This is a genomic window from Phocaeicola sp. GP0067 (assembly GCF_031119655.1).
Lineage (GTDB): Bacteria > Bacteroidota > Bacteroidia > Bacteroidales > Bacteroidaceae > Phocaeicola > Phocaeicola vulgatus.
Genome location: NZ_JAVHZY010000011.1, coordinates 1 through 57,671, shown reverse-complemented (window position 1 = coordinate 57,671; position 57,671 = coordinate 1). Strand labels below are relative to the sequence as shown.

Annotated in this window: 36 protein-coding genes and 1 tRNA gene (1 of these 37 running past the window's edge); 11 read left to right on the top strand and 26 right to left on the bottom strand. The window is 42.7% G+C overall.

Annotated elements, in window-relative coordinates; all coding sequences use genetic code 11:
* The 3 genes in view from sufD to RE317_RS10480 are tightly spaced (at most 47 nt apart) and all read left to right on the top strand, a layout consistent with a single transcriptional unit that may run on beyond the window.
* Window positions 1-368 carry the 3' end of a Fe-S cluster assembly protein SufD gene (gene sufD, locus RE317_RS10490; protein ID WP_005838862.1) on the top strand. Its footprint begins 976 nt before the window's first position, so the window shows 368 of its 1,344 coding nt (coding positions 977-1,344); its start codon lies off the left edge, out of view; it ends in the stop codon at window positions 366-368.
* 6 nt (window positions 369-374) lie between these two features.
* Window positions 375-1,589: an aminotransferase class V-fold PLP-dependent enzyme gene (locus tag RE317_RS10485; RefSeq protein ID WP_005838864.1), complete on the top strand. Its 1,215-nt coding sequence runs from the start codon at window positions 375-377 to the stop codon at window positions 1,587-1,589.
* Window positions 1,590-1,636: 47 nt separating this feature from the next.
* A complete protein-coding gene (locus RE317_RS10480; protein WP_229532033.1) occupies window positions 1,637-2,098 on the top strand; it encodes a hypothetical protein in 462 nt (153 codons plus the stop codon).
* 367 nt (window positions 2,099-2,465) lie between these two features.
* On the opposite strand, the gene RE317_RS10475 is transcribed toward RE317_RS10480, so the two are convergent.
* From RE317_RS10475 to RE317_RS10440, 8 genes are all read right to left on the bottom strand, one after another.
* Window positions 2,466-2,888, bottom strand: a complete 423-nt coding sequence (locus tag RE317_RS10475) for a GNAT family N-acetyltransferase (RefSeq protein WP_008668524.1) — start codon at window positions 2,886-2,888, stop codon at window positions 2,466-2,468.
* A 158-nt stretch (window positions 2,889-3,046) separates the two neighbouring features.
* Window positions 3,047-4,981, bottom strand: a complete 1,935-nt coding sequence (locus tag RE317_RS10470) for a trehalase family glycosidase (protein WP_008668523.1) — start codon at window positions 4,979-4,981, stop codon at window positions 3,047-3,049.
* Window positions 4,982-4,998: 17 nt separating this feature from the next.
* The gene (locus tag RE317_RS10465; RefSeq protein ID WP_008668522.1) at window positions 4,999-8,175 is read right to left on the bottom strand and encodes a glycoside hydrolase family 2 TIM barrel-domain containing protein; all 3,177 of its coding nucleotides are present in this window, start codon (window positions 8,173-8,175) and stop codon (window positions 4,999-5,001) included.
* Between the two features lie 13 nt (window positions 8,176-8,188).
* Window positions 8,189-8,791 (bottom strand): lysine exporter LysO family protein, encoded by a 603-nt coding sequence (locus RE317_RS10460; protein WP_005838876.1) that lies wholly within the window; start codon window positions 8,789-8,791, stop codon window positions 8,189-8,191.
* A complete protein-coding gene (locus RE317_RS10455; protein ID WP_005838878.1) occupies window positions 8,788-9,069 on the bottom strand; it encodes a LysO family transporter in 282 nt (93 codons plus the stop codon). Before RE317_RS10455 ends, RE317_RS10460 begins: the two co-directional genes overlap by 4 nt.
* A gap of 114 nt (window positions 9,070-9,183) precedes the next feature.
* The gene (locus RE317_RS10450; RefSeq protein WP_008668521.1) at window positions 9,184-10,701 is read right to left on the bottom strand and encodes a RagB/SusD family nutrient uptake outer membrane protein; all 1,518 of its coding nucleotides are present in this window, start codon (window positions 10,699-10,701) and stop codon (window positions 9,184-9,186) included.
* A gap of 20 nt (window positions 10,702-10,721) precedes the next feature.
* Complete coding sequence (locus tag RE317_RS10445; protein WP_005849656.1) at window positions 10,722-13,850, bottom strand: TonB-dependent receptor; 3,129 nt, start codon at window positions 13,848-13,850, stop codon at window positions 10,722-10,724.
* Between the two features lie 223 nt (window positions 13,851-14,073).
* Window positions 14,074-15,699 (bottom strand): tetratricopeptide repeat protein, encoded by a 1,626-nt coding sequence (locus RE317_RS10440; RefSeq protein ID WP_008668520.1) that lies wholly within the window; start codon window positions 15,697-15,699, stop codon window positions 14,074-14,076.
* Between the two features lie 101 nt (window positions 15,700-15,800).
* Here RE317_RS10440 and RE317_RS10435 point away from each other — a divergent pair, with 101 nt between their 5' ends.
* Window positions 15,801-16,406: a ribonuclease HII gene (locus RE317_RS10435; RefSeq protein WP_005838886.1), complete on the top strand. Its 606-nt coding sequence runs from the start codon at window positions 15,801-15,803 to the stop codon at window positions 16,404-16,406.
* A gap of 142 nt (window positions 16,407-16,548) precedes the next feature.
* Here RE317_RS10435 and fucP read toward each other — a convergent pair whose 3' ends face one another.
* From fucP to RE317_RS10420, 3 genes are all read right to left on the bottom strand, one after another.
* The gene (gene fucP / locus RE317_RS10430) at window positions 16,549-17,862 is read right to left on the bottom strand and encodes an L-fucose:H+ symporter permease (protein WP_008668518.1); all 1,314 of its coding nucleotides are present in this window, start codon (window positions 17,860-17,862) and stop codon (window positions 16,549-16,551) included.
* Window positions 17,863-17,972: 110 nt separating this feature from the next.
* Window positions 17,973-19,748: an L-fucose isomerase gene (gene fucI, locus RE317_RS10425; protein WP_005849650.1), complete on the bottom strand. Its 1,776-nt coding sequence runs from the start codon at window positions 19,746-19,748 to the stop codon at window positions 17,973-17,975.
* Between the two features lie 21 nt (window positions 19,749-19,769).
* Window positions 19,770-20,750: a GntR family transcriptional regulator gene (locus tag RE317_RS10420; protein ID WP_005838891.1), complete on the bottom strand. Its 981-nt coding sequence runs from the start codon at window positions 20,748-20,750 to the stop codon at window positions 19,770-19,772.
* Between the two features lie 448 nt (window positions 20,751-21,198).
* On the opposite strand from RE317_RS10420, the gene gpmI reads away from it, so the two are divergent.
* The 5 genes from gpmI to RE317_RS10395 all read left to right on the top strand — a co-directional run bounded on the left by gpmI (window position 21,199) and on the right by RE317_RS10395 (window position 27,778).
* Window positions 21,199-22,713 (top strand): 2,3-bisphosphoglycerate-independent phosphoglycerate mutase, encoded by a 1,515-nt coding sequence (gene gpmI, locus RE317_RS10415; protein WP_005849646.1) that lies wholly within the window; start codon window positions 21,199-21,201, stop codon window positions 22,711-22,713.
* A 102-nt stretch (window positions 22,714-22,815) separates the two neighbouring features.
* Window positions 22,816-23,397 carry a DUF3109 family protein gene (locus RE317_RS10410; protein WP_008668517.1) on the top strand — a complete coding sequence of 194 codons (582 nt, stop codon included), beginning with the start codon at window positions 22,816-22,818 and terminating at the stop codon, window positions 23,395-23,397.
* Between the two features lie 66 nt (window positions 23,398-23,463).
* Window positions 23,464-24,651, top strand: a complete 1,188-nt coding sequence (locus RE317_RS10405) for a porin (protein WP_005849642.1) — start codon at window positions 23,464-23,466, stop codon at window positions 24,649-24,651.
* Between the two features lie 267 nt (window positions 24,652-24,918).
* A complete protein-coding gene (locus RE317_RS10400) occupies window positions 24,919-26,775 on the top strand; it encodes a S8 family serine peptidase (protein WP_008668516.1) in 1,857 nt (618 codons plus the stop codon).
* 22 nt (window positions 26,776-26,797) lie between these two features.
* Window positions 26,798-27,778 carry a PorV/PorQ family protein gene (locus tag RE317_RS10395; RefSeq protein ID WP_008668515.1) on the top strand — a complete coding sequence of 327 codons (981 nt, stop codon included), beginning with the start codon at window positions 26,798-26,800 and terminating at the stop codon, window positions 27,776-27,778.
* Window positions 27,779-27,864: 86 nt separating this feature from the next.
* Here the strand turns inward: RE317_RS10395 and RE317_RS10390 are convergent, their stop codons facing one another.
* The 8 genes from RE317_RS10390 to RE317_RS10355 all read right to left on the bottom strand — a co-directional run bounded on the left by RE317_RS10390 (window position 27,865) and on the right by RE317_RS10355 (window position 43,088).
* The gene (locus RE317_RS10390; RefSeq protein WP_008668514.1) at window positions 27,865-29,007 is read right to left on the bottom strand and encodes a glycosyl hydrolase 53 family protein; all 1,143 of its coding nucleotides are present in this window, start codon (window positions 29,005-29,007) and stop codon (window positions 27,865-27,867) included.
* A gap of 13 nt (window positions 29,008-29,020) precedes the next feature.
* Window positions 29,021-31,102 carry an alpha-amylase family glycosyl hydrolase gene (locus tag RE317_RS10385; protein ID WP_005838908.1) on the bottom strand — a complete coding sequence of 694 codons (2,082 nt, stop codon included), beginning with the start codon at window positions 31,100-31,102 and terminating at the stop codon, window positions 29,021-29,023.
* A gap of 131 nt (window positions 31,103-31,233) precedes the next feature.
* Window positions 31,234-32,649 carry a DUF5115 domain-containing protein gene (locus RE317_RS10380; protein ID WP_005838910.1) on the bottom strand — a complete coding sequence of 472 codons (1,416 nt, stop codon included), beginning with the start codon at window positions 32,647-32,649 and terminating at the stop codon, window positions 31,234-31,236.
* A gap of 22 nt (window positions 32,650-32,671) precedes the next feature.
* On the bottom strand, window positions 32,672-33,829 hold the full coding sequence (locus RE317_RS10375; protein WP_005838912.1) for a SusF/SusE family outer membrane protein: 1,158 nt from the start codon (window positions 33,827-33,829) through the stop codon (window positions 32,672-32,674).
* A gap of 36 nt (window positions 33,830-33,865) precedes the next feature.
* Window positions 33,866-35,488 carry a RagB/SusD family nutrient uptake outer membrane protein gene (locus RE317_RS10370; protein ID WP_005838915.1) on the bottom strand — a complete coding sequence of 541 codons (1,623 nt, stop codon included), beginning with the start codon at window positions 35,486-35,488 and terminating at the stop codon, window positions 33,866-33,868.
* An 11-nt stretch (window positions 35,489-35,499) separates the two neighbouring features.
* A complete protein-coding gene (locus tag RE317_RS10365) occupies window positions 35,500-38,580 on the bottom strand; it encodes a TonB-dependent receptor (RefSeq protein ID WP_308821654.1) in 3,081 nt (1,026 codons plus the stop codon).
* Window positions 38,581-38,979: 399 nt separating this feature from the next.
* The gene (locus tag RE317_RS10360) at window positions 38,980-41,196 is read right to left on the bottom strand and encodes a glycoside hydrolase family 97 protein (RefSeq protein WP_005849631.1); all 2,217 of its coding nucleotides are present in this window, start codon (window positions 41,194-41,196) and stop codon (window positions 38,980-38,982) included.
* 41 nt (window positions 41,197-41,237) lie between these two features.
* Entirely contained in the window at window positions 41,238-43,088 is a 1,851-nt protein-coding gene (locus RE317_RS10355) for a glycoside hydrolase family 13 protein (RefSeq protein ID WP_008668505.1), read from the bottom strand.
* 248 nt (window positions 43,089-43,336) lie between these two features.
* Here RE317_RS10355 and RE317_RS10350 point away from each other — a divergent pair, with 248 nt between their 5' ends.
* Window positions 43,337-44,932 (top strand): DUF6377 domain-containing protein, encoded by a 1,596-nt coding sequence (locus RE317_RS10350; RefSeq protein WP_008668503.1) that lies wholly within the window; start codon window positions 43,337-43,339, stop codon window positions 44,930-44,932.
* Window positions 44,933-45,421: 489 nt separating this feature from the next.
* Here RE317_RS10350 and RE317_RS10345 read toward each other — a convergent pair whose 3' ends face one another.
* The 7 genes from RE317_RS10345 to RE317_RS10315 form a co-directional block, all read right to left on the bottom strand.
* A complete protein-coding gene (locus tag RE317_RS10345; protein ID WP_303266239.1) occupies window positions 45,422-47,992 on the bottom strand; it encodes a PL29 family lyase N-terminal domain-containing protein in 2,571 nt (856 codons plus the stop codon).
* 73 nt (window positions 47,993-48,065) lie between these two features.
* On the bottom strand, window positions 48,066-48,551 hold the full coding sequence (locus tag RE317_RS10340) for an AraC family transcriptional regulator (protein ID WP_005838929.1): 486 nt from the start codon (window positions 48,549-48,551) through the stop codon (window positions 48,066-48,068).
* A gap of 704 nt (window positions 48,552-49,255) precedes the next feature.
* A complete protein-coding gene (locus RE317_RS10335; RefSeq protein ID WP_008668498.1) occupies window positions 49,256-50,611 on the bottom strand; it encodes an MFS transporter in 1,356 nt (451 codons plus the stop codon).
* Between the two features lie 73 nt (window positions 50,612-50,684).
* Complete coding sequence (locus RE317_RS10330) at window positions 50,685-53,363, bottom strand: 4-alpha-glucanotransferase (protein WP_008668496.1); 2,679 nt, start codon at window positions 53,361-53,363, stop codon at window positions 50,685-50,687.
* 327 nt (window positions 53,364-53,690) lie between these two features.
* Window positions 53,691-55,655 (bottom strand): DNA topoisomerase (ATP-hydrolyzing) subunit B, encoded by a 1,965-nt coding sequence (gene gyrB / locus RE317_RS10325; RefSeq protein ID WP_005838938.1) that lies wholly within the window; start codon window positions 55,653-55,655, stop codon window positions 53,691-53,693.
* 446 nt (window positions 55,656-56,101) lie between these two features.
* Window positions 56,102-56,356 (bottom strand): 30S ribosomal protein S20, encoded by a 255-nt coding sequence (gene rpsT / locus RE317_RS10320; protein ID WP_005838940.1) that lies wholly within the window; start codon window positions 56,354-56,356, stop codon window positions 56,102-56,104.
* Window positions 56,357-56,398: 42 nt separating this feature from the next.
* Window positions 56,399-56,470, bottom strand: a tRNA-Glu gene (locus RE317_RS10315).
* A 243-nt stretch (window positions 56,471-56,713) separates the two neighbouring features.
* Here RE317_RS10315 and recO point away from each other — a divergent pair.
* Window positions 56,714-57,439: a DNA repair protein RecO gene (recO, locus tag RE317_RS10310; RefSeq protein WP_005838942.1), complete on the top strand. Its 726-nt coding sequence runs from the start codon at window positions 56,714-56,716 to the stop codon at window positions 57,437-57,439.
* Window positions 57,440-57,671: the final 232 nt, after the last annotated feature.

Below are 57,671 nucleotides of genomic sequence, written 5' to 3'. Positions count from 1 at the left end.
GTGCGTTTGCCGGAAAAGTATTGGTACGTGAAGGAGCACAACATACTAATTCCCAACAAACCAACCGCAACCTCTGTGCTACTCGTGATGCCCATATGTACACTCAGCCGCAACTGGAAATTTATGCGGATGACGTAAAGTGCTCTCACGGAGCTACTGTCGGTCAGCTGGATGAAAATGCGTTGTTCTATATGCAGCAACGTGGTATCAGTCTGAAGGAAGCACGTTTATTGCTTATGTTTGCTTTTGTCAATGAAGTAATAGATACGATCCGCCTGGATGCATTGAAAGACCGTTTGCATCTGTTGGTGGAAAAACGTTTCCGTGGTGAATTGAATAAATGTCAGGGATGTGCGATATGTAAATAAGACGCCATGTACGATATACAAAAAATAAGAGAAGATTTTCCGATATTAGATCGGGAGGTGTATGGAAAGCCGCTTATTTATTTGGATAATGGGGCTACCACTCAGAAACCGCGCCAAGTGGTTGAAGCCATAACCGATGAATATTATTCGGTCAATGCCAATGTGCATCGTGGTGTGCATTTCCTGTCTCAGCAGGCTACCGAGTTGCATGAAGCTTCTCGTGAGACTGTACGTCGTTTTATCAATGCACGCAGTAGCAATGAAATCGTGTTTACACGGGGCACGACGGAGAGTATCAACCTGTTGGCTTCTTCTTTTGCCGACAGTCAGATGAAGGAAGGCGATGAAGTGATTGTTTCTGTCATGGAGCATCACAGCAATATTGTACCTTGGCAGTTACAGGCTGCGCGTAAAGGAATCGTGCTGAAAGTGATTCCCATGAATGACAGGGGAGAACTGTTGTTGGATGAATATGAGAAACTCTTTTCGGAACGGACCAAGCTGGTGAGTTTCGCTCATGTAAGTAATGTGTTGGGCACTGTCAATCCGGCGAAAGAGATGATTGCGACTGCCCATGCACACGGTGTTCCCGTTTTGATTGACGGGGCGCAGAGTGTTCCTCACATGAAAGTGGATGTTCAGGATTTGGATGCCGACTTTTTTGCTTTCAGCGGACATAAGATATATGGTCCTACCGGTGTGGGGGTGCTTTATGGAAAGGAAGAGTGGCTGGATAAGCTTCCACCTTACCAGGGGGGAGGCGAGATGATACAAAGTGTCAGCTTCGAGAAAACGACTTTTAATGAATTGCCGTTTAAGTTTGAAGCGGGAACTCCCGATTATATCGGCACTACCGCCTTGGCAAAAGCGTTGGATTATGTATCTGCCATTGGTATGGAGAACATTGCCGCCCATGAGCATGAACTGACCCTATATGCCATGCAGCGTCTGAAAGAAATAAACGGAATGCGTATCTTCGGAGAGGCTGAGCATAAGAGCAGTGTCATTTCTTTCTTGGTAGGAAATATTCATCATTTGGATATGGGTACGTTGCTTGACCGTCTGGGCATTGCCGTACGTACCGGGCATCATTGTGCTCAGCCTTTGATGATTCGTATGGGGATTGAGGGAACCGTGCGTGCTTCTTTCGGTTTGTATAATACCAAGGAGGAGATAGATATGCTGGCTGCCGGCATTGAGCGCGTCAGCAGGATGTTTTGATTTCTCCAAACGAAATAAGTCGCCTGCCATTGATAAACATTATATTAATGGCAGGCTTTTTTTTGTATAACAAGAATCAGCGGAACTTCCCACAAGATTGGGAGAAACTTCTCACAAGATTTGCCGCATCTTGTAACAAGATATCAGGCATCCCGGTTTCTTGCGTCTTTTTATGTTCTTTTCTGTGGGCATATTTCTCTTCCGGTAGAAAATATGCCCCTCCCGAAGAATTGCCCCAAAAATCCTTCAGAAGTTTCAGCCTCTCCGCAAACTCCCTGTTCATGGGATTTCCGGCTGAAGGATTGGCTTTTAAAATTCTTCAGCCGGGTATTTATTCTTTCAGCCGGCATATACGTTTTTTCAGCTATGGCTGTGTACTTTCCGGCATCTTCGGAGTTTTCCCTATGTACCTGCGTGCTTTTCACCTTCCGGCCATTGGGCACGCTGAAGGATTTTTTTTCAGTCTGAAAGATTTCGAGGTATCAATTCTTCAGCCGGAATGCCGATGAACAAAGCGTTTGCGGAGAGGCTGAAACTTCTGAAGGAAAAATAAGTGTTTTGCTATGTGTATATAAAGAAACAGGAGAAACAACGGGACGTATTAATAAAAGCTCTTGATGTTTTTTTAATATGTCCTGTTGTTTTTAAAAAAGGGGCAGATGTTTTGAAGTTTCCTGTTGTGAAGTGTGAACACATACGGATGTATAGGCTGAAGGATATATCATGTTGCAGCCGGAAGATATATAATCTTACACCTGTAACATGATATATGATAGATGAGGGTTTAAGTAAATTCCCGGTTGAAACCGTTGGCTGTTGTTACCTTAAACTTTGCCATTTTGAGGTTCTTTCATTACGGTGAATTTTATTCGGGTGTTACAATTGCATGTGTAAAATAGGATATGCTTTACCTTCTCCATCCAAATCTGACCTTTTATATATGTTAAATCCTATATGTTTATAAAAGCCGACAGCTTGAATATTCTGCTCATTCACATCGACTTTTGTTACTTGTAAATTATCGATGGCATAAGTAATTAATTTTTTCCCTACTCCTGTGCCTCGATAATTGTTGTCAATAAATAGCATTTCAAGATTTCCTTCTGCAATTCCCATAAACCCGATTAAGATTCCTTCTTGTTCAAATCCGAATAGATTGACATACTGGAAATATACCGGAAGTTGTCCCTTGTAATATATAAAATCTTCCTCTTTAAGAAAATCATGCGTACTCAATACAGCACTTTCCCAAATTTCCATCAAGCGTGGATAATCTGTAACTTTAATTTTTCTAATCATTATGGTTATTGTTATTTAATGTCGCAAAGTTAGGAATAAATATTCACTGAATCTATTTTTCATAAGTTTTGATGGCTGTAAAAGCAGGGGGCCGCATTCATCACGAGTGCAGCCCTCCTTGGTATTGTATTATTTATATTAAGGTAAAAAGAGAGAGTTTATTTGCCATAATCATCATATAACATCAGCAAATGTGACGAACTCCAACTGAAATGGGGAGCTTTTAACAATTCACCGGTGTGTGTGCCATAGTTTTCATGTATCGGTGCGCCTTCTTTCAAGCCTTGCAGACGGTCGAATACCTGGAGGGTGTATTCATCCGCCATCTTGTTATATCCATAATTGCGCAGGCCGCGGATAGCGAAGTAAGTCTGGTCCAACCAGATAGGACCGCGCCAGTAGCCACGAGGATTGTACTTCGGATTGTCTGCTGCCACTGTGGGGAAGGGAATGTATGTAGAGAACTTGGCTGTATCGGTCAGCAGGGGCAGCATGGCTTTTACCTGATCGGCCGTGGCAACTTTTGTCCATAAGGGGGTGTATGCTTCGCATCCCGGTTCCTGTATGAAGCTTCCGTCTTTTAAGCGGCGATCGAAGAAGAAACCTTTTTCTTTGTCGAAGAAATAATCGGCTACCTGGCTGCTGTAATCCGGACCATCGAAAGTTACTCCCAAAATACCGGCGAACTTTTTCAATAACTTGCATTCCAAAGCCAGATAGGCATTCAGGTCAACACTTTCCTGATCCATGCTCCATGCATCCTCCGCACCGTCATTTTTCAGCATCTTGGCATCATCGAAACGGATGGCGTTATCCATGCCGCTTTCCCATGCTGCCGCTTCCAGTGTACCATCGGTGGAACCGTATTCACACATACCGTTGCGGTTATGGTCACGCTTGTTGTACCACCATTTGTAGTATGCCATCAATTGCGGATACATTTCGCTGATGAATGCCGTATCATTGGTATGGGTGAATATTTCGTCTACAGCCCAGGATACGAGAGGAGGTTTGCTGTCGCGTGCATTGTTCTCGGCAGGATCGGTGTAGATGCAGTCTATAATCATGCCGTCCGGTTGCTGGTAGTCAAACATGGCGCGGATGTTGTCTTTGGCAAGTTCAGGATCGAATTTTGCCAGGGCGGCAGAGAAACGCCAGGTGTCCCAAGCCCAGAATCCTACGAAGTAGTATGCGGCATGACTCGGAACAATTCCTTCGTGGAGCAATCCGCCACGGTGGGTACGCCAGTTGCTGATAAGTGTAACAACTGCTTTCACGGCGATACGGTCATACTCAGGTTTCATATCTTTGCGCAGAATCTTGGTGAGATAACCTTCCCAGCGTTCTTTGTTGGCTTTGAGCCCTTCCTGCGGATTGCTTAGAGCCAATTGTGCTTTCTGTAATCCGGCAGAAAGTTCTTTTTCTCCGGTATAGAAAGAAATGGCTACGTAGGTGTCGTGTTCGCTGCCATTGATTTTTGCCTGGTAATTATTGTCAGTGCCCTTTACGCTAACATCCGGGGTAAAAGTTAATGCTACAATCTCACCGGAGGGATGACGGGCGATGACGGTATTCTGGTCTGTTTGGACTTGTATCTCTTTTCCCCATTGGCTGGCAGTTAAGGAGAGTTCCTTTCCTGCATCGGAGTGAATGCGGAGCAATGCGGTAGAAGCATCTAAAAAATTCAAGCGTTGAATGATTTTACCTTCCTCTGAACTTGCCGAAAGATATAACTCTCCCGGGAAATAACAAGTGGAGTCCGGAGTGAATACTGCATTTGCATCATCGTTATAACCTACGGTGACAGCGGATTGCGCCATCCATTGGCGCCGGTTCATGTCCAGACTGAACGGACCGCAGAAACCGTTCACCCAGTGATCTTTTTGCGGAAGGGTAAATCCCATCCAGGAACCGGCGTCTGTAAACCATCCCCCGCAACGTGTCAGTGTATCGGGGGTATAGGCTATATCCAGTATGTTATTGAATTCATATCTTTTGCCTGTGGGGGTGTTCTCACCGGCAGGTGTGCAGGCCGTTGTGAGACCTGCGACTACTGCTGTGAGAAGAATGATTTTGGTAAATTTATATTTCATGTCATTTCGTTATTATTTTAAAACCATTTCTTATGCGCTTTTTCAGCGGCATCGTCTTGATTGCTCAAAGGTTGCATGGTAAAGCTGTATTGCCATTCGTGCGGAGTGATGGTATATTCCGGATGTACTTGCGCTCCCCAGGTATTATCTCCACCTACCCCCATATGACGGTGGTCGATGTTTAACCATATCATGTCTTTCTTCATAATACTTCCACCATGACGGCGTTCGGTATTGAATGCCACATAATCAATATCTTCCAACGGAAAATTCCATGCACTGACATTCAGCGGTTCTTCACCTGTGATTAACAGGCCTTCTCCTGCTTTATTGCGCAAGGCTACCCATCGTACATCGGTTTTGTTGCCGGTTTCCTGTGCACGGACATACGGATGGAATTGTTCCCATACTGTAGCGGTATAGAGCCCGATAGGATAACCCGTCTTGCGGTCTGCATAGTTTTCTTGTGGTCCGCGGCCCAGCCAGGTCATCACATCGTATTCTGCCGGAAGAATCATACGCATACCCAGACGTGGCATTTCAGGAAGGGATTTGTTGCCGGGTACAAAGTGCATACTTACTTTGACTGCTCCATTGGGTCGTACTTGATAGACGGTCTGCAAAGTTGATTCTTGTGCTTCCAGCTTATAATTTACAGTAACGGTTGCCAGTTGTTTGTTTGAATCTTCTTTCAGGTCGATGCTTTGCAATTGGGCGTTTTTACCTGCAAATTTCCAGATGCCGCAACGCTCCAGGTGGTTGTTGGCAACATCATTGTCGGTCAATGCACGCCAGAAATTGGGTTGCAATCCTTCTTTTATCAGATTCTTCCCGTTATATAAGAGTTCTGTCATTTCACCATCAGCAGTAGAGAATGCGATACGGAAGTTCTCTCCTGTCAAAGTAATGGCATCCGGAGTACGTTCGGTATTTACAGTTTTGTCTACTAGTTCCCGGGCAGTCCATGTAGCATTCAGCAGCCGTTCTCCTTCCGGATTCAGTTGCCATTGCTCCATGGCTACCTGATGTCCCTTCGGAACTAATGGGGCTTCCTTTTTGGTAAATGCTTCCAATTTCAGGAAGTATTCTTTTCCATCGTTAGGAATCAAGTTCATCGGGATAGTGATGAAGGCAGAAGAACGGGCGGCCATAACCGGGAAATCCATTTCACCGCTTTGTACAGCTTTTCCGTCTGTTTCTACAGTCCAGTGTAGTTTGTAATCTTCCAAACCGATAAAATCATGCCAGTTAGTCACTTTAATTTGCTTGGTGGTAAAGGCAACCGGCTCAAAATGAATATATTGATATACTTTTTTCACTTCCCAGATGTGCGGATGAAGTGAACGGTCGGCAGCTACCAATCCGTTGGCACAGAAGTTGGAGTCATTAGGAACACCCACGAAGCCCATATCGCCTCCGTAAGCCCAAATCTTGTTTCCGTTCTTGTCTTTGATATCAAAAGTAGCATCTACCCAGTCCCATATGAAACCACCTTGCAACTGGTCATATTTATAAATCAAATCCCAATAGTCTTGCAGGTTACCTACACTGTTACCCATGGCGTGGGCATATTCACATAGAATCATCGGGCGTGCGTCGCGTTGGTTTACATGGCGGCGGAGCGCCCAGACACGTGCATACATCGGACAATAAATGTCAGATTTGGCATCATAACCACCTCCTTCATATTGTACAGGGCGGGTAGGATCGAACTTCTTGGTCCAGTCATATAACGTTTCAAAGTGTTTTCCGTAGCCGGACTCATTTCCCATTGACCAAGTGACAATGGCAGTGATATTGCGGTCCCTCAGCACCATGCGGCTCATGCGTTGCATAAACGGTACTTCCCAATCGGGATTATTAGCCAGTGTGCCATCTTTATGCGCCTGCATACCATGGCTTTCAATGTTTGCTTCATCTACCAGATACAAACCGTATTCGTTACACAATGCATACCATTCATAGCGGTTGGGGTAATGGCAAGTGCGTACAGCATTCAGGTTGAATTGTTTCATCAACTGAATGTCTTTTATCATGCTCTCTACGGTGATGGTACGACCATGATGCGGATCGTGTTCATGGCGGTTTACTCCTTTAAACAATACGGCTACCCCATTTATCAGTTGCATGCCGTTACGCATTTCCACAGAACGGAAACCGAAAGGCTGTGTGAATGATTCCAAGGCTTTTCCTTGAGCATCGTAGGTGCTGACTACCAATGTATAAAGATTGGGTGTTTCGGCATTCCAAGGCAATATGGCCGGGAACAAGTGTTTCTGAGCGAATAAAGTATCTGTAGCAGAAGTTATTTCCTTTTTATGCTGGTAAATTACATTGCCTTTGTCCATAACCTTCACTTCCACGGTTCCTCCCGGATGAGGCTTGTGGAGTGTGATATCCAGATTAAAATCTCCGTCTTTATAACCATTTGTCAGACCGGCTACCAGTTTGAAGTCTTGTACACGGCTTTGAGGACGGGCATAGAGATATACATCGCGTTCAATACCGCTATATTTCCAGTAATCCTGATCCTCCAGGTAGGAACCGTCACTATAACGGAAAACTTTAACGGCCAGTTTGTTCTTCCCGGCTTTTAAGAACGGAGTAATATTGAAATGAGCCGGAAGACGGCTGTCTTCACTGTATCCTGCCAATTCACCGTTTACCCAGCAATAAAAAGCGGACTCAACTCCTTCAAAATCAAGGAATATATCCATTCCTTTCCAATGGGCCGGTACGGTAAATTCACGTACGTATGCTCCTACCGGATTGTAATCGGTTGGAACATGAGGCGGATTGGCAGGGAAGGGGTAAGCTACGTCAGTATAGATGGGGGAGTCAAATCCTTGCAGTTCCCAGCTTCCCGGAACCTGTATGTCTTTCCAGCGTTTGGTGTTATACCCCATTTTATAAAAATCTGTCGGGCATTCCTCATTGTTTTTAGAGAATAAGAACTTCCAGGTTCCGTCTAGTGAAATGCGGCGTTCTGTAGCAGGGTTTACTGCAAAACGCTGGGCGGCAGGTAAAGCCTGTTGTTTCAGTGCATTGGCCTCATTCGTATAAGGAATGAAATGGGCATGGGCAGGTTCACGGTTTATTTCATTTATTTGTGGATTCTGCCAGGGCACATTTTCACCCCAGGCGGAAGCACAAACAAACAACAGTGTAAGAACAGTATGAAGAGAGTGTTTCATGGTTATTGTTATTTTAAATAGAACAGAAAAGAGTCACAAGAAAAGGTACGCTGAAGTCTACTACAAAGCCGTGAAATATAGAAACTACTACGAAGCTTTGACCGGAATAGCGGGTGATGATGGGTAATGTTGTATCCATCGTAGTGGCTCCTCCGGCAGAAATAGGGGCCAGATTGCCAAACCAGCGTACTAGCAACGGGGCAAAAAGCAAAGTGATAATCTCACGTGTGATATTGGATAATAATGCAATGGTTCCCAACTCCGGACCTTTATATTCTGTAATAAAGATACTGGATAGAGAGTAATAGCCGAAACCGGCACCTACTGCCATACAGTCTGTTACTGAGCGGTGCGAGAGAAACAGACTGACCACTGCGCATCCTGCCAGTGTTCCCAATATGGTCATGACCGGTAGAAAGATCAGGCGGGGGTTTAATGAACGGAAATTACGTAAAGTCTGCGGATCATTACCTACACTGACTCCTACACTGAACATTAACGCACACAAGGCGTAGAAACTTAGCTTACTTTGTGTAAAGTCGTATGGAATAAGGTGATATACCCCACAAAGAGCTCCCAGTACAAAGAATCCGACGATAATCAAACTTCCTTTCATACTTGTCCCTCCTTATTTCTTTTGTAAAGTACATACCATAAAGCCCATGCTGCTGTAACACTGCCCAGCACTGCTGCCAAGGTGATGACAATGGCTTCCAACCCTATAGTGTGCAGACCATTGATAATTTTCTGATTGCCGCCTACATCTATACCCAATAAAAAGAGTAGCAACCAAATAAGAACGGTGATGACTTTGTGTATTCCTGAAAGCTTCTGCTTGCGAAGCAGGAAGCCGAGGAGCATTCCCGTGAGCATTAATCCAATAATTGTAAACATATCTATGTCGTTTTATTTATAGGCAAAGATACTTCATTTTTAGATTACAAGGCGGTATCACTGTAGCGAAAACCGCCTTGTTGCCTAATTATATCTAACCAAAAAAGAAAATACTTATTTTAAGGCATCATTAGCATTCAGCTCTGTAAGAGGAGTGGGGTAGAATGAGTTTTTGTCTTCATTGAAGCCTGTTCTTCCGGCAGCTTGCAGGGCTGAGGACAGTTTGCCCCAACGGCGGAGATCATACCAACGATAGTTCTCAAGAGGGAATTCAATCATGCGCTCGTGTTCAATTTGCGCGCGGACTGCTTCTTGAGAAGTACCTGTCATGGGTGGCATATCCCCGTGAACGCTTCTTACTTCATTGATTAAAGGAATAGCTTGTTCGGGATGTCCCTGTTCATTCAATGCTTCGGCTTTCATTAACAGTACGTTGGCATAACGCATCAAAGGAACATTGATCGCAGAATAGTTTTGGTTTAAACCTTCATAGGTCGAAGGCATGAATTTACGGAAGGCTACGCGTTCTTTGTTGTCGAACCAGTCATTATAGTCGTAGCCATAGACACGTCCGTTACCATCGTTATAATAGTCACAATTAAAAAATAATGTTGCATACATACGCGAGTCATAACGTCCTGTAGTAGCCGTTTCCCCTTCTTTTTTGAATTCACTAATCAATGTTTGACTGGGAAGAATCTCATCCCATCCCCCAAGTTCGGAAACACCGATCCATCGATGGAACTGAGTACGATAAGTAGCTCCGTTTGCAGAACTCATAGAGAATTGAATTTCAAAAATCGATTCTTTACTGTTCTTATTATCCCCGCTGAACATAGTGCTGAAATTATTAACCAGTTCATATCCTTTTACTTGGTTGAATGCTTCTATAGCACTGGCCAGATAAGAGTCTTTGTTGGTTGCCTCTTCATAGGCGCGTGTCAGATAGGCGAAACCAAGATATGCATAAGCAGAACCGCTTGTGGCACGGCCTACATTATCAGCGTCACGTGTTGCAGGCAGACTGGTTGCACGTTTCAAGTCTTCAATGATGAAATTCCATGCATCCTCACGGGAAGAAAGGGGCTTGCTTAATTCAGTCGGGTCAGTGATATATTTATCACGAACTATGATTTCTTTCCAGTTCAATAAAAGTTGCATGTGGTAATAAGCGCGGATAAAGTAGCCTTCATTGACCAATTGTTCGCGTGTTGCTGCGTCTATATTCTCATCGGGTATTTCTGCGGTTTTTTCAATTACCTGATTAGCAAAACTGATGCCTTTATAGTAGCATTGCCAGTAATAACTGAACTGAGAGTTACCATTGGTGTAGGTATAGTTGCCTAATTCCACCCAGTTCGGGTAATTCAGAGCATCGCTTCCTAATTGGATAATATCTTCACGATAGGCTTCTACCGGCCATTTGATTTCCGGGAAAGACCACATGTCACCCGAATAAGTCATCAGGTAAAGTTGGGAGTATGCGGCGGCAAGTCCGGCTTCAGCATCAGACTGGTTACGCCAAAAACTGCTTGATGTCAACTGGTCAGGAGATTCTACCGTGAGATAATCGTCACAAGCGCTAAATAAACTTGCAATGCAGATACTTGCTATGTATAATAGTTTCTTCATTTTCTTATTACTTTAAAGGATTAGAATGTAAGTTGAGCTCCAACGGTGAATGAACGGGTAAACGGATAAATCAATTTATCAACACCGGTATTCAACACACTGGCACGAGAGAATTCAGGATCTATACCATCATAGCCTGTGATAGTGAACAAGTTTTCACCACTTACATAGAAACGCAGTTTCTCAATATAGAATTTCTGCATGAGTGATTTGGGCAAAGTATAACCTAACTGTGCCTGACGCAGACGGACAAAATCACCGTTTTCAAGGAATCTGTCTGATTCTTTCATGTTGCCGTTCGGATCTTGATATACTGCGCGGGGAACATCCGTATTTCTATTGTCAGGAGTCCATGCATTCAATGTAGACTTCAGCATATTTGATTTAGAGTTCATACCTTCATAGAAATATTTGTTTCCGTTATACAATTTGAAGTTCCATGCGCTGCCAAGTACGATTGAAAGGTCAAATCCTTTATAGCCGAATGACAGATTTAAGTTCGCTTCCAATGTCGGGATACCTGAGCCACAGTATTCTTTGTCACCGGCGTCTATGCTTCCATTACCATCTAAATCTTTAAAACGGATATCACCCGGTTGGGCATTAGGCTGTAATAATTGTCCATCCTTGTTTACATGGGCATTTACTTCATCCATACTTTGGAAGATACCGTCTGTTCTATAAAGATAGAATGCACCGATAGGTTTGCCCACTCTGGTTTCTGTCGGGAAATGCTCCGTTCCATATTTCAATCCTTCACCCTGAAGAACTTGGTCTGCATCTGACAATTCAACCACTTTATTTTTGGTGGTACTCATATTGAAACCGATATTGTAATCAAAGTCTTTTATAGCATCTCCCCAGTTTAATTCAAGTTCGAAACCGGTATTGCGTATCTTTCCGACATTCAGGGTGGGGTTAGTCATACCTGCTGAAGGAGGTAGAACTTTTGTTATCAACAGATCTTCTGTTTGGTTATAGTAGTAGTTTAATGTACCGGTTAATTTGCTGTTAAAGAAGCCGAAATCGAAACCAATATTTTTGGTATCCGTTGTTTCCCATTTCAAAGAACGGTTTTCCAATCCGCGAGCGATGCTTCCTGCCCATGCGTTATCACCGTTGCCTTTCACGTATCCTTGATACATTTCATTGTATGTACTAATCAGCGCAAGGAAGTCATAATATCCCAAAGCATTTTCATTACCCAAACGTCCCCAACTGACACGGAACTTCAAATTATTCAATGCAATGTCTTTCGGGAAGAATTCTTCCTGACTGATTCTCCAGCCTAATGCCACTGATGGGAAGCAACCCCAACGGTTGTCTTTACCAAACTTGGATGAACCGTCATAACGTACAGTTGCCTGTACCAGGTAGCGGTCATTATAATTATAGTTCAGTCGGCCGAAGAAAGAGGCGCGGTTATATTTCCATTTTGTTCCGCTACCATCAAATGTGCCACCTGCTCCTGCACCTACAGTTGAGAAAGATGGATCAAGAAATCCGCCTGGAATTTCACTGGTTACCAATTTTCCGTCTTCTACTTTATAAACAGTGGTTTTACCTTCTACCCCAACAGAATTCCATGTATATTTGCGGGCAGTCATGGAAGTACCTGCCATTGCATTGACGTTGTGTTTTCCAAATGTCTTATTAAAACTTAATACATTTTCCCATACATGTTCCTCCCAGTATCCTGTGGTTTCGCTATGATAAGGATAGTCACGTTTGGCTTTTGGGTCGGCAACATAGGCCGGAGTATGATAAGTCTGACGTTGGTGCTCACCTCTGTATGCATAGCTTGTCTTGAAATTCAGCCATGGGGTGAAGTTCATGGTCAAGGCAACATTGGCTGTGGTATGATATTTTTTGTCGGTAGATTTTTCATAATGCTGGTCAGCCATAACATTACGGTTACTGGGCAGATCGTCAAAGTCACTTAAGCCGAAGCCATACTCTCTTGTATCATCATAGATAGGAACAAGCGGAGAAATCATGTACATTTCTTTAATGGAATATTCGGGTTGTTTGCTATCCGTAAATTTGAAAGCGATGTTAGCATCAATATCAAATATATATTTGCTCATGTGGAGTTTCAAACGTGCATTATCTTGACGGTAATTGTTACCTAAGAAAATACCTTTTTCGTCAGCATGGTTATATGAAAGTGAATATTGAGCATTTTCAGAACCGCCACGGATACTGAACATATAGTTTTGTGAAACACCACCTCTTAGCATGGCATCCTGCCAGTCTGTATCTATTCCTGTGTTTTTATTTACAAATGCGGGCATAGTAACCTCTGTATCATCTGGATACTGGTTCATGTAGTTCTGATACATTTGTTTATGAACACTTTTGTATTCTTCGGCATTTAGCAGTTCCAGCTTTTTGGCTACGTTTGTAAAGCTTACATAAGTGCTGAAATCAATTTTCATGTCACCCTTTTTACCGTTTTTGGTAGTTACGATAATGACACCATTTGCAGCAACCGAACCATAGATGGCAGCGGCTGCACCATCTTTCAGTACTTCCATTGACTGAATATCTTGCGGATTCACATTTTCAATATCACCGGGAAAACCATCAATGATATAAAGAGGTTGATTGTCACCAAACGTTTTGACACCACGGATTTTAACCTGCACACCTGCACCGGCATTACCACCAGCCTTCATAATGTTTACACCTGCAATCTTACCTTGCAATGCTTCTGCAGGGTTGGTTGTGGTGCGCTTTACCAAATCGTCTACATCTACTGAGGAAATAGCACCGGTCATATCACTTTTCTTCATGGTCCCATAGCCCACCACTACAACTTCATCCAGCATCTCAGTATCTTCTTTCAAAGTCACCCGGATGTTGGTCTTTCCGTTTACAGGGACTTCTTGTGTTGCATAGCCCACATAAGAAATAATAATAGTGGCTTTGGGGGATACGCTTAATGCAAAGTTACCGTCAAAGTCTGTGATGACCCCGTTGGTTGTACCTTTCTCTACTACACTGGCACCAATAATAGGTTCGTTGGCAGCATCGGTAACCAGACCAGTCAGTTGAATCGTCTGTGCTAATGTACCGAAAGGAGTCATAAAAGCAAAGAGTAGAATCAATAGCATGATTCTTTCCTTGAAATAATTCTTTTTACTCATGTGAATAAATTTTAAGGTTAATAATTGTTTTTCACATCGCTAAGTAATAGGTTGTATGTGCAAATTCCTAATTATTATACCCTACAAATGAACTACAATGAATAAAAAAACTCTTTTTTTTAATCTACAAATATAAATGTAATATATTGATATATAGTGATCTATATAAAGAAATAATATCTACAAAATGCTGTTTGATAAAAACTATAAAAATATAGGTTCTTTAAATATTTTGTAGATAGTCTGTCAAGTCATCCTCCGAAGATAAGTTTAGAGATTTACGTAAACGATATCGATTCATGTTGATTGTTTTGGGAACATTTCCTGTGAGCATCGAGATTTCTTTGGTAGATAGATTTACCCGTAATAAAGTAGCTAGATATCTTTCTCCTTGTGTTAAATTGGGATGCCGTTCGGATAGCCGTTGAAGAAACTCCTGGTTCTTTTCTTCAACATTCATCAGCAAGGTGCTGTTCGTCTTATCTCCATTCTGATATTGGCTGATGAAAGCATTGACTTTCTTCAGATGAGGTATCAATGCCTGTTGGTCCATCTTATATCCTTGCTTTATCATTTCTCTGATTTTCTCCAGCATTTCATTGCGGCTATGCAGGAATACAGCAAAACTGGTAGCTTCCTGACGACTGTTGTATAATGCGCTTTGTACAGATTTTAATTCGAGTTCTTGCTGTCGTACTTTAAGTTCTGCCAATTCGTGTTCCGATTGCTCCAGATTATAGCGGGTAACCATTAACTGCATATTCTTTTTGCGTTTATACCATTGGTATAGAAATATACTGAGTACTATCAATGAGATGAATATGATTACTAGTACAAACAGGTTCCGTTTCAGCAGTTCTATTTCATAAGCTTGCTCTCTTAGTTCTGCTTTCCTTTGTTGGTTTTGATATTGTTTATGGGAAATTTCCTGTTCTACGATGCGTAATTTACTTCCACTTTGCAATTCTTTGCTAAGGGTATATAGTTGTATCAGGCATTTATAAGCGTTTTTATGGTCTCCAAGGGCATCGTATACCCAAGATAAATATTCGTAATTATCACAAATCAGTTCTTTGGCACTGATGGAAGAAGCGACCTCGTATGCTCTTTGTAAAGCCATCAAGGCATTGTTATATTGTTTTGCATAGAAGTATTGTTTTCCCATATTGTTATAGTTTTCCCCTAATGACCATTGAGAATTCAAGTTCTTGTTGATGACAATGGCCTCATTAATTAAACTTAGCTTTTCATTAAAATCACCCTCATATAAACATAGATTATTCAAATTGGCGGATATCCCTCTTAAATTTTTCTGACTGCGGTTTATTATAAGGGCTTGTTTGAGGAATTGTTCAGCTGTGTTGAACTCATTCATGGAATAATGGATGATGCCACGATCATTGTAGCATAGTGCGATAGAAATGGAATCTCCGATGGATTTAAAGATTGAGATGGCTTTCTCATTCATTTCGATCGCTTTGTTATAGTCGGTCAGTTTACAATAGAGTGCTCCTATCAGTGCGTAAATTTGTCCATTCAGCTCTTTATTGGCAGGAGTTGCATACTCCAATGCGTCATATAGATTTTTGATGCTCACATCAAAATTGCCTAATAGCTTTTCTGCCTGACTGTAATAGAACATTGCTTCGGCTTTTTGATCATTTTGCCTTTCTTCAGGAAACAATTCAATAACCTTGGCAGCATAGTAACTGGCCTGCTTCGGATTATTGTATAAGGCTTCAACCGACTTTTTAATCAGTGCCTCGGCTTCTTGTTGTTTATTACGGGCATTAGCCCATGAGAGATTCAGCAGGCAAAGGAGAATATATACAAGTAGGTTGTTTTTCATAATCAAGCGTATTTTTGCAAAAATAGTGATTTTCTTTGTAAAAAGACACTCTTGTTTCTCTTTTAAAAGAATATCTTTGCAAGCAACAATAAAGATGAGCTATGTTATTACCTTATTTGAATAAAGATCTGATAGAGGCCGGTTGTGATGAGGCGGGCAGGGGATGTCTGGCAGGATCTGTATATGCAGCAGCTGTTATTTTACCTGTAGATTTTAAGAATGAATTGCTGAATGATTCCAAGCAACTGACGGAGCATCAGCGTTATGCGCTGCGAGAGATTGTGGAAAGAGAAGCATTGGCATGGGCTGTAGGTGTAGTGACTCCTGAAGAGATAGACGAGATAAATATCCTTAATGCGTCTTTTCTGGCAATGCATCGTGCTGTGGATCAATTGAAAATTCGTCCCCAACATTTGTTGATTGATGGGAATCGTTTTAAAAAGTATCAGGATTTGCCGCATACTACTGTGGTAAAAGGAGATGGAAAATATCTTTCTATTGCCGCTGCATCTATTCTGGCGAAAACCTATCGTGATGATTATATGAATGAACTGCATAAAGAATATCCTTTTTATGATTGGAATAGTAATAAAGGTTATCCTACTAAAAAGCATCGTGCGGCTATCCGTGAACATGGAACAACGCCATATCATCGGATGACTTTTAATTTGTTGGGAACAGATCCCCAATTAGAGATTCCTTTCTAATTTGAAGAATATATAGGAGGATGGGATAACTTCTTTACATTTCATTCTACTTGGTTGAAAATAAAGCGAAGAATCTGTTTGATTCATATGAGTAGTAACAGATTCTTCGTTTCACTTTTTTACAATGGTCTTATTCAGCATATCAATATTTTCCCCGTTGATAAGAGCGATGTCCATAAATAGTGATTATCACAAAACAGATAAATGGCAGGATAAATGAAACATTTACGGCTGGCATATTCCAAATGGTATTCATATCAATAATACTTGCTTGTAAAGGAGGAAGTACGGAACCTCCTAAAATAGCCATAATCAGGCCGGCTGCTCCAAACTTTGCATCATCTCCCAATCCGGTAAGCGCTATGCCATAGATCGTGGGGAACATTAATGACATACAGGCTGAAACAGCTACCAGGCAGTACATACCCCAGATATCCTGGAAGAAGATGACTCCGGCGGTGAAGCAGCAACCCGCAATGGCAAGTATGGCCAATAATTTACCTGGATTGAGGTAGCGCAAGATGAAGGTACAGATAAAACGGCTGATACAGAAAATAACCATCGCAATGATATTATATTCTTGTGATAGTACTTCGGCAGCTTTTTCCTCCATACCTTGTGACATGAACAGGCGTGTGCCGTATTGGATGATGAAGGTCCAACACATAATCTGCGCACCTACATAGAAGAATTGTGCCACCACTCCTTCGCGGTAATGATGGATGGAGAAGATACGCTTCAGTGTGGGACCGAAATTGATACTGTGAGACTGGTCACCATTTTTGGGCATTTGGGTAAAACGTATCACTAGAAGCATAACTAATATGACTATTCCGATAGTGAGATAAGGAGCGATCAGTACGGACAGGTCCGCATCTCTTACCATTGCAAATTCTGCCGGGTTTAGTTGGGCTCGTTCTGCCGTATCCATCGGATTTAGTTTCGCCTGGATAAAGTTCATGGCTACATACATTCCCAGTAAAGAGCCCATAGGGTTAAACGATTGTGCCAGATTGAGACGTCGGGTAGCGGTAGCTTCTGTTCCCATGGACAAGATGTAAGGGTTGGAACTGGTTTCGAGGAAGGAGAGTCCGCAGGTCAGAATAAAATAAGCTAATAAGAACGGATAGTAGCTGCCTGTCATTTTAGCGGGAAAGAATAATAAGGCTCCTACGGCATAAAGTCCCAATCCCAGCAGGATACCGGCTTTATAAGAGTATTTACGGATAAACATAGCTGCCGGAAAAGCCATGGCGAAATATCCGCCATAGAAGGCAACTTGCACCAATGCGCCATCGGTGACACTCATCCGGAAGATTTTAGAGAATGCTTTTACCATCGGATTGGTGATATCATTGGCGAATCCCCACAGGGCGAAGCAGCAGGTGACTAATATAAACGGTAGTACGTAGCTGACTCCATCTTTGTACAGGATGGGTTGATCTGTATCTTTCATTTCTTAAATTAAAGATTGAGAATTAAAAATTAAGAAATGAGAATTGAAAACAAAAAGGAGAGGCATATAACCTTTTCTCTGTTTTTAATTTTCAATTCTCAATTTATTAACTATTTATAAATGGGTCCGTAAGTTGAGCAAGCTCTGTAGTCGGAACCTTCCTTATCCATACCGAAGGCATTCCATGATGCCGGGCGGAAAATCTTGTCGTCTTCTACATTATGCATACAAACAGGAATACGTAGCATAGATGCCAGAGTTATTAAATCCTGTCCGATGTGTCCATAGCTGATGGCGCCGTGGTTGGCTCCCCAGTTGTTCATTACCGAATAGACATCACGGAATGCAGGTTTGTCGCATAGGCGGGGTACAAACCAAGTAGTAGGCCATGTGGGGTCTGTCCGCATGTTCAGTACCTGATGGATTTCCGGATCAATATCTACTGTCCAGCCTTCTGCCAGTTGCAATACTGGGCCTAAGCCTTTTACCAGATTAAGACGCATCATGGTGACAGGCATACCGCCTTTAGACAAGAAATTGGAAGAGAAACCGCCTCCACGGAAATAGTCGCGATCTGCCGGATACCAGGTTGTAGCTTTCAGACAAGCTTCGACATCGGCTTCAGTCATTTCCCAGTTGGGCTTCATGCAGGGCTCTCCCGCTTCATTATGGCTCTCACCGGTAGCGTCCAGAGTGGTTGCACCAGAGTTGATAAGATGGATGATACCGTTTTTAGCCATTCCGGTAAGTTCTTTGCCGGTGACACGTTTTACTGCTTCGGGGCTCCAGTAAGTACGGATGTCGGAGAACATCTGTCCACAGCCACTCAGCAGGTGACCGAATAACATGGCAACACCATTGCAAGCATCATTTTCGGTAGCCAGAACGTATGCTTCGCGAATGCCGTTCCAGTCGAAAGTGGTGTTGAGCAGTGCTTCACTGAAGTCACCGTTTGGTTTCCAGTCAGTCCATTGGCGTTGCCCCTGGAAGCCGGCTGCGATGGCATTATGGCCGATAGCTTCTTCTTTGAATCCCATTTCAAGCAATTTCGGGTTGCCGACCATCAAGTCACGCATGATGATAGTCATTTTTACAATAAATTCCCAGTCGGCATCCTTCTCTTCACGGGTTTTGCGCTTTTCGGGACGGTTCTTAAAGTCTTCCCCTTCGTTGGGCTTGCAATATTTTTCAGTCCAGGCCATTGCCTTGGCATATTCTTCATGGTCATAGATTCCTTCTTCCATACGGCGCAGGATCTCAGTTTCGTCCACGCTTTCATTACGTATTCCCAGATATTCCTGGAAAAAGTCAGGATCGACAATAGAGCCGGCGATACCCATGCAGACACTACCGAAAGAAAGATAGCTTTTTCCGCGCATATTGGCTACAGCCATGGCGGCACGGGCGAAACGCAATAGTTTTTCTGCTACATCGGCCGGAATCGTGTTGTCATCCAAATCTTGTACATCGTGTCCGTAAATACCGAATGCAGGCAGCCCTTTCTGTGCGTGCCCGGCTAATACGGCAGCCAGATAAACGGCTCCCGGACGCTCTGTGCCGTTGAATCCCCAGACTGCTTTCGGCCAGTGCGGGTGCATATCCATTGTTTCGGAGCCATAGCACCAGCAACTGGTTACGGTAATGGTGGCACCTACTCCTTCGCGTTCGAATTTCTCGGCACAAGCGGCGCTTTCGGCTACACGACCGATGGTGCTGTCTGCTATTACACATTCCACGGGGCTTCCGTCACCGTTTTTCAAGTTGGATGAAATCAGTTCGGCAACAGCTTTTGCCAGGTTCATAGTCTTGTCTTCAAGGCTTTCGCGGACACCACCCTGGCGGCCGTCGATAGTGGGACGAATCCCGATTTTAGGATACTTTTTCATGATATACATAGGTTTTAGTTGTTAAATTGAATTTCTTAAATGGACTTCGGTAGGGAGATAAGTTCTTATTTCCTGTCCGGTTAGTACAAATTCTGCGGCTTTCCGCCCCAGCTCTTCCCAGTTGATACTGAGTACCGTAATCCCTTGGTCTATTACCTCGTAGGCAGGAGTGTCATTGTAGGCTATCAGTCCGAAATCTTCTCCGCATTTCAGCCCGGTTGTCCGGCTTTGCTTGATTATATTGACTACCTCTATCTGACGGATTGCAATGTATACTTCTCCTTTACGGACTTGTATCCGGTCTGTATTTTCCACAATGGCTGAATCAATGTGATAATCCTGACAGAAACAATTGAAATACTGACAACTGCTACGGGGGTGTTTGATGTCTTCGGGAAATAAAAGTACTAGTCTCTGATATTTTCTCAGATGTTCTTTCAATGCGGCCAATGCATGATAAAAGGAATCGTCAAAATCCTGACATACGTATGAATAATCCTTTTTATCGAACTTCCCGAAATCCAACAGCAGCAACTTAGACGAATCTATTTTGTAAAGATGGGGGGATAGTTTCTCATTGTCGAAGTTCATCACAATGTATTTATTGTATCTGCCTATTGATTCACGTAAGATGGTATTGAAAAGTCGTTCATTATATTGATGAAACAATAAATCTACTTTGTAGTTGATGGATAGTTTTTTGATAAAACTATTATATAACGAGTATTTAAAGGGAGAATATTCGTCCAGCAGAAGCAGAATGTTTGTAAGCTTGTTGGTAACGTAGTAACCTTTTCCCGGAGTAGAGTCTATTATTCCCCGGTCTTTTAAATCAATGAATGCTTTGAACACCGTATCCCGCGACACTTGATACTCACGGCTCAGTTTGTTGATGGACGGTAATGTGCAGTCCGATTTATATTTGCCCATGGAAATCTCCTGACTGAGTAAATCAGCCAGTTGTTTCACTTTAGTGGTCTGCTGTCCAAAGGTAACTTTCATGAACTGTTTAAGGTTTTACGCGGACAATGCAAACTGTGCTGAACTGTCCCGATGCAAAGGAATGCAATTTATTCATAAACAGCAAGATGAAAAGGTATGTTTTATAACACAAGAATCGAAGCTTCTATATCGATTTCCGGAAGAATGTGTAGTACGTACTAATCAAATAATATAATTAGAGTATTTGCCGAAGTATATTAACCGCATTACAGAACAAAGGGAGGGAGTCGTGTCTTGCCGGTGCGCCGGATATTGTTTTGCTGGTTTGTGAAATGATTGCCGGGCGTATGAATGCAAAATTGACTCGGGATATGGAATTTAAAGACGGACTGCATTTTATCATCGAACTTCCTCTATAAAAAATAGGTGAAACATTATTCATTGACAGGGCTTTTTTGTACCTTTGCACCCGGAAAAAGCAAGGATAAACTTTAAACAAAATAAGATTATGAGTAAAAAAGCCCTTTTAATGATTCTTGATGGTTGGGGTATCGGCGATCAAGGTAAAGACGATGTAATCTTTAACACTCCCACTCCTTACTGGGATTCTCTGTTGGCAAACTATCCGCACTCTGAATTGCAGGCTAGCGGTGAGAACGTTGGTTTGCCCGACGGACAGATGGGTAACTCCGAAGTAGGACACTTGAATATCGGTGCAGGACGTATCGTTTATCAGGATTTGGTAAAGATTAACCGTGCATGTGCCGACAACAGCATAATGAAGAATCCCGAGATTGTTTCCGCTTTCTCTTACGCAAAGGAAAATGGCAAGAACATCCACTTTATGGGATTGACTTCAAACGGTGGTGTACACAGTTCATTCGATCATTTGTTCAAACTTTGCGATATCTCTAAAGAATATGGCATTGAAAATACATTTATCCACTGCTTTATGGATGGTCGTGACACAGACCCGAAGAGTGGTAAAGGCTTTATCGAACAACTGACTGCGCACTGTGAAAAATCAGCCGGTAAAATCGCTTCTATCGTTGGTCGCTTCTATGCTATGGATCGTGACAAGCGTTGGGAACGTGTGAAAGAAGCATACGACCTGTTGGTTGAAGGTAAAGGAAAGCAAGCCACCGATATGGTTCAGGCTATGCAGGAATCATACGATGAAGGTGTTACAGATGAATTCATCAAACCGATCAATAATTCTACCGTAGACGGTACCATCAAAGAAGGTGATGTGGTTATCTTCTTCAACTACCGTAACGACCGTGCCAAGGAATTGACTGTTGTGCTGACTCAACAGGATATGCCGGAACAAGGTATGCATACTATTCCGGGCTTGCAGTTTTATTGCATGACTCCGTATGATGCGTCTTTCAAGGGTGTTCATATTCTGTTCGACAAGGAAAATGTTCAAAATACGTTGGGTGAATATCTGGCTGCTAACGGTAAGACTCAGTTACACATTGCAGAAACGGAAAAGTATGCTCACGTGACTTTCTTCTTCAATGGTGGTCGTGAAACTCCGTATGATGCCGAAGAGCGTATCTTGGTTCCATCTCCGAAAGTGGCTACTTACGACTTGAAGCCTGAGATGAGTGCTTATGAAGTGAAGGATAAATTGGTAGAAGCCATCAAGACCCAGAAATTCGATTTCATTGTCGTGAATTACGCTAATGGTGATATGGTAGGTCATACAGGTATCTATGACGCTATTGAAAAAGCAGTGAAGGCTATTGACGAGTGCGTGAAAGATACAGTGGAAGCTGCCAAGGCTAATGATTATGAAGTAATCATTATTGCCGACCACGGTAATGCCGACCATGCACTGAATGAAGATGGTACACCTAATACGGCTCACTCTTTGAACCCTGTTCCATTTGTATATGTAACAGAGAACAAGAATGCTAAAGTGGAAAATGGTGTATTGGCAGATGTTGCTCCTTCTATCTTGCACATTTTGGGCATGCCCCAGCCTGCCGACATGACCGGACGGGATTTGATAAAATAATGTAGAAAGTATATTTATTTGTCATTCTGAACAAGGTGAGGAATCTGTAATGAAGCATGGATTCGTCACTTTGTCCGGAATGACATTTTAATTTAATAAGAGATGATACAGATAGATGATGTTGTAATCTCCCTTGATGTGTTTCGTGAGAAATTTCTTTGTAATCTCGATGCCTGCAAAGGTGAGTGCTGCATAGAGGGAGATGCCGGTGCACCGGTGGAATTGGATGAAGTGGAAAAACTGGAAGAGGTGCTTCCTGTTATTTGGGACGAGCTTTCACCCGAGGCACGGACGGTGATTGATAAGCAGGGAGTGGTTTATACAGATGAAGAGGGCGATTTGGTAACTTCCATCGTCAATCAGAAAGATTGTGTATTTACCTGTTATGACGAGAAAGGGTATTGTTATTGTGCCATCGAGAAAGCCTTCCGGGCAGGTAAGACCGATTTCTATAAACCAATCTCTTGTCATCTTTATCCCATCCGTATAGGTGATTATGGCCCTTATAAAGCGGTGAATTATCATCGTTGGGATGTATGTAAAGCCGCCGTGTTATTGGGAAAAAAAGAGAACCTTCCTGTATACAAGTTCTTAAAGGAACCGTTGGTGCGGAAATTTGGTGAAGAATGGTATAAAGAGCTGGAGGTTGCGGCAGAAGAATTGAAGAAAAGAGGAATGATTTAAGCATCTTCGGTTTTATTATCCCTGATTTATTACATTAACCGAAATTTAATACTACGAAAATACCCCATGAAAAGACTACTCTTGTCATGCTGTATCTTATTATGCGTCGTATTGACTTTGAAGGCGCAAGAACAGCCGTTAATCAGTCCGGATGATTCTATCCGTAGTTTGGTGGGACGTTTGTTTCCTAATAGCAATCCGAATCTTTCGGCACACATGAACCTGCAATTCTCCACTTCGGGAGTTGCCAACTTTATTGAAGGAGATTTAGAGGATGCCTCTTTTAAACTGAATCGTGTAAAACTGGAGATATTAGGTTCTTTCAGTAAACAATTTTCTTATCATTTCCGTCAGTCGTTTAATAAATACAGCAATCCCCACTCGTTGGATAATTTGTCCTCTTCCATTGAGTATGCTTTGGTGAATTGGAAAATGTCTGATAAATTCACGTTGACTGCCGGAAAACAAGATATCGCTTTGGGTGGCTATGAATATTATGTCAATGCCATCAAAGTCCGCGAGTATAGTGAGTTTAATGATAACATCAGTTGTTATCAGGCAGGAGTGGCGGGAAGATTCAATCTGTCATCCACCAATGAGTTGGTGCTTCAGGTAGTAAATAACCGTAGTGGAGAAAATGATGAAACCTATCTTTACGGTTTGCCGCAAGGAGTGGAAAAAGCTAAAGTTCCTGTTCTGTCAACAGTCAATTGGAACGGGTTCTTCTTTGATAACGCGGTACAATTACGATATGCGGCCTCATATGGGCAGCTGGCGGAAGGTAAGAATCTTTGTTGTTTTACGGCGGGTAATATTTATGAGAAAGGCCCTGTTATTGCTTATATTGATTTAATGTATTCTCGTGAAGGGCTGGATAGCAAAGGCATTATCAGTGATTTGCAAGGTCCTGTTTTAACAGCTCCGTCCACGGCGCAGAATGCGGAATACTTTAGTACCGTGGTAAACTTTGACTATCGCGTTCATCCCAATTGGAATCTTTATTTGAAAGGCGCTTATGAGAGGGCAGGCATTTATAAAGCAAACGGGCATTTTGAGAAAGGGCTTTATCGTACTACATGGAATGCGCAGGCGTGTGTGGAATATTTCCCGATGCGTAATAGTGAACTGCTTATCTTTGCCCATCTTTTATATAAAGGGCATCATTTGACCCGGCGTGCGCAGGCTTTGGGAAGCACGAGTCCGGACACGCAACGTATTTCTGTCGGGTTGGTTTACTCTATTCCCGTTTTTTGATGTTCCTTATCATATCTTCACTCCGTTCCGTTTGATATTTCACATGGGTGAAGCAACTGCTTCACCCATGTGACAACGGCTGTTTACCTAAGTGAAATCGCTTCTTCACCAAGGTGAAGCAATGAACGCAGCCGGACAAAAATACAAGAAAAAAGGCTTACCTTTTTATTTCAATGAGGTTGTTTCCCCTTTTCATTGCAAGACCGGGGAAATACGCTATATTTGTGAAATAATTAATTACTTCAACTAACAACACAGAATATTATAATGAAAAAGACTGTCCTTTTTTTTCTGATGATTATATTGATAGCCTCGTGCCATCAAGAAGAAATTCCTTCTGTTTCCGATAAACCGGAAGGGAATCAGCTGATTTTTGATTTATCAGATGAAGATGCACTTCAGGGTTGTATTTATGTGAAACTGAAAGAAGAACCTACAGAAGAGGTGCAGATAAGGAGTATTGGCAACACGGTAAGGACAGGAATTAAGGTGTTGGACCGGGCTGCCTCTTCTTTGAAAATAGAGAGAATGGAACGTACGTTTCCCTACGCCGGCAAATTTGAAGAACGTACTCGTAAGGAGGGGCTTCATTTATGGTACAATGTTTGGTTCTCCAAAGACACATCAGCGACTCGTGCAGCTGCTGAAGTAGCTTTTCTAGATGGTATTGAAATGGCTGTTCCTGTTCCTAAGATAGTTTCCAGGGCAAGGCCGGAAACAGTATGGGATATGTATGGTATCAGAGTGGGGGAGTGGTTGTTCAATGATCCGGATTTATCCAAACAATGGTATTTTGATAATCCCGGTACAGAATCCTGGCAGAGGGAAGGTGCGGATATCCGTTTAGTTGATGTGTGGAAACAATACAATGGGAATCCGGCTATTATTGTAGCGGTTGTAGATGGCGGCATTAATCAGGAGCATCCTGATTTGCAGGATAATTTATGGACGAATCCGGGTGAGATACCAAAGAATGGTATAGATGATGATGGCAATGGGTATATAGATGATGTACATGGTTATAATTTTGTAGATGATAATGCAATTTTGGTCCCTCATCGTCACGGAACTCATGTGGCGGGTACTATTGGTGCGACAAATAATAATGAAACAGGTATCAGCAGCATTGCAGGAGGGAACGGAACTCCCGGCAGTGGGGTGAAACTCATGAGTTGCCAAATTTTAAAAAGTCTGACTTCCACTGGAGGAGAAGTCGCTTCTGATCCGTTTATTGCTGCCGCTATTAAATATGGTGCTGATAATGGAGCTGTTATCAGTCAGAATAGTTGGGGATACGCTGTCGGAACGGGGAGGAATACCTCTTCATATATTAATCCTGTACATAAGGAAGCCATTGATTACTTTATAAAATATGCCGGATGTGATAACAACGGAGAGCAACTTGACGGAAGTCCAATGAAAGGAGGGATTGTATTGTTTGCATCAGGCAATGCGAATACTTCTGACCCCAGGATAGCGGCGCCGGCTGATTATGACAAGGTAGTTGCGGTTGCAGCCATTGAGGCCGATTATAGAAAGGCTTCTTATTCCAATTATGGTACATATATGGATATTTCTGCTCCCGGAGGAGCATTGAACGGAGATGGGCGGATATGGAGTACGACTACAAAACTGGCCGGTAATTATGAATATCTGGCCGGTACATCTATGGCGTGTCCGCTGGTCAGCGGTGTGGCAGCACTGGTGATAGAGAAGTATGGGGTAGGCAAGAAAGGTTTTACACCGGAAACTCTGAAGGAAATCCTCTATCAAAGCGCATACGATTTGGATGAATATAATCCGAGGTATACCGGCCAGTTGGGGCACGGATGCGTGGATGCCACAGCTGCTTTAAAGATAGATGTTTCTAATCTTCATCCTTTTACATTGAAGTCCAATCAGGTAACTGATAATACTCTGATATTTAGTGTAAGCAGCAGTATGGCTGGTAATGGAGAACTGACTTTGTATAATGGCATTGGCAATAAGGTGCTGAGTCTTCATTTGGAACTTGAAGCCGCCTCCTTGCATTCTGTGGACATAACCAAGCTTTCTGCCGGATATTATACATTGGTGTACCGAGCGAACGGGATGGAGATCAGAGAGAAATTTATCAAGTACTAATCCTGATAAAATGAAATAGGACATGAAACGAATAGGACTATATCTGTTTATAATAGGCATAACTTTTATTAAAGCTTATGGACAAGAGGATTCCGGACCTGTCAATACCGGAGCGGCAAACTATCTGACTATACCGGTTGATGCACGCAGCGCAGCCATGGGAGGTGCCGGTGTGGCGATTTCGAGGGGAAATAATGCCGTTTTCCATAATGGTGCGGCAACTTTATCGGAGGCCATGCACAAAGGTGGGGTTACGTATACTTATTCCCCGTGGATGCGTGACTATGAGTATGGATACTCTCTTCATAGTTTAGGCGGTTTTTATAAAATTAATAAGCGCAATGCCATTCTGTTAGGTTTCCGTTATTTCGGCTATCCGGAGATGGATGGAATAGGGGAGGATGCTTCGGGAATACATCCCAAAGAAATAGCTGTGGCGGCAGGTTATGCATACGAGGTCATAAAGAATCTTTCGGTTTCCGCTACTTTTAAATATCTGTATTCGGATATGGGTAAGATAGGAAATAGCAACGGTGCGAGTTCTGTGGCTTTTGATTTGGGGATATTATATAAGCGTGAGATAAAGGATTGGGAAGGTGCCGGTTGGTCGGTCGGGATTCATGCGAGTAATCTTGGACCGAAAATAAAATACCTAACCTCTAAAGAGGCTCTTCCTGCAATGGTCAAAGTAGGAGGTGCTGCTGACTTGCCTTTTGCATCAATGCATAGGTTGACTTTGACCGCTGATCTGGGTTACAGGCTTTCCCCCGATGATGTACAGGCGTTAAATGTAAGTGCCGGGGCGGAATATGCATGGATGGAGCATCTCATGTTGCGTGGCGGTTATCATTATGGTGATAAGAATAAAGGAGATGCCAGTTATGCTACGGCCGGGGCAGGAGTGGAATATGCAGGTGTGCATTTGGATTTTGCGTGGATGTTTGCGGGACATGAATGTCTTGCCAGAAATACGTTTTGGATTTCTTTAGGATACTCTTTTTAACTCTTGCACGGTTAGTCCTAGAAGCCTATATACATATATTAGGCTTCTAGGTTATCGATTATTAACAGGAAGATTATGAGTTATCTTTACTTTCTTTTTGTAGATGATTGGAATGCATTCATAATGGCTGTGGGTTTTCCGTTTTTGTCAAAGGCTCCCATATCATATCCGTTCCATTCGTAACATTCCGGTTCCCAGTACCATACACCAGCGCAAGATTCCATGTCTCGGGCTTTGTTTATAAAATCGGCAAGGACTTGGGCGGAAGCGGAATCATTTTGTTTTACCCCTATTTCGGTTATCATGACTTTTACTTGGAAAGTCTTTGCTAGTTGGCTGATGTGTTTTAATGCTAACAAGTTCATTTCTTGCCATAATTTTGTGGAATGAGTTTGTGGATAGTGTGACAGGCCAATCATATCCAATTTTCCTCCAGCTTCTTTGAACTGCTTGAACCACCAAGTTAAGTCGTCCCAGGCATTGTCTATGTGAACAATAACGATACTTTGGGGGAAGATTTTTTTTACGGCATCGTAGCCGGTATTGACAAACTCGGCCAGATTTTGTGTGTTTTGTGGATATTTCACTCGCTCATTGGTACTGTTTAAGCCTTTGACATCACATTCTCGGATATCATAGAATGCACCGCTGAGTGCGACATTCTCATCCCACAACATTCCTGGACGGATTTCGTTACCCACTTGTACCCATCGTGGGGATATGTCTTCCGCCTTTAATGCTTGCAAGATGTCGATGGTATGGGCGGCAATGGCCGTCTTTAGTTCCGCTACTGATTTGCCGATCCATGCCTTGGGCTTGAACTGTTGTCCGGGATCAGCCCATGAGTCGCTGTAATGGAAGTCTACCATGACATCCAGACCTTGTTCTTTGGCTCGTCGGGCTTTGTTCACAACGTCTTGTTTACTGTTCCATCTGTCTTTGGGATTTACCCATACGCGCAGGCGGATGGCATTTATGCCCAGCTCTTTCATCAGTTGGAAGCAGTCGGTTTCTATGCCTTCATGATTGTAAAACTTCAACCCTTTTTTTTCCATTTCACTCACCCAACTGATGTCGGCTCCTTGAGTAAAACTGGTTTTGGAAGGTGCTGGTGTATCGGAATTATCTGTTCCGGACTGTTCGTTGCCGTGGCTTCCGCAAGCTGACGAGGATAATACCAGCAAAGCGGTTAGCATATAATTCTTGAGGTTATGATATATTTCTTTCATGTGTTTTCGTATATTAGTTTTTTAGAAGATAGACAACGGAGGCATATCCGTCTAGTTTTAAATAAAAGTTTCCATGGTCTTCCTTCTCCTGTACATTTCCGGATACGGCGATAGCTTTCTCCGTCCTGTCCGTCAAGGGAATCTCTATTTCAGAATTGCCAAAATTATGAATAACCAATAGTTTCTCGCTATCTTTAGTCATGTACCAGGCGGCAATACTTTTGTATTTTTTTTCTCCCTCTCCCGATTCGTTGAACAGAGCATGACGGGTCATGGTTCCTTGGGCCAGCGCTGGATAGGTGTTACGCAATGCGGTAAAGATCAAGTAGGTATTCAATACTGACTGATGGTCTGCCGTCTGTTTGGTTACATCGGGGATGTTTGTGCTTACTGTGGCATCTATTTTGTCGGTATAGTGGGTGGTATAACTGTCTCCCCACAACATAGGTCCGCGTACATATTCATCTCCTTTGTCTTTGGTGCCGTATAATCCTAGTTCTTCACCATAATAAATATAAGGTGAGCCGGGAGTAGTGAGCAGGACAGCGGCTGCTAATTTCTCCTTGGCGGTAGATTTACCTAGCTTGGAGGCTGCACGATCTTCATCATGGTTGCTTAGTTTGGTTGCTGCGATGTACCCGGGACGATAGGCGGCATATTCTTGCCTATAGTTCAGGATGTCTTTGGTGAAATAACATCCGGTGGCATTATTGAGAGCCCATTCCAGACGATACCAGAAAGAGAACTCGAACAAAGCGGGCAGACCGGCATAATAGGGGGCTACTTCGTTGTATTCGGACAGTACTTCACCCACCATGTAGAAATTGTCCGTGTGTCCTTTTTGCTTGTAATAAGTGTTCATGTCTTCGTAGAACATATTCAGGAAACGGGGATTTTCGTTGCTGGTAGCACTGTGGTAGATGTGCTTGACAGCATCCAGCCGCAGTCCGTCCACACCTCGGTCTATCCATCCTTTGGCACTGTTTGCCATGGCTATGTACGCAGGGGAAGAAGTGGCTTGTTCCACCGCACCATAGTTGAGGTCGGCAAAGTAGTCGGTGGCAAACTGGGAATGATAATACCATAAGTTCATGGAATCGAACAGAATATCGGCCGCTGTTTTGTTATCAAGAGTGAATGCAGTTCCCAAAGTGACTTTGTGGGAAGCAGAAGTAGCACCGTATTTAGTTCCTGCAGGCCAAGAAGGATCGTTACTAGTGCGGATTAGAAATCCCCAAGAGGACACGAAGTCTGTGGTCAGTTCATAATGGTTGTTCCCTTTGTCATAGAATTTTTTACATATGCCTTCTCCGAAATAAAGGTATTTGGCTCCGTTTGTGCCGGGGTCAGGGTTGTCCGCATCGGCTTTTTCGGCCCGGGTTACTGTGACGGTGGGTTGCGAGGCTTTGCTCCAGTCGAGGCTGAATGTATAGATGCCTTTTACTTCTGTATCTTCGGAGGAGGTTGCGAACCATTCATTGGCGGCATATTCTTCTTTGGGTATCATGGCTATTTTTCCTTCTGCTATCTCTGTTTGAGGAGATTGGGAGAAGAGATAGTAGCTACGATAAAGATTATCAGTAGATGAGGTGGCTTCCTTGAACCAAGGGTGGGCTTTGCCCGTATGGTTCATTACATAATCCAGGTATATTTTTATGTTGCGCTTGTGGGCTTCGGTGATGAGGCGGTCGAAGTCGGCCTCTGTACCTAGTTTGGGATTGACTTTGGTATGGTCTGTCACATCATAGCCGTGATAGGACATGGCAGGATGGATGGGGGAGAGCCAGAGGGCTGTCACTCCGAGGCTGTTGATGTAATCCAGCTTGTCAATGAGTCCGTTGAGGTCGCCGTATTTGTCACCGTCTTTGTCTGCAAAGGAGTAAACTAATAATTGATAGGAGATGTCGGCACGCTTGGTACCATCCCAATTGTCGGGGGCGGCAGTGATATTTTTCCAAGTGGCGGTAGGAGGATCAGGGTTTTCGGGAGTCGGAGGAACCGGTATTTCCGGCGAATCGTCAGAACAGGCTTGTGACAGAGGTACCAAGCAAAGCAGGAATAGTATACCTACTAGAAAGAGATGGATTCGTTTCATGGTTTCTTTGTTTATAAGGGGTAAAAGAATAAGGCGGAGTACAGTATTACGGAAATTCCGCAAGCCGTAAACCGCCTTTTGTCGGTATAGGTACGGGGAGGATACAAGAAGCGTACCTATACTTGTATTGATTAGTTCTTAGTTAGGGTCAACAGGTTCATGCCGTCGCATTGAGGGATGAACCTGATGGTATAGTTTCCGGCCGTAACAGCGATGTTGCCGGCATTGAAAGTCGGTTCGGCTATCGAACCACCCCAGTTGATGTCCCAGTCATTATTGGCGCGGATTTTGATTTCACCATCCGTTAGGTTGGTGGTCAGATTCCAACTTCCATCTTCTTCGTTGTAAGTCATGTCGGTATCGGCATCCCATCCGGATGGGGTGGCGCTACCTATCACTCCGAGAGTTGAGATGAGGGTATGCTTGTAAGTCATGGCAGTCAAATCCACTTCCATCATGTAGAACCCTGCTTCCGGAGCGTCGATATTTCCTGCACCGTTTTCATCAAGTGTACCTGCCAGAGCATCACCACTTACTTTTTCCCAATCGCCTGTCCAGTTATCTTTTTCTGGGTTCGGCTTGTATTTGAATTCTCCGTTCAAATAGGCGAAACCTCTGTATTTGCCATCAAAGTTTATTCCGGCTAGCGGGCAAGTACCTGACCATGAGGTGTTATTACCTATTTCATAGATGTAAGGAGCGAAACCCAGCTCTTCCAGTGTGTAGGTGTATTCCATCATATCCAATGTCATTCTATACATGCCGGCTTGAGTTATCATGCCGGCTTGTGGATTGTTTGTTGTAAGTGTTCCTTCGGTAGCGGTATCTCCATCGGTTACGGTTCCCAATACACCAGCTCCCCAGAATTCTCCCTCGGTATTGGTCTTCGGAATAATTTTCCAGCATTGATTATCAGCGGTTGTGGTGAATACGATGGAAAATTTGGAATCTTCATAAACGTCTGTTCCCGAATGGCTGAATCCCACCATGCCGTCAGCGCTCCAACCATTTACCGAGGTTTCATCCTTGTCGTTCTTTATTGTGAACATGTCGCCTACAAGATAGTAACCGGTGTCAATAAATGGTGCGGCCGGAGTGAAATTTACGTCAAACGAACCGGCATTTACCAATAAGGCTTGTCCGTCTTTTATGGCATTGGCATATACTTGGGCAATGAAGGGACGCGCTATAGGACGTTTCCCGTAAGTTTCCACTACCAGCTTCTGAATGGTCAGGCTGTCAATCATTCCGTCTGTATTGGATTCCAGTTCTCCTGCCTTACCTTTCTCGGTAGAGAGCTCTACCCGTACATTGCCCAAGGTATATCCTTCGGGAAGTGTGGCATTAGATAGAGTGAACAATTTGATGCTGCTCCCCGGATTGGATAAATTGATGTCATCGACCTTGGATGCCGAGAAATCGGGAAGGGTTATTGCAGCTTCTTGTTCGTTGGCTTGAGGAGTTGCCCAATCAGTGTAATCATCTGTGCATGAAGACATGCACAGAACAGTCAGACCGATTAATGAATGGATTGATATATTTTTCATCTTGATTCAATTAAAAAGATTATTATTTGATTTCGCCTTCGCCGGTAGCGAAGTTCAGGTAGAGCTGCTGTCCCGCTTTGCCTGCTACTCGTGCTTGGTCTCCATCGTTGGCACGATATTCAATTTTGCCGTCGAAGACCATGAACTCGCTCTTCCACCACTCAAAGGTAGGAATTTTTACGTATGCACGCACACCGTCACCATCGCCACCCGGGACACTGGCAGCAAAAGCAGGTGAGACAAAAGAAGCGTTAAAAGTATCGGGAATGGTACATAACCAGCCTTCAGCCTGCTCTTTCCAGTCGCTGTTGCCTACAACAGGTCCCATCAACCATATTTCAGGTTTGTTAAACTGTATATCATAGACGAGGTTGCGTCCCGAAACGGAAGAGGTGATTACCATTAAGTACCATCCCGGAGTATCAGTAGCGATATTGTCTCCGTTGTCTTTGATATTGCCTGCCAAATCGCCGTTTATACTGTTTATACCAGAAAATCCTGTTTCATTTCCATCCCAAGCTTTGCTCTGATTGAATTTGATGCCGGCATCGTCTATCCATACCATAGACCAGAATACATGAGTTGCACCGTTTACGGGAATCATCTTGGTTGCCGAATCCCAGTTCCATTCGTTAAATCCGCCTACGATATATAAGTTTTCGGGGGTATTGACCGGAGGAAGCGAGAAAAGTAAATGTACTTTATTCAATGACACTACATTGGAAAGTATTTCGGTTCCTTCTATTGCTTTGTTATCACTGGTCATCATAACTGCTCTTAAGCGGATATAGACCGCTATATCCATCGGAAAATCAACATCGGTTGCACCTTTGTTTACTTTCATATCTGTAAGTGTACTAGCTAAAAGAGGTGCGTCTATACTGATTTTTGTTCCTGCATTGACATTACCTATTTCTGTAAAATCGGTCATGGATTCATCGAATGCCACTTGCACATAGTATCCAACGTTGGCGGGGAAGCCGTAGTCGGGTTGTGAACAGGATATTTCGATAGAGGAAGAATTGGCCAAATCGATTACTGTACCGCTGATAGCTGGAGTGTTTAGGACAAATTCGGTGGGTGAGATTAGCGTTGGGTTGGAGTCGCGATCATCATCACATGCGGTGAATATACCCAGTCCCAATCCGATAATCAAAAATGATTTAAGTATTTTATTCATTGTATTTTCATTTAATAATTATAAAACAAAAAGTTTTCAGTATCCCGGGTTCTGAGTCAAATTGGAGTTGGCAGTCAACTCATTGGTCGGGATGGCAAAAATATTAAGATGTGCATCAAAACTACGTCCTTCATAAGATCCGCCTTTCCATTGCCAAGTGTAATTGTTGTTGCCTCCATAGCGGTTGAATCTAATTAAGTCCATACGGCGGCGGCCTTCAAAATAGAATTCTCGGCTCCATTCATCGCAAATATCATCCAGGCTATATGCATTTGTACGGGTAGAAGCATGTGCACGACTTCGGATGGAGTTAACTGCTTGTGTACCTTCAGATGTAGTGTTTCCTCCATTCAAGCGAGCATCGGCTTCTGCAAAAGTCAGATAGGCTTCTGCAACACGTAGCAAGAAGTAGTCGGTATCGGCGAAGGTGGCATCATGTCCGGCTGAACCGTCTGTTTTGAAGTTGGTGAATTTTGCAATAGCATAACCGCTTTTAAAGGTAGATACATCTTCATTGTTTAAGGTACGTCCCACACCGTCGAATAAAGCACGGTCGTCTTTGGCTGCTACATACATGTCGTAGCTTGGCAGTTCGGGGGCATCATTCTGAGGGAAGAATTTGCGGATGAGGTCAGGACGTGCGCGGTTACCGCCCCAGTTTTGTGCAGAAACACCGTTGGTGGCTGTCAGGTCATTAGGGTTTGCATGCATCTCACCATCAAAGCAACCAGCTATCAAGAACAGGGAAGTACCCCAACTGGTGGTTGTCAGACCGTCTTGAAGTAAGGGTAGAAGAGCTTCGTAAGCAGCATCAGTTTCCCCGTTGTCACCCATGAATAACATTTGATAGGCAGTCCATCCGCCTTTTCCCACAGTATTGAGCCGGTAGGAGGATTTTATTACTTTGTCGGCATATTCTTTTGCTTTTTGCCATTGGGCCGTTCCTGTATAAATTTCCGAATTCAAGTACAGGCGTGAGAGCAACAGCCAGCAGGCAGCTTTGTCTACACGACCATAACCGGCATCTGTCGATTTTTTTGCTTTTGCTTCGGAAAGGGCCGGTTCTATTCCGATCAGTTCCTGTTCAAGCCATTCATACATTTGAGCTCTGGATCTTTGTTCAGGTTTGGTCATTGGTTCCAATGTAAAGGGTATGTTTCCCCAACCATCCATCAGTAAGAAGTAGTGTAGGGCACGTACAAAGCGGATTTCGGCAGACATGGTGGCATCTGTATCTCCAGCCATAGCCAGATATTGGTTACAATAGGTGATGCCGGTAGTCAGACGGGCATAGAACCCGTTTAACATAGGATGGGAAGCATTGTAAGTATTGTAGCAGAAACTGGCTACACCTTCATCTCCCCAGCCGCAGATAGCTTCATCAGTGGTCAGTTCGTTGGAATTGAACAATTGGCGGATAAAGCCTGTCGTACCACCATCCAAACCGTCAATATCACAGTCACCGTTAGCACCACCGTTTCCGGCTAATGCCATATTGGCGTAGCACTTGTTGAACAATCCGTTTAAATCAACATTGGTATCGATGTTCGGATCGATAGGATCTACATCTAAGTCTCCGATACATGAGGTTGCCCCCAAAGCCAACATCATGAATGTGGCAGGAACGATATTCTTTATGTATTTTTTCATATACTGCATAATTTTGCGAATTAGAAATTCAGGTTAAGACCAATAATAAATGAGATAGGACGCGGATAGAGATTGTTATCGAATCCGTTATTGATTTCGGGGTCGATGCCATCATAGTTTGAAATGGTGAAAACATTCGATACGGTTCCATATACGCGTCCATTCAAACCGCGATAGCTTCCGTTCTTGAAGAGATTGGAAAAGCTGTATCCTAAAGTGATGTTGTCACACTTCAAGAATGAGGCGTTACGCACCCAGTAGTCCGAAGCTTTGGCGGTAATTTCGTAAGTTTGCCAATTTCTGGCTACAGCGTCTACCGGACGGTTAGACAGGTAATTCAAAGAGTTGGACCATACTTCACCAGGATTCATGTTGCTCCATCCGGCGTTGATTCCATCATAAACATAGTTACCTAGACTGGCACGCAGTGAGAATCCGAAGTCCCAATTTTTGTATTCCAGGCGGGAGGAAAGCCCCATAGTTACGTCGGGAGCAGCATTTTTATAAAGGTATTTGTCATTTTCGGTAATCTTACCGTCACCGTCCCGGTCTACTACTGCATTTTCTATCGGGTTGCCTTGTGGGTCATATACTTGTTGGTATACATAGAATGAATTAGCTGGATACCCTACTTGATTGTATTGCAGATAAAAACCCGAACCTTGACCTACTTTGATATCGGTATTGGCTACAGGAGCACCACTATCGGATACACCACTTAGATCGGTAATCTCATTCTTATTATAAGTAAGGTTATAATTAATAGTCCATATTAAGTCATTGTTTACAATGGGTTTCCAGTCTAAGGCAAATTCGATGCCTTTATTTTCCAACGAACCGATATTTTGCCATGCTTGATTTCTATAGCCAGCCATGGACGCTAATGGTGCATAGTTCAGCAAATCTTCGGTTTTACGGTAATAAGCATCAATACTGGCTGTCAGCCGTTGATCCATAATACCAAAATCAACCCCAATATTATAGGTAGTAGTGGTTTCCCATTTTAAATCAGGAGTATAGTTGTCCGGGCGGTATAGGGTTCCGTTACCTATCAGTGGATAAAAACCGTTAGTACCTGTGCTTACTGAGTATGTGGGAATCCAGTTATAATTGTTAATTTTTTCTCCTGCCTGTTGACCTGTCATGCCCCAGCCTAAGCGAAGTTTCAAGTCAGATATCCAAGATATGTCTTTTAGGAAGTTTTCTTCTTTTGCTTTCCAAGCTAAGACTACAGACGGGAACCACGCCCAATGGTCTTTGAAGCGTGAAGTTCCATCATCGCGAACGGTAGCTGTAAGATAGTAACGGTTCATAAGTATGTAGTTGGCACGTCCGAAGAAGGAAACCAAATAACTGTCGGTCTTGTATTGATACGGAGTGTGAGGACGCTCTGTGCCGGCTAATGTGGGGTCATCGTTCGTCATCGGATAACGACCTACGTAGTCACTGTTTGTGCTTTTCCAAAAATGTTGCCATTCGTAACCTCCCATAATATCAAAATGGTGGTTATCATTAAAGTCTTTATAATATTGGGCGTATGCATTCAATGAAAGGTTGCGTTTTAGGATACTTTCACCTCCAACAGAACCATAATACATGGCACTAGGGGAAGCAGTAGATTTATTCTGTGCTTGGCGTCCTTTGGAAACATCGGCACCTAGAGATAAATGAAGGCGAAGGTCTTCAAGACCATGTACTTTATAGTCGATATCGGCACTTCCCACAAAGGCGCGGCTGTGGGCAACTTCTGTGTTAAAAGCAAGCATGGCTAATGGGTTGGCACATTCTGCCGTGCTGTTATAGATGAACGGCCATGTGGAGTCGCCTAATGATGCGGCTGATGACCATTGGAAAAATCCCCCATAATTTTGTAATGTCTGATCCAATGCATTGCCGAATTGGGCTTTGTGATATTCGGATGTGAAATTATAAGGATCTTGGGTAGGGTCCATCTTTACAGCAGCACCTACGGCTCCACCGTCGGCATATGCAGAACGTGCGTACATTCCTTTCGCATTGAGGTTCATAGTCAAATGATCGTCAAAAAAAGACGGATTAAGATTCAATGCAGCTGTGACACGTTTGAAATCAGAATTTTTCAAGATACCTTCTTGATTGGTGAAACCTACAGATACACGATAAGGAAGGTCTTTTACTGCACCCGATACGGTTATATTGTGGTCATGACTGAGAGCGGTACGGTAAATAAGATCTTGCCAGTCGGTGTTGGCTGTACCCATGGCACGATAAGCATCGCTGTTTTCTCCGTATAAATCGGTGATAAGTTGACGGTATTGGTTGCTGTCAAGTACATCAACTGTTCCTTTTTTCTGACTCAATGTGACACTACCTGAATAGGAAACTGAAGGCTTTTGCCCTTTGCGTCCCTTTTTAGTAGTGATGATGATAACACCGTTTGAGCCGCGTGAACCGTAGATAGCAGTGGCTGAAGCGTCTTTTAATACGTTGAATGATTCGATATCCTGCGGATTAATCATGGCTAGTTTGTTAGAGAGGCCTTTTACTCCCTCATTGTCCATAGCCATACCATCAATAACAATTAGAGGGTCATTAGATGCGTTCAGTGAAGAACCGCCACGTATACGAATCTGGGCGCCACTGCCTGGGGCACCATCATTACTTGTTACATTGACACCGGCTATTTTCCCAGAAATCATATCCTGTGCGTTTATTACTAAGCCTTTGTTCTTTCCATCCGGTTTCATGGCTGTTACCGAACCGGTCAGGTCATTCTTTTTAGCCACACCATAACCGATAACGACTACTTCTTCCAAAGTTTCCGTATCATCTTTCAGTATCACATTTAGTGAAGTAGCAGCCGGAAGTTCCTGGGTCAGGTATCCGATAAACGAAATAACAATTATATCACCTTTATTGGCGTTTAACAGGAAGTTACCGTCAAAATCAGTGATAGTACCATTGGTTGTTCCTTTTACCACAACATTGGCACCGATAATTGGTTCGCCTGTTGTGTCCTTTACAAGTCCTTTGACAGTCATTTGCTGGGCAAATGCGTCTATGGACAAGAAGCATCCTACTATCAGTGTGAGTAGGATCTTGAACATCAAGTTTCTTTTCATGTCTTTAAATTTAAAGTTAAATAATTATTTCAAGTTTATATTCTCAGTTAAAAAATACCTATTGAAAACTGTTTTCCCAAACAACCTGATTTTCTAATCAATCTCTGTTATAATGTATGTTTTTACCTTTTAGAATGATTGGCGGCTGCTTTAGCTAACCATCATCCTCACTTACTTTTTGTTTTGTTTGTTACAAATGTAGCGGTCTTATAAAGCGATTTTTGAGATAAGAATAAAAATATAAATGATTTAGTGCTAGTGCAAATCATATATAATTGATTCATAGTATAATATACTGATTGGCTTATCTTAAAAATATAACTATATGTGAACTGTTCAAGGCTCATTCGGCTACATTTTATGAGGATTAATGTTAACTGTTTGTCAAAAGATCACTTTCTATAATCTCTTAATACCTTTTAATTCTGATTTATCTTTTACCTCTTTAATGCTGATTGCATAACCACCACCGCTTGCTGCGTGTAAGTTCAGTTTGCTTTTGTTGGTCACAATGCCTTTACGGATGGTATATGCCTGCGGATTATCTTTCCAGTCGGCATCTTTTGCGTCTGCATATACAGTTGCGATGTATTTTTTGTCCGGATCAAGGAAATCAAATATCAGTTTTGAAGAATGACCGTTCTCATCTGCCGTACAGCCGATATACCAGTCGTTGGTTCCTTTAGCTTTGCGGGCAATGGTAATATAGTCTCCCGGTTCGGCTTCCAGATATTTGGTTTCATCCCAGTCAATGGCTACATCTTTTATGAATTGGAAGGCATCCATGAAGCGTTCATAGTTTTCAGGTATGTCGGCAGCCATTTGTAATGGGCTGTACATTGTTACATACAGGGCCAGTTGGCGTGCCAAAGTAGAACGTACCTGTGAATTGTTGGTAGGATTCATTTTGTTACAGCGGGTTTCAAAGATACCCGGAGTGTAGTCCATCGGACCACCTATTAATCGTGTGAAAGGCAAGATGGTAGTATGGTTTACGTTGTTACCGCCAAATGATTCATATTCAGTTCCGCGTGCCGATTCGTTACCGATCAGGTTGGGATAGGTGCGGCATATTCCGGTAGGGCGTACAGCTTCGTGGGCGTTTACCATGATTTTGTAGTCCGCTGCTTTTTTCACCGCATACAGATAGTGGTTATCCATCCATTGTCCATAGTGGTGTTCGCCACGTGGAATAATGTTGCCTACATAGCCACTTTTTACAGAATTATATCCGTTGTCTACCATGAATTGGTATGCCTGGTCCATGTGGCGTTCATAGTTACGTACAGAAGCCGAAGTTTCATGATGCATCATCAGTTTTACGCCTTTGCTTGCAGCGTAGCTTTGAAGTTCTTTCACATTGAAATCGGGATAGGGAGTTACAAAATCAAAAACATAATCTTTGCTTTTTCCGAACCAGTCTTCCCAACCTTCATTCCAGCCTTCTACCAATACTTGGTCGAATCCATGCTCTGCTGCAAAATCAATGTAACGTTTTACGTTGGCAGTGTTGGCAGAGTGTTTGCCGTTAGGTTTTGTTTTGTTGTAATCTGTTTCACCCAGTTTTACACTGGATAAGTCGTCCGTGTAAGCCCATGAACCTTTTCCCGTAATCATATCCCACCACACACCGATGTATTTCACAGGCTTGATCCAGGAAGTGTCTGCTATTTTGCAAGGTTCGTTCAGGTTTAACGTAATGCGTGAGGCAAGAATGTTGCGGGCATCATCACTAACGATGACGGTACGCCACGGTGAAGTGCAGGGAGTCTGCATATATCCTTTGTCACCTTGTGCGTCCGGAGTCAGCCATGATTCGAAAATCATGTTCTTGTCATCCAGGTTGAGGTGCATGCAGGCATAGTCTATCAAAGCTGCTTCGTGCAGATTGATGTACAGACCGTCGTCTGTTTTCATCATCAGGGCAGTTTGTACACCGGTGGGGCTGAATGCGGTTTGCGAGGAGTTCTCCGTATAAGCCTTTGAAAACAATCCTCTGATTTCCGACAGGCGGGAAACGGTATAGTCATATTCCTGTGTGTCATAATCTCCCGGAATCCAGTAAGCGGTGTGGTCACCTGCCATGGCAAATTGTGAATGTTCTTCTTTGATCACGAAATAGTTCAAGTTCTTCTGCTGCGGAAATTCATAGCGGAAACCCAGACCGTCGTTGAACAGGCGGAAACGGATGATTATAAATCTGTCATTGGCAGGCTGGTTCAATGTGACCGCCAATTCATTATAATGGTTACGGATTTCCTTTTCTTCTCCCCATACCGGCTGCCATGTTTCATCGTTGGTAGATGTCCGGACATCCTTTATCTCGAAACCGTTATAAAGGTTTGTCTTGATGTCCAGTTTGTCTATGTCTTTTTTATCAGTCCATTCGAAGTCGGTTTTGGCGTTTGCGTCTTCTTTTTTTAATTCCAACCCCAATTTGCTGGGTTTGATAACTTCCTTTTGTTTATAGGTCAGTTCATACGTGGGAGTGCCCTGACCATCTAGAGTAAATGTCATCTCCAGATTACCATCCGGAGAGTTCAGTTTTTGTTGTGCATTTGCAATGAATGAGATACAGAGAAATGCGATAAGTGAAAGATTCTTTTTTAAATTCATAATATGTACTGGTATTAAATTATAAGCTTTTACTGGTTGTTTTAAAATTCTAAAACTAGCATTCCACGCCCCGGAAGTGTTAGGTTTTTACTCAAGTCGATATTTTGATCCGTTAAAACATCATGGGCTGATGTTGTTGGAAGTACTTCTTTGTATGGAGTCAGGTTTATGGTTTGCGTTTTGTCTGTTCCATTCATGAGAACCGTTATCGATTTGTTTCCGTATTTTCGTTCATAAACGTAAATCCCTTTGTTGGGAGCGAAGTGTTTCAATCTGCCTTTGGCTATGACTTCATTCCCTTTTCTCCATTGGAGTAATTTCTGCATATAAGTAAAGGCTTCATTTTGCTGCGGAGTACGGTTAGCCTCATTGAAACAGTTGCGTGGGTCATTTTTCCAACCTCCGGGGAAATCACAACGTAACAGACCGTCGCCATTGGCTTTATCTGCAGCCATCAGAATTTCTGTCCCATAATAAATCTGGGGAATGCCACGTGTGGTCAGCAGGAATACAAGTGCTTGTTTGTAGCGGTCAATATTTTGCGTGGCTTCTTCATTTAAATAAAAGCGTGAAGTATCATGGTTATCAAGGAAAACGAGCAGATTCATCGGATCTGCATATACCAAATCCTGAGTAAGATAATCGTAAAGACGATATAATCCGCCGTTCCAGTCAGTTGTTTCTTCGTCAAAGGCTTTGTTCATTTGTTCCATCAGCGGGAAATCCATCACGGTACGGAGATTGGAGTTTCTGGGAGCAGCCAGTCTGCTGTCTTTCTGCCAGAAAGAAACCAGCACATTACTGTTCAACCAAGTTTCACCTACTATGTTGAAATCAGGGTACTCGTCGGTCACGGCTTTACACCATTCTGACATCATGTCGAAATCTGCGTAAGGATGTGTGTCTTGACGGATGCCGTTAATCCCTGCATATTCTATCCACCAGATACTGCTTTGGATCAAATAGCGGGCTACATGGCGGTTGCGTTGGTTCAAGTCGGGCATTGATTCTGTAAACCATCCGTCTACGGCTATCTTGCGTTCATAATCAGAAGCGTGGATATCCTGTACACTCGCTGTTTTATAAGAAGTTTGTGTGTAGTTTCCTTTAAAATTGAACCAGTCTTTGGAAGGCATATCTTTGAAAAGATAGTTTTCGCTGCCACAATGGTTGAAAATCATGTCCATAACAACTTTCATTCCTTTGCTGTGTGCTTGTTCTACCAGCTTGCAGAATTCTTCATTGCTACCTAATCTGCGGTCTACTTGATAATAATCGGTAATGGCATAGCCATGATAGGATCCTTCTTTCATGTCATTTTCCTGTATGGGGTTCAGCCAGATTGCCGTAACTCCCAAGTTGGAGAGATAATCCAGATTATTTTCAATACCTGCGAGGTCGCCCCCGTGACGGGCGAACGGATCGTTACGGTCTACCTTTGCTTCCAACATTTCCGGTACGACATCGTTCGAGGGATTTCCGTTGGCGAAGCGGTCTGGCATAATCAGATATAATACGTCACCTGAGTTGAAGCCTTCCACGTTGGAAGCATCTGCCTTACGCTGTTTTATTTCATATGGCACAACAGTTTGCTTTTTACCTTGTTTCAGTGTAATATGAAAAGTCTGCGGAGTAGCTTCCGATAAATCCATATATAAGATTAAGTAATTGGGATTTTCTTGTTTCACAACATCTTTCAGAAGAATGTCTTTAGAAGAGATGCTTACATCACTGGAAGAAATATTGTCGCCATACAGTAGGACCTGTAGTTCGGGATTCTTCATATCCGCCCACCAGAAGGCTGGGGCTACTTTTTTAATTATGGCTGCGGACACTGTGTGTTGCAAACCGAATAACGCGAGTAATGCCATAAGTGCGAATGTTCTTTTCATAATATATAGAAATTAGTGTTTATATCTTCATTTCATTTGGATGTTGCAAATGTAGGAGTGGAATAGCTGAGATTTGAGTACTAGAATAAAAATATAAATGTTTTATAGACTCAACTTATTGATAATTAGGCATATTTGTCTTTGCTGTATTGCTGAAAATATAAACGTCAATGAAAATATTTTCGTTGAAAAACTTTATTCTAATTACTTATATTTATATATTTGTGAATCTATAATAAGTATATAAGATGAAGAATGTAACCTATTTCTTTATATTGTTTTTGTTGACTTTGACAACTCCTTTGTTTGCTGATAAAAACAGCAATGAAGAAGTGTTGAAAAGGTTGGATCGGGTCATAGATAATAAGACCGCTTGTCATGTGCAGAAGGAAAAAGAGATTGTGGATTTAAAGCAACGTCTTCACCGTTCTAAAGATAATAGGGAGAAATATGAACTTTGCGGTTCTTTGTTTAACGCTTATCTGCATTATCAAGCTGATTCCGCATTGTATTATATTAATGGAAAAATGAATTTGTTGCCTCTGTTGAATCATCCGGAGTTAAAGAATGAGATTGTCATTAACCGTGCCGAGGTGATGGGGGTGATGGGAATGTATAACGAGGCTTTGGAACAATTGGAGCGGGTAGACCCGTTGGAATTGGAACGGGAGACTTTGGCTTATTATTACCGGACCTATCGGGCTTATTATGGTTGGGTGGCCGATTATACCACCAATGATGCCGAAAAAGTGAAATATTTGAAAAAGACCGATGCTTACAGGGATTCTATTCTTATTGCTACTGATCCTTGTGTAGACAGGAGCATTGTATGGGCCGAGAAAAAGATTATTAATGGCAAGGTGGATTCTGCTTTGGTTATATTGTCGGACCTATTGAAAGAAACGCCGGATGAACGGCAAAAAGGGTATATTTACTATACTTTATCCGAGGCTTACGATATGCGGGGAGATATTCAGAAAGAAATTTATTATCTGGCCTTGACCGCTATTACAGATTTGAAATCGTCTATTCGTGAATATGCATCCTTACAGAAATTGGCTCAACTGATGTATGAGGTAGGTGATTTGGATCGTGCCTATAAGTATTTGAATTGTTCAATGGAGGATGCGGTAGCCTGTAATGCCCGTTTGCGGTTTATTGAGGTAACGCAGTTCTTTCCTATTATTGATAAAGCATATAAATTGAAAGAAGAAAAAGAGAGGCAGATTTCCCGTACTCTTTTAATCAGTGTCAGTTTGCTTTCTTTATTTTTGCTTGCTGCTATTTTTTATCTGTACCGATGGATGAAGAAATTATCAGTGATGCGCCGTAATCTGAGTCTGGCTAATCAACAGATGCAGGAAGTAAATGCTGAGTTGGCACAGACGGGGAAGATCAAGGAAGTATACATTGCCCGTTATTTGGACAGATGTGTGATTTATCTGGACAAGTTGGAGTTTTATCGTCGTTCTTTGGCGAAACTGGCAATGGCCTCCCGTATAGACGATTTGTTTAAAGCGATTAAATCCGAGCAGTTCATACGAGATGAACGGAAGGATTTTTATAATGAGTTTGATAAGTCTTTCCTGGAGTTATTTCCTCATTTCATTACTTCTTTTAATGAGTTATTGGTAGAGGAAGGAAGAATATATCCCAAATCGGGCGAGTTGCTGACTACGGAATTGCGTATATTTGCTTTGATCCGTCTGGGAGTAACTGATAGTAATCGGATTGCCCATTTCTTGGGGTATTCTTTGGCAACGATTTATAATTATCGCAGCAAGATGCGTAATAAGGCGATAGGAAACAAGGAAACTTTTGAACAGGAAGTGATGAACTTGTAGAGATAGGGGGACTTTTTAATTATAATTGTAATGTGAATTAGAGAAACAATGAGGTTTAAATCGATATAACCGAAGGTTTTCATACTCATATGGAGTTTATACTGAAATGGTGTACTTTCAAAATCTGCATGGTCTTTTCAGAGCTTCTTGTGGATGAAAAGAAATTCTTATATTTATTATTGTCTTTGCGGATACAGAATTGAGCTGTTCTGCCTTTTCTCCATTATAATACCGAGGAACTGGCTTATTGAGTAGTTGCATTGTTAAGACATTAGTATCTGATACTATGTATGCGATAGGGGTATAAGGTGGTTTTTCTACAAAATCAAAGTTTTATTTTTTTGAGAGCTTTTTTGATTCAAATAAATTAAAAGAAAGCGAGGAAAGAAGTATTCCGGTATGCGGAAACACCTTTCCTCGCTTGGGAGAAGTTTATCTATATTCTAATATGAAGATATTACTATCTTTTTCATAGGATTAGATAAATAATTAAACTGCTGCATTAACTGTGATTTCTACAGGTACAGTTACATTTACTGTTTCACCCTTGGAATTCTTCACATTTGTGAATGTCAATTTAATGGTAACCTTTGTTGACTGAGAAATCATAGTATCCGCAGTTGTAATCTTGATATCATAACGTGTTACATTATTCGGATTATCAGCAGTTCCAATATTAACTGTACGTTCTACAAGTGCTGCACTCTTAATCAAGTTGTTTCCTTCTGTTATCGTTACAGTAGAATTGTTATCTACAGTGTAAGCATCTCCTGCGAAATCTATCAGTTTGTAAGTCAAAGCACCAGAAGCAGCGTTTCTGTAGTCATAAACTGTTACTGATTTGCCGGCACACATTACTGCTACATTACCGATAACGATGTCATCACCCTTAAGAGTAGCGAAGTTAACTTTCAAGTTTTCGATACCATAAGTACGGGATGTATTTTCTCCGCTTGCATTCTTAGCGTAAGAAGTATCAGTTCCCAAGAAGCTAATCTTCAAGTTTTTAATAGTATAAACTGTGTTCTTCTTACCGTCATCCTTTAAGGTTACAACACCATTTTCGATCTTAATCTTGTCATTACCTGTTGCCGGTGCGGCATTTTCTGTAACCAAAGTAGCGTTAGCACCTTTGAAGAAGGTATTCAATGTAATGCTATTTTGCTCTACAACTTTCAATACGCCATTGCTATAGTATTGAGCATCCCATGTAACGTGGCTGTTAATTTCTTCTGCAGTCGGTTTCGCGATAGTAAACGGAATTTCGACAGTCTGACGCAGATTGCCCTTCTTGTCCTTCATTTCGATAACAGCTTTCAATGTACCATTGCCCAAAGTAATACCTGCATATTCTTCATTAAACTGAATCTTCACTTTAGAGAAGTTAGACATATTAACCTTACCATTGTCATTGCTGTTGTTAGCATTCAAAAGAATAGCGGTCTTAAACAATTGGGTTGTTACATCGATTCCGTCTTCTTTTACTGATTCGCCATATTCATTCAGCTCATCCCAAATCAGTTTCACATTGTTTGTGAAGTTTGCCATATCATCATTCCATACCAGACGGTCACCGGCTGTAGGAGCAACTTTTGCAAAGTAAGGAGCAAAGTCTGCAATGATGAATTGGTTAGCAATCTTTTGTCCGGCCGCGTTTGCGTAAGTAGCAACTGCGTTATGAGCTTGTTCTGCTAATATGATTTCAGTTGTTTCAGGAGCTTCTTTACCAAAGGTTACAGTTACAGGGTCACTAATCACAACCATAGCCGTGTTTGTTACCTGGCGAACAGTAAATTTCACTGCTTGGCCTTTGATAGTTTCCTTGTATGAGAAAGTCATACCATCAATAGAAATACCATATCTTACAGAGTCAGCTTTGGCTTCATCGTCTGCCATGACCAAATATGAATCGTAGATGTCTCCGGCTTCTTCAGGAACAATTGTTACAGGTTCTCCTATAGATTCAACAGGAATAGTTCTGTCTTTGAATGTAGCACCGTTTTTATTATTAGCTTGCTTCAATTCTACACCATAATTATAAATTGAGCGTACATTTTCGCTAGCAACCAGTGATAGTGCTTTTCCTTTAATGTTTTTCTCATAGGTTTTCATTTCAGCAGGAGTCATATCCTTTAATGAATAAGGAATTGCAAAAACGCCACTTTCTGAAATAGCTCTGCTGTTGCTGATGGCATCATTGGTAGGAACAGGAGTACCGAATACAACCGGAGCTTCGTCACCTTTCGTGTTAACCAACTTAAAGTTCAGTTTAGAGATGTCGTAATTAGAAGGAACGACTTGTACATAAACATAGTCTTGGTTGGCAGTCAACATATATTGCCCCTTAGCCGGCATAGCCTTGCTTCCATCCCATGTAGCTTCTTTAACTTGACCCTCTTTATTTATGTGCAGACCATTGAAACGATGGTAATTAATGTCTAAATTTTCACCAAGGACTACAATCTGACCTAGATCGGCAGCCATCGGCAGGCGAATCTCCAATGGTTCTTTACCATTTTCATCATAAATCACCAAGATGTTGTAGTTTGGATCTGTAGGATCAGTATAGTAGAAAGGAATATTTGCAGCAGGAGCGGTAGCGCCGGCAAATTCTTCAAATTCTGTACCGTTCCACAAATACCACTTGCCGTTTTCCTTTTTCACTTCAGGCTGAGCATCCTTGCCCGGTTCACCCTGTGCGCCGTCCTGGCCTACAGCTTTAACGGTAGTTTTCTCACCGTTGCATACCCAAAAACCATCTTCCGAGATAGTCCATTCTGTACCTGCAGCACCTGCTTCACCGTCCTTACCGTTGGTAATGGTGTAGCTGCTACCGTCATTGAAAGCAACAGTGAAACCGCCTGTGGCAGGAGTTACAGAAGTAATCCAGTTGGCAGCATTGATTTTTGCTTCCAAGTCTTTGATTTGACTTTCGATGCCATCCACGCGTGAAGTCAGCTCGTCAATGTCATCATCGTAGTCTTTACAAGACACAAATGTTCCTGTTGACGAAACCATCAAGGCTCCGAACAGGATTGCACTTAAAAACTTTTTGTTCATAATAGAAAAACTTTAAATTTATAAATTTAAAAAAACTAAAATTGGTTATACATACCATTTATTATAAAAGGACTTAATTGTTTTCCTCCTGTTTCAGCGGATTCCTCTCGTGTGCCACATACTGCCGGGGCGTCATGCCCGTCACTTTTCCGAACGCCACATAGAAAGGGCTTTTCGAACCGAAGCCGCTGCGTACGGGAACTTCCTCTATAGGGCATCGTCCGCTGCGGAGCAGCTCTTTGGCGTATTCCACTCGGTAAGTGTTTACTAGTTCTTTCAGGTTGCAGCCGAAATAGCGGTTCACCACATTACTTAAATAAGTCTGGTTTGTCTCCAGCATCGCACTCAGTGTCTTCAGCGAAAGAGAGGAATCGAGGAATACTTGACGCACTTCCATCAGGTATAATATACCTTTATATATAAGAGCGTCTATCCGGCGGACGTCCGTCCGCAACGCAAACTCCTTCTCCCATCGGCGAGAGGCGGCACGATAGAGCAAAGTCTTTTGGCGCACCGAAGTGTAGCGGGTCTTTTTACGTCGCAGAAACAGGTATTCCATTCAATTCTTTTTTCGTTTTTTATTTGCTTATTTTGTCGATCTCTTAGTAAGAGATCGACAAAATAGATGTAATATGCATAAAATCAAATAATTAAATCAGTGAGAAGTGGGCTGTTGAGAGAAAGATTAAATAAGAAAAAAGGCTTTTTTTTGCTTTAGATCGTATTTTTTTAATGAAAAGTGTATTAGTTATCAAAACTTTCCTTATTTTTGCACGAGAATTATATATCTCTTACTAAGAGATCGATAAAAACCTATCTTGTATTTTGTAGTCTAAACAGGTAAAAATCAATTATTTATATCTTCGTTTTATTATATACTTGGGCGCAGAATGTAACTCATGTGTCAGAAATGAGTACCGCTTTGTACTTTATTATATGGCGTATGATTTTTTCTATCGGCATCCAGAATTCATGGAGAAGTTGGAATAATGCTGGACGGAATGAAGATGAATGTGTCAAAACCAAAATGACAGCTTTGAAAAGTTGCAGATAGTAATTATAACGCGTAAAAGGGTCGTATCAAACTCTGTATTGAGTAATGATACGATCCTTTCTTTAGTCTTTTAGGATGCTCAAATTTCAGATTATAAGTTCATGTTTTCAAAAACAGAGTTTTGACACCGCGGAGTGAATTTCAGTTTCGGGAAACAGAACATTGAACGGTGGTGATGGAATGAGCATATATTACTTTCGGGAAATGCTTTACCTCTCTTTGATAATACTTACACAGCCGGCACCGATAATCAGGAACACTCCAGCCAATACCAGCATGTTTACTTCCGGAGCGACACTACCCGGACTGGTAAATATCTTCAGTACGATACCTCCTAAAGAAGCTGCGACAATCTGTGGAACACAAATAGTTCCATTGAATAATCCCAGATAGGTTCCCATATGTCCTCCTGTTAATGCATTGGTCAGAATGGTAAAGGGAAGGGCCAGCATGGCTGCCCATGCACAACCTATCAGGATGAAGGATGCAAATAAAGCATATTGATTATGGATAAAGAAAATGGAGATGAATCCAATGCCTCCCAATACCAGACTGAGTACGTAGGCAAGTTTGCGGTTCTGAATCATCGGGATGATCGTTGCCCAAATAACGGAACCGATGGCTTGGACAGCAAATAAGATCCCGACCCAATCTCCCGCTGTCTGGTATTGTGCGGATTGTGTATCCAGTACCACTCTGGAAACACCGTTTGTCATGGTTGTTATGACCGGTGTGTCGAACACATTCAAAGCAACTGTTCCATTGGTGTAAGTCCACATGAACATGAAGGCTGCCCAGCAGAAAAATTGTACCAGTCCTACTGTCCAAAAGGCTTTGGGAGCCTTGACCAGCAATTTGAACATATTTGTCTTTTCTTTTTTGCTTTCATGGGTGATGCCATGATATGTTGCATATTCTTCGGGAGGAAATTCCTTTACTTTGGCCGAAGTATAGATCACGCATAGAATCAGTATCAATGCGCCGATGTAGAAAGAATAGATGACAGAGTCGGGAATAACACCTTTGGGAGCAATATTACTGATGCCGATGGCGGCAAAAATAAACGGGAAAAGATATCCTGCCAGACTGCCGGCATTACAGAGAAAACTCTGAATGGAGTAAGCCAGTCCTTTTTGTTTTTCATTCACCATATCGCCCACCATCATCTTGAAGGGCTGCATGGCCATATTGATAGAGGTATCAAGGAACATCAGTGATATCAGACCGAATACCATAGCTGCACTGACTGTCATTCCGAAACTACCTGCATTAGGGAGCAGGCACATGACGCAGACAGCAACCAGAGCTCCTGCAAACAGATAGGGGATACGCCGTCCGAAACGCGTCCAAGTGCGGTCACTCAGTGCGCCTATGATGGGTTGGACGATGATTCCTGCCAGCGGAGGTAATATCCAAAAATAGCTTAAACTGTGTGGGTCTGCTCCCAAAGTGGAAAAGATACGGCTGATATTCGCGCTTTGCAAAGCGTAGGCTATCTGCACGCCAAAGAATCCGAAACTAATATTCCATAGTTTCCAGAAACCTAAATCGGGAATTTTTTTCATGGTATGTGTGTTATTGATTATCGTTGGGGTAGGGAGTCACCACAGACAGCCCCAAGCTGTCTGTGGTGGATGGTTAGAATCTGCCGGTGGTGTCAATCATCTCTACCAGCTTTTCATTGAACTTCTTGTTCTTTATCAGTTCTTCCAAAGTGAGATGCATACGATATCTCCAGTAATGTCTTGGATTGGCAGGTACGTTGATACGTTCCGCGTTCACATCGGGATAGCGGATTTCTTCGTCTATTGACAGCCAGTCCTGAAAGGACAGGATGCACAGCAATGACGGACATTCCAGATGGTGGCGTACTATTTCCTCGCAAACCCATCCCGGAGCTGAAACCGGAACTTCTCCCCAGTGTCCCATTACATGGTTGTAGTAGCGGCAGGTCTGTTCGTAATCTTCTTCCCACCATCCCCGCAGAGTAGACATGTCATGAGTGGAAATAGTACAGACCGAGCGGTACGGATATTCCCACACGTGACCGAACTCGTGTTTGGGATTCTTGGGCATACGTTGGATTTCCAGACTGAGTATTTGCAACTGGTCCATTACCCAAGGCACACAGTCGGGAACCATTCCTAAATCCTCTCCGCACACCAGCATAGAAGTGGCTTGTGTCAGGATAGGCAGCTTTTTCATCGCTTCCTGATACCAGAACTGGTTATGGCGTTGGTAATAATAATGATTATACAGACGGTTGAAAGCATCTTTCTCCTTCCAGTCGAGGCGCCCGAAGATGAAATCATTCTGAACGGCAATTCTTGGATGGTACATGGAGGGGTGCTTGCGGTCGGGAACAAATAATACATTGCTTATCAAGGCATATACTCCCTCGCGTATATGGATACTTTCTTCATCTTTCTTATCGGAGAAATAAGCCTCCACTTTGCGTTGGGTATCATATTCCGGGCGCATTTCATAAATGTCATCGTGAGCATGTTGTACGAATGTTTCTTTTACAAAGGAAGCTTTGTCACCAAACATCTTGTTTAGCATCTCTTCGTTGATGAACGGTTTGGTCATGAAGTCCTTTTGGAACGGCAGCCCGTAACTTTGAATTTCGTCCACACTCATAGGCAATGCCGGTACAAACTGTCCCAGCAAACCATGTACCGAATGAGATGGGATTTCCCAGATACGGAAGAAACCAAGAATATGGTCTATGCGGTAAGCTGTGAAATACTCTGCCATTTTGCGGAAACGCTTCTGCCACCATTGGTAGTTGTCTTGTTCCATTACCTCCCAATTATAGGTGGGAAAGCCCCAGTTCTGTCCGTTCACGGAGAATGCGTCGGGCGGTGCGCCTGCCTGACCGTTCATGTTGAAATAATACGGCTCAATCCATGCCTCCACACTGTTGCGGCTGATGCCGATAGGGATATCACCTTTAAAGATAATACCTTTTTCGCGGGCATAGTTTCCTGCATCAAGTAATTGGATATGTAAATGGTACTGTGTGTAGTAGTAAAAGGCGATTTCTTCATAACAAGAGCTGTCCGGTGCGCATAAGGTTGCTATTTCTTCTGCCTTGTACTCTGTATGCTCAGGCCATTGGCTGAAATCCGGAGTGCCATACAGATCTCTTAGATAGCTGAATGCGGCGTATGGCAGCAGCCAATGTTCATTTTCTTCAAAGAATTTTTTGAATTCGGCCGAAGCCAGCACTTTCCTTCCGGTTTGTTGGAACATCACTTTCAAATAGGCACGTTTGGCATTGTTCACTTCTTCATAATCTATTTGGGGAAGAGCGTTCAATTCTTGCCGGCGGGCTTCAAAAACAGCCAAAGCTTCCTTATCCTTCATCTTACCCAGCTGGTTCAGGTCAATATACATCGGGTGGAATGCATAAATGGAAATACTGTTGTAGGGATAAGAATCCATCCAGGTATGGGTAATGGTCGTATCGTTGATAGGGAGGATTTGTACAGCTTGCTGGTGGGTCTTTGCCGCCCAGTCTATCAGTTTCTTCAAATCTCCGAAATCTCCTACTCCAAAACTTTTCTCACTGCGGAGAGAAAATACAGGGATAGCTGTTCCCGCCACTTTACGGGCCGATGAAGTGAAATGAACTTCAGTTTCCGGTGTCAGGTAAATTTCTCCTTTTTTTAATTCCGGATTATTAAGCATCCGGTTGTCGTGGTTCTCCCATTCCTCTACCTGCTTGCTGTCGGCGTTGCAGGCTACGAACTTATAACTTAGCGGAAACTCCAAAGTAGAAACATTCAGTGTGATGGTCCACTCGTTCGGTTGTATTTCTTCCATCAGGACCGTCTTTTGAATATCCCAATTGCCTAAAGCCGGGCAATCTCCGCTGATAGCCAGCACTTGACGCTTATGATGCAGACAAGGGCATAAGGCCCGGAAAGTAATGCTTCCATCGGCGCTTGCTGTGACTTTTATAGTTGTCTCAGACTGATAATCACCACTGAAGGCGGAACTGTATAAGTAAGATTCAGCCGGAAGGTCTTTCCAGAAATCATTTAATATGTAGTGGCAGTTTTTCTTTTTTCCGGGGCAAAACAAATGAGCCATGGTTCCGCTTTCACGGCGGATGCACTGTCCGTCACGATATACTCCATAGCGGTAGGAAACAGGCACGCATGCAGGGAGGTCCGGCATTTCAGCTTCACCTTCCCAATGTTCCCCGTTTGGAGTGCGAAGGATGATAGGTTCACTATTGTTTCCGTCCAGTATCACCCCCAGTTCTTCTCCCCAGGCTGTACGGTATTCAATTCGAAATGTGAGTTTCATGTTATTATTCGAGTTAAATGGTTTAATGTCCCAAAATTAAGACTTTCTGGCAGAATATCGTCTTTCATCCAATTAATTTATAAGAAAAATGAATGAGGTTATGTTTGTTACCGGCGGTGAACTATTACAATTTCTGCCCATTTCATCGAAAAAAAGAGTCGGTATGAGTATCTGTTTCTTCGGGCATTTAAAGGAGGAAAAATATAAATGGGGTCAGGTTGGTTTTCATTGATAAAAAAGCCCCGATCCAGAGAAAAGCAGGATCGGGGCTACCTCAAATTGTAAGATGTGAGGATGGATTTTGATTAAAAAATAATGAATGAAAAATTACGCGTCTATATTCGCATATGTCGCGTTTTTCTCTATGAACTCGCGGCGTGGAGCTACATCGTCTCCCATCAGCATGGAGAAGATATAGTCTACGTTGGCGGCATTGTCAATTGTTACCTGTTTCAGAATACGCGTTTCAGGGTTCATTGTTGTTTCCCACAGTTGTTCGGGATTCATCTCACCCAAACCTTTGTATCGCTGTGTATGGATTCCGTTTTCTTGTCCGTCACCATATTTTTGAATGAATGCCTGGCGTGCTTCTTCGGTGTAGCAGTATTCACTGATTTTTCCTTTGCTGCATTTATACAATGGCGGATTGGCAATGTACAAATGTCCGTTTTCTATAATTTCCGGCATATAGCGGTAGAACAATGTCATGATAAGGGTGTCGATGTGAGAACCATCGACATCGGCATCGGTCATGATCACCACTTTGTGATAACGCAGCTTGTCGATGTTCGCTTTTTTGCTGTCATCATTTCCGTCCACACCGAAACGGACACCCAGGGCGGTGATGATATTATTGACCTCATCGCTTTCAAAAGCCTTGTGCCACATCGCTTTTTCCACATTCAGGATTTTACCCCTCAAAGGTAGAATTGCCTGGAAGGCACGGCTACGTCCTTGCTTGGCAGAACCACCTGCCGAGTCACCCTCGACCAGGAATAGTTCACATTCCTCCGGATTACGGCTCGAACAGTCGGCCAGTTTGCCCGGCAGTCCGCCACCGCCCATCGGACTCTTTCTTTGAACAGATTCACGTGCCTTGCGTGCGGCGATACGCGCTGTTGCAGCCAGGATCACTTTGTCAACAATCTGTTTTGCTTCTTTCGGGTGTTCTTCCAGATAATATGTAAGCGCTTCGCCTACAGCTTGGTTCACGGCACCACTCACTTCGCTGTTGCCCAGCTTGGTCTTGGTCTGTCCTTCGAACTGCGGCTCGGCTACTTTCACTGAAATGACGGCAATCAAGCCTTCGCGGAAGTCCTCTCCCGAAATCTCGACTTTTGCTTTTTCCAGTGCTTTGGTATCTTCCGCATATTTCTTCAGTACACGGGTTAATGCGCTGCGGAAACCGGCCTCGTGTGTACCGCCTTCTATTGTATTGATATTGTTTACATACGAATGCAGGCTTTCACGATAGCCTGTATTGTACATGATGGCACATTCAATGGGGGTATTGTTTTTTTCGGTATTCAGATAAATGACATCATTAATCAGCGCTTCGTTGTTACGGTTCAGGAAACGTACAAACTCTTTCACTCCTTCGTCCGAATGGAATATTTCTTTCTTGAAGCTGCCATCTTCTTCTTTGATCCGGCGGTCGGTCAGTGAAATGGTGATACCTTTGTTCAAGTAGGCCAATTCACGCATACGTGCCTGTAGAATGTCAAACTTATATTCGGTAACAGTGAAGATGGTATCATCCGGCCAGAAAGTCTGTTTTGTTCCGGTAATATCAGCTGTTCCTACTTCTTTTACAGAATACAAAGGATGTCCGCAGCTGTATTCCTGCTGGTAGATCTTGCCACCGCGGAATACCTGTGTGGTCATGTGAGTAGACAAGGCATTCACACAAGAAACACCTACACCGTGCAGACCGCCTGAAACCTTGTAAGAACCTTTGTCGAACTTACCTCCCGCGTGCAGCACGGTCATTACCACTTCCAATGCAGATTTCTTTTCTTTTTCGTGAAAGTCTACCGGGATACCACGGCCATTATCCTGTACGGTAATGGAGTTGTCTTCATTGATGGTGACTTCTATATGATCACAGTAGCCGGCCAATGCCTCGTCGATAGAGTTGTCCACAACCTCGTAAACCAAGTGGTGCAATCCCTTTTCGCTGATGTCTCCGATATACATGGCGGGACGTTTACGTACAGCCTCCAAACCTTCCAATACCTGGATGTTACTGGCCGAGTAATTGTTTTCGCCGTTTATCTTTTCTTCTTCACTCATGTTTGATTCAATTATCTTAAATATTAGCTTTCAAAGATACGAAAAATTGCTGAGACAGGCAGCTTTTATGGACTAAAAAACGTAAAAAAGAGGGGATTGGACAGGTTTGGAATGAGGTCTGTCCGTGAACGCCGGGAAAAGTAGGGGAGTGATGTATTTATTTCGAGGGTAAGTCTTCTGAAGATTAATGGGGCTTCTTTTTCCTTCAAATCCTTCATTGACGCTTAACAGGCTTTTTATCAGCATCTTATCATGTATGATTCTCTTCTAAATCCTTCATGAATGCTTCAGATTCTTCAGGGCTGTTTTCCGCGGAGCGAGGACTTGCGTATTTTTTCGATGTTACGTTTGCAATATGTATTGCTTGTGTTTTATGAAACACATAAAAAGACAAAAGGCCGGATTGAAAAATCCTGCCTATTTTATCTTTTAGTTTAAGACTTTGCTTAAGCGAGTTTGCTAATGTAAGCAGCCAATTTTGACTTCAAGTTAGCAGCTTTGTTCTTGTGTATGATATTGGTCTTAGCAAGCTTGTCCAACATCTTCTGAACGCCCGGATACATTGCAACAGCTTCTGCCTTGTCAGTAGTTGCACGAAGTTTTTTAACAGTGTTACGCATTGTTTTTGCATAATATCTGTTATGAAGTCTTCTCTTCTCTTCCTGTCTGATTCTCTTTAATGATGATTTGTGATTTGCCATTTCGACTAATCTTTAATTTTGTTCTTTTATTATTTTTATTTGTAGCCCGTGGGGGAATCGAACCCCCCTTTCAAGAATGAAAATCTTGCGTCCTAACCGATAGACGAACGGGCCGAGCCTTGATTCTGCCGAGCCTTAGCTTGGCTTGCTTTCGGAGAGTGTTTTTCTCTTTTGCGGTTGCAAAGGTAGGAACTCTTTTTGAATTGACAAAATATTCGGCATATTTTTTTTGTAAATACGTGCATTTTCATCTAAAAACCCTATTTTTGTATGTTCCAACGATGCGTATATTTGTGTGGAAAAGCAAAAAACGTATTGCGGACAACGATTACCCAGTATATAAAAGAGAGAAAGAGTATGCTTCAAAAGACGGTGGGAATTGTACTTCATACCTTAAAATACAATGATACTTCGAATATCGTTGATATTTATACGCGCGAGAATGGCCGTGCGTCTTTTCTTGTGTCTGTTCCCCGTTCACGGAAATCGGCGGTGAAGACGGTATTGTTCCAGCCGCTTTCCATGATAGAGTTTGAAGCGGATTATCGTCCGATGTCCAATTTGTATCGTATAAAAGAAGCGAAGTCGTGGTATCCTTTCCGCACGTTGCCATACGATCCTTATAAATCTTCCATTGCCATGTTCTTGGCGGAATTTCTGTATCGTGCTTTGCGTGAAGAAGCGGAGAACGGGCCGTTGTTTGCTTATTTGGAGCATTCTATCCGGTGGCTGGACGAATGCGACAGAAGTTTCTCCAATTTTCATTTGGTTTTTCTGATGCGTTTTTCACGTTTCCTCGGTCTGTATCCTAATACGGAGGATTATAGGGAAGGATGCTTTTTTGATATGCTGAATGCCTGCTTCGTGTCTGTCCGGCCATTACATGGCGCTTTTTTGAAACCGGAGGAGGCTTCACGTATCAACCTTTTAATGCGTATGAATTATGAAACAATGCATCTTTTTACTATGAGCCGTCTGGAGCGTAACCGCTGTCTGGTTATTATGAATGATTACTATCGTTTGCATCTGCCGGATTTTCCGGTGCTGAAATCGCTGGATGTGCTGAAAGAGTTGTTCTCGTGAAATCCTTTCTATCTGGATGTGTTCATGTTCACGCCTTTTTTTATTTATCGTTTCACATTAGTGAGGAAGCTTTAGCACTCTAGTGATGAAGTTTCATCATCCTAGTGAAACAACTTCATCGCTAAAGTGAAACGATGAATTAGTCTAGGAAGCAAGTAAGCATTCGGCCTCGTGCGTGTTTTTTTCCCCTCTTTTCCTTCCTACCTTTGTGGCTTCATTATAATCTTAATCC

What these genes read in the sequence shown, in the direction of transcription:
- RE317_RS10465 (WP_008668522.1), bottom strand. Translation starts at nt 8,175, where the DNA reads ATGAAACACTCTCTTCATACTGTTCTTACACTGTTGTTTGTTTGTGCT.
- RE317_RS10470 (WP_008668523.1), bottom strand. Translation starts at nt 4,981, where the DNA reads ATGAAATATAAATTTACCAAAATCATTCTTCTCACAGCAGTAGTCGCA.
- RE317_RS10460 (WP_005838876.1), bottom strand. Translation starts at nt 8,791, where the DNA reads ATGAAAGGAAGTTTGATTATCGTCGGATTCTTTGTACTGGGAGCTCTT.
- RE317_RS10345 (WP_303266239.1), bottom strand. Translation starts at nt 47,992, where the DNA reads ATGAACAAAAAGTTTTTAAGTGCAATCCTGTTCGGAGCCTTGATGGTT.
- RE317_RS10370 (WP_005838915.1), bottom strand. Translation starts at nt 35,488, where the DNA reads ATGCAGTATATGAAAAAATACATAAAGAATATCGTTCCTGCCACATTC.
- RE317_RS10450 (WP_008668521.1), bottom strand. Translation starts at nt 10,701, where the DNA reads ATGAAGAAACTATTATACATAGCAAGTATCTGCATTGCAAGTTTATTT.
- RE317_RS10330 (WP_008668496.1), bottom strand. Translation starts at nt 53,363, where the DNA reads ATGAAACTCACATTTCGAATTGAATACCGTACAGCCTGGGGAGAAGAA.
- RE317_RS10400 (WP_008668516.1), top strand. Translation starts at nt 24,919, where the DNA reads ATGAAAAAGACTGTCCTTTTTTTTCTGATGATTATATTGATAGCCTCG.
- RE317_RS10440 (WP_008668520.1), bottom strand. Translation starts at nt 15,699, where the DNA reads ATGAAAAACAACCTACTTGTATATATTCTCCTTTGCCTGCTGAATCTC.
- RE317_RS10380 (WP_005838910.1), bottom strand. Translation starts at nt 32,649, where the DNA reads ATGAAAAATATATCAATCCATTCATTAATCGGTCTGACTGTTCTGTGC.
- RE317_RS10455 (WP_005838878.1), bottom strand. Translation starts at nt 9,069, where the DNA reads ATGTTTACAATTATTGGATTAATGCTCACGGGAATGCTCCTCGGCTTC.
- RE317_RS10485 (WP_005838864.1), top strand. Translation starts at nt 375, where the DNA reads ATGTACGATATACAAAAAATAAGAGAAGATTTTCCGATATTAGATCGG.
- RE317_RS10335 (WP_008668498.1), bottom strand. Translation starts at nt 50,611, where the DNA reads ATGAAAAAAATTCCCGATTTAGGTTTCTGGAAACTATGGAATATTAGT.
- RE317_RS10340 (WP_005838929.1), bottom strand. Translation starts at nt 48,551, where the DNA reads ATGGAATACCTGTTTCTGCGACGTAAAAAGACCCGCTACACTTCGGTG.
- gpmI (WP_005849646.1), top strand. Translation starts at nt 21,199, where the DNA reads ATGAGTAAAAAAGCCCTTTTAATGATTCTTGATGGTTGGGGTATCGGC.
- RE317_RS10365 (WP_308821654.1), bottom strand. Translation starts at nt 38,580, where the DNA reads ATGAAAAGAAACTTGATGTTCAAGATCCTACTCACACTGATAGTAGGA.
- recO (WP_005838942.1), top strand. Translation starts at nt 56,714, where the DNA reads ATGCTTCAAAAGACGGTGGGAATTGTACTTCATACCTTAAAATACAAT.
- RE317_RS10435 (WP_005838886.1), top strand. Translation starts at nt 15,801, where the DNA reads ATGTTATTACCTTATTTGAATAAAGATCTGATAGAGGCCGGTTGTGAT.
- gyrB (WP_005838938.1), bottom strand. Translation starts at nt 55,655, where the DNA reads ATGAGTGAAGAAGAAAAGATAAACGGCGAAAACAATTACTCGGCCAGT.
- RE317_RS10375 (WP_005838912.1), bottom strand. Translation starts at nt 33,829, where the DNA reads ATGAATAAAATACTTAAATCATTTTTGATTATCGGATTGGGACTGGGT.
- RE317_RS10475 (WP_008668524.1), bottom strand. Translation starts at nt 2,888, where the DNA reads ATGATTAGAAAAATTAAAGTTACAGATTATCCACGCTTGATGGAAATT.
- rpsT (WP_005838940.1), bottom strand. Translation starts at nt 56,356, where the DNA reads ATGGCAAATCACAAATCATCATTAAAGAGAATCAGACAGGAAGAGAAG.
- RE317_RS10385 (WP_005838908.1), bottom strand. Translation starts at nt 31,102, where the DNA reads ATGAAACGAATCCATCTCTTTCTAGTAGGTATACTATTCCTGCTTTGC.
- RE317_RS10420 (WP_005838891.1), bottom strand. Translation starts at nt 20,750, where the DNA reads ATGAAAGTTACCTTTGGACAGCAGACCACTAAAGTGAAACAACTGGCT.
- RE317_RS10445 (WP_005849656.1), bottom strand. Translation starts at nt 13,850, where the DNA reads ATGAGTAAAAAGAATTATTTCAAGGAAAGAATCATGCTATTGATTCTA.
- RE317_RS10410 (WP_008668517.1), top strand. Translation starts at nt 22,816, where the DNA reads ATGATACAGATAGATGATGTTGTAATCTCCCTTGATGTGTTTCGTGAG.
- RE317_RS10480 (WP_229532033.1), top strand. Translation starts at nt 1,637, where the DNA reads ATGGCAGGCTTTTTTTTGTATAACAAGAATCAGCGGAACTTCCCACAA.
- fucI (WP_005849650.1), bottom strand. Translation starts at nt 19,748, where the DNA reads ATGAAAAAGTATCCTAAAATCGGGATTCGTCCCACTATCGACGGCCGC.
- RE317_RS10355 (WP_008668505.1), bottom strand. Translation starts at nt 43,088, where the DNA reads ATGAAAAGAACATTCGCACTTATGGCATTACTCGCGTTATTCGGTTTG.
- RE317_RS10390 (WP_008668514.1), bottom strand. Translation starts at nt 29,007, where the DNA reads ATGAAAGAAATATATCATAACCTCAAGAATTATATGCTAACCGCTTTG.
- RE317_RS10350 (WP_008668503.1), top strand. Translation starts at nt 43,337, where the DNA reads ATGAAGAATGTAACCTATTTCTTTATATTGTTTTTGTTGACTTTGACA.
- RE317_RS10395 (WP_008668515.1), top strand. Translation starts at nt 26,798, where the DNA reads ATGAAACGAATAGGACTATATCTGTTTATAATAGGCATAACTTTTATT.
- fucP (WP_008668518.1), bottom strand. Translation starts at nt 17,862, where the DNA reads ATGAAAGATACAGATCAACCCATCCTGTACAAAGATGGAGTCAGCTAC.
- RE317_RS10405 (WP_005849642.1), top strand. Translation starts at nt 23,464, where the DNA reads ATGAAAAGACTACTCTTGTCATGCTGTATCTTATTATGCGTCGTATTG.
- RE317_RS10360 (WP_005849631.1), bottom strand. Translation starts at nt 41,196, where the DNA reads ATGAATTTAAAAAAGAATCTTTCACTTATCGCATTTCTCTGTATCTCA.